We start from the raw sequence: 56582 nt of genomic DNA on the forward strand, positions 1-56582 counted from the left end.
GCTCCGTGTGTTCCCTGTCCTCAATGGTTCAAGATTTGGGGCTTCGCCAACCCGCTCACATCCGATCCACCCGCAGCTCGCCGATCTCGTCGCGATGCTCGTGCATGCGGCCGGTGAGATCGCCGGCGGTGAGCTGTGCGGCGGCGCGGCCCATCGCACCCAGCCGGGCGCGCAGTTTGCGCGCCACCTGCCACTGGCTGGCGACGATCAGCAGGGTGGCCAGCGTCAGCGGCAGCAGCGTGGTCATCGCCAGCCCGGCGATGCTGGCGTCGATGGTTGCCGCGGCGCCGCGCGATGCCTGCCGCGCGGCGGTGGACACTTCATCCAGCGTCGCCAGCGTGGGCACGAGGTCGTTGCGGTAGATCTGTTCTGGGATGTTGAGCGCGTCGGCCGGATTGTCGGCGGAAATGGCGACCGCGCTGTTCAGTTGCCGCAGGTAGTTGCGCCAGCCGCCGGCCAGCGCGGTATCCAGTGGCGCGAAGGCGGCGCCCAGTTCGGTACGCGCGGTGGCGGTACGGGCGGCGACGGTGCGTTCGGCGCTGGCGATGCGCTGTTGCGCATCCGGCGCCAGCGGGTCGAGCCGGGACAGCGTGAGCATTTCGCTGCGCATGTCCGACAGCGCGGCCAGCGCCTGCTGGGTGGCGCGATCGGCGCGGAAATCCTCCGCCACGCGGTGTGTCTTCCAGGCGACCCAGCCGCCCAGGCCAAGCAGGGCGAGCACGGTCAGCGTGCTGACCAGCTTGAGTTGGGCGGCGATCCTCATACGGTCCATTCCGGCGGGTGGTTATATTAGCCGGCGATGATATGAAGGGTGCGTTACTGCGCCATGACAAGTGCGCGCGCCACGGGCAAAAAAAACCGGGTACTAGGACCCGGTTGGGAAAGCTCGCCCTGGATTGCAGGCGGGCGAGGGGCTATTCGTTGATGGCGGCCTTGGTCAGGTTGCGTGGGCTGTCGATCTCGGTGCCCAGGTTCAGGGCGGCGCGATAGGCCAGCATCTGCATTGCCACGGCGTACAGGATGGGGTTCAACCCGCGCAGGCCGGCCGGCATGCGGATGGCGTTGAAGCGCTCGCCCGCCGCCAGCGCGGCGTCGGACAGCACGAACAGCTCGCCACGCCGTGCGCGCACTTCCTGAAGGTTGGTCAGCAGTTTTTCCGCGTGCCGGTTCCACGGCATGCAGGCCACGACCGGCAGATCGCGGTCCACCAGCGCCAGCGGGCCGTGCTTGAGCTCACCGCCCGGGTAGCCTTCGGCGTGCAGGTAGGCGACTTCCTGGAACTTGTGCGCGCCTTCCATGGCGATGGGGTAGAGCATGTGGCGCGCGGTGCACAGCAGCAGCGGGTGATCGACCAGCCGGTGCGCCCATTGCGCGAACTGCGGCTCCAGCCGCAGCACTTCGTTCACCGATTCGGGCAACTGCGCCAGTTCGCTCTCGATGGTGGCGAGTTCGGCGTTGGTGACGAAGCCCAGCGCGCGCGACAGGCCCAGCGCCAGCCGGTACAGCGCCAGCAACTGGGTGGTGAAGCTCTTGGTGGAAGTCACGCCGATCTCGGGACCGGCCTCGGTGCAGTAGCCGAAGTGCGTCGCGCGCATCAGCGAGCTGTCGGCCACGTTGCTGATCGCCAGCGTATAGAGCGCGCCCAGCTTCTGCGCCTGGGCGATGGCGGCCAGGGTGTCGATCGTCTCGCCCGACTGGGAGATACCGATCACCAGTGCCCGGCGCGGCATCGCGGCTTCACGGAAGCGGTATTCGCTGGCGGTTTCCACCGAGGTGGGCAGGCCGGTGAGCGCTTCGATCCAGTAGCGCGCGGTGAGCGCGGCATGGCCGCTGCTGCCGACGCCGATCAGCACCACCGATTCCACCGATGGCAGGTTGCGCGCGGCTTCGTCGCCCAGCATGGTCGCCAGGTCGGGCGCCAGCCCCTGCTGGCCGAGCGAATCGGCCAGGATGATGGGCTGCTCGCGGATTTCCTTTTCCATGTAATGCTGGAAGAAATCGGGTACCAGCGCGTCGGGGCGGATCTGTTCGGGCACGCGGTGCGCCTGCATGGCGCGGATATCGATGATGTCGATGCGATCCGGCGTCAGGCGCGCCACGTCGCCGTGCTCCAGCCTGATGAATTCGTTGGCCAGCGGTTGCAGCGGCGTCACCTGATCGGCGAACAGCGTGCCGGTCGGCGTGGCGGCCAGCAGCATCTGGGCGTGCTGGGTGGCGCAGATGATCTGCTGCGGGTGTGCGCGCGACATCACGGCGCAACTGAATACGCCCTTGAGTTCGTGCACCGCCGCGTGCACCGCGCGCAGCAGGTCGGGTTGCAGCGTCAGGTGCCAGCGCAGCAGTGCGGCGAACAGCGAAGCGGGCTTGAGGTCCAGCGGCGTGATGCCCTGCACCAGCAGGTGGTCGGCCACCGGGGCGGTATTGGCGATGGCGCCGCGGAACTGCACCGCGATCTGGCTTTCGAGCTTTGCCTCGTGCCCCTCGCCGGGCTGTGCCTGCCAGTCCAGCCGCAGGATCACGCTATGCGCTTCCAGCGCCGCCCAGCGTGACGCCAGCGCGCCGACGCGCAGCGGCTCGCGCCCGTGGACCATGTCACCGCCGCCCGCGCTCAGCCAGCCCACTTCGCCATAGCCATCGGCGCTCAGGCGCTCGACCGCTTTGCGCAGTATCTCGGCCGCCGACCCACTACACACCGCGCCAACCAGATTGCTCATGCCCACATCCTCGAAAGTCTCTGAACCATCCTAGTCCGCCGAAGGGAACGGAGAAAGCCAATGGTGTTCACCCGAGCGGCTCCGCGTGCCCGGTTCCGCGCCCCCCCGATCAAGGCGGCGACGCGCCATACCGGGCGGCGGGGAAGGTCAATGCCAGCGTCACTGCGCCTGGCATGGTAGAAGAATTGTGGGGGTGGGGGAGCGATCTGCACCGCCCTGCACGGGATGGGCCATGCCATCGGGTGGGAGGCACCCTTGATCGTCGCCTGCCGACTGGTGCCGCCCGCCGGGCTTGTTTGCGCGGGGGGCGCACGCGCAGAATCCGGCAACACCGAGCGTCGTACAGGCGCCGACGATGACGAACCCACTGGAGGAGTTCATGAACGAACGTGTCGCGCAGGCCACGGCCCCGCAACCGATGACCGACGACTGGCGCCGCTGGCTGGCGGAGAACCTGTTGCTCGGCAATGATCCGCAACAATTGCTCGGCGTGCTGGTCGGCAACGGCTTCACGCCCGCCGACGCCCGGCTGGAGGTGGAGCAGGCACTGTCCAGCCCGTATCTGGCCGGTGCGCAGCGGCTGAAGAATCGCGTCGCCAAGCGCGACTGGGTGCTGGCCTGTCAGCGCAAGCTCAACCGCCAGCGCAGTACCGAGGTGCCGCGCCGCGAGCGGCTGTCCACCGAGGAGTTCTTCGAGCATTACTACAGCGCCGCGCGCCCGGTGATCATCACCGGGATGATGGACGACTGGCCGGCGATGCGGAAATGGAGCCTCGATCATTTTCGGCAGGGCTGGGCGGAACGCGAGGTGGAGGTGCAATTTGGCCGCAATGGTGATCCGCACTACGAGCTGAACAAGCTGGCGCACAAGCGGGTGATGAAGTTCGGCGACTTCGTGGACCAGGTGCGCGATGCCGGCCGTACCAACGATTTCTACATGACCGCCACCAACGATTCGCTCAACCGGCGTGCGTTGACCGAGCTATGGGACGACATCGTGCAGGTGCCGGCCTACCTGGATGGTGGCCGGGGCGCGCAGGGTTTTCTCTGGCTGGGCCCGGCCGGGACCATCACCCCGTTCCACCACGATCTGACCAACAACTTCATGGCGCAGGTGATCGGCCGCAAGCGGCTGCTGCTGATGCCCGCATGCGAGATCGCCAGCGTCTACAACCATTCGCACTGCTTCACCCACGTGGACGGGCGCGACATCGACTACGCGCGGTTTCCGGCGATGCGCGATGCGCAGGTGCTGGAATGCACGCTCAACCCCGGCGAGATATTGTTCCTGCCGGTGGGGTGCTGGCATTTCGTCGAAGGGCTGGATGTGTCGTGCACCGTGTCGTTCACCAATTTCCGCTGGGATAACGACTACTCCAGTTTTTATCCGACGATGCAGGAGTTCTGAGCGCGGCGTTTCCCATGCCACGTGCGTATCCGGTTCCACCGGCGGCCCGCCTCGCATCGCGCGCGGGGCGGCCAGCCCGGTTTGACGTGGCGCGGGCCTTTCCGTTATTTTCCCTCGATTCCCCAGCCCTCCGCGTTATCCCCCCGCCATGTCGAAAGCAGCCAAACAGCCCGAGTCCTTCGAGGCCGGCTTTGCCGAACTCGAAACGCTGATCGGCGAACTCGAATCGGGCAACCTGCCCCTGGAAGCCTCCCTCAACGCCTATCGGCGCGGCCAGGAACTGCTGCGCTACTGCGAAGCGCGGCTCGCGGATGCCGAGCAACAGCTCCGCATTCTGGAAGCCGGCGAACTCAAGCCGTTCACGCCGGAGGCGCAATGAGCGAATTCAAGGCGTGGATGCGCGACGTGCAGTCGCGCACCGAAGACACCCTTTCCGCCGTGCTGCCGCCGGCCAATCACCTGCCGGCGCGGCTGCATGATGCCATGCGCTACGCAGTGCTCGACGGCGGCAAGCGTGTGCGCCCGTTGCTGGCATTCGCCGCTGGCGAGCTGACCGGCGCCGATCCGCGCCGCCTGGCCTACGCCGGGGCGGCGGTGGAACTGATCCACGCCTATTCGCTGGTGCACGACGACATGCCGCCGATGGACAACGACGTGCTGCGGCGCGGCAAGCCCACCGTGCACGTGCAGTACGACGAAGCCACCGCGCTGCTGGCGGGCGATGCCTTGCAGACGGCCGCGTTCGAGGTGCTGTCGCAACAGGTGCTGGCTGACGATGTGGCAGTACAGCTCAAGATGGTCGGCATCCTGGCCCGCGCCGCCGGCAGCAATGGCATGTGCGGCGGCCAGGGCATCGACCTGTACAGCGTCGGTCATACGCTGTCGCTGCCCGCGCTGGAGATGATGCATATCCTCAAGACCGGCGCGCTGATCCGCGCGGCGGTGCTGCTGGGCGTGCATTGCGGCCAGCCGCTGGGCGACGCCGAGCTGGAGCGCGTCGATCATTTCGCCAAATGCATGGGGTTGGCGTTCCAGGTGGTGGACGACATCCTCGACGAAGAGGCCGACACCGCCACGCTGGGCAAGACCGCCGGCAAGGATGCCGCCAACAACAAGCCCACCTACGTGGCGTTGCTGGGCATGGCCGGCGCCAAGCAAAAGGCTGCCGAGCTCCAGGCCGAGGCGCACGCCGCGCTGGCGCCGTTCGGCGACCGGGCCCGCCGCCTGGCCGAGCTGGCCGACTACATCGTCGCGCGTAACAATTGAATGCCTCCGAACGAGCCTTCGTTCCTTGATCCTCAGAGACCTACCGCGCCAAGCACGGGCCTACCCATCATGACGTCGCTTCTCGACACCATTACCTGTCCGGCCGACCTGCGTCGGCTGGAACGCCGCGCGCTGCCGCAGCTTGCCGCCGAACTGCGCGCCTTCCTGCTCGATTCGGTCAGCAAGACCGGTGGTCACTTCGCCTCCAACCTGGGCGCGGTGGACCTGACCGTGGCGCTGCACTACGTGTTCGATACACCGCACGACCGGCTGGTCTGGGACGTGGGCCACCAGAGCTACCCGCACAAGGTGCTGACCGGCCGTCGCCAGTTGATGCACACCATGCGCAAGCAGGGCGGGCTGGCGGGCTTTCCCAAGCGTGAGGAAAGCGAATACGACACCTTCGGCGTCGGGCACTCCAGCACCTCGATCGGCGCCGCGCTGGGCTTTGCCGAGGCGGCCAGGCTCAAGGGCGAGGATCGCCGCGCCATCGCCGTGATCGGCGACGGCGCCATGACCGCCGGCCAGGCGGTGGAAGCGCTGTTCAACGCCGGTCATCGCGATGTGAACCTGCTGGTGATCCTGAACGACAACGAGATGTCGATCTCGCCCAATGTCGGCGCCTTCAACAACTACCTGGCGCGGCTGCTGTCGGGCAAGTTCTACAACGGTTTTCGCAACGCGTCCGGCAAGGTGCTGGGCGCCGTGCCGCCACTGCGTGAACTGGCGAAGAAGGGCGAGGAGCACGTCAAGGGCTTCTTCTCGCCGGCCACGCTGTTCGAGGAACTGGGCTTCAACTACATCGGCCCCATCGACGGGCACGATCTCGATACCCTGCTGACCACGCTGAACAACATCAAGCAACTGCGCGGGCCGCAGTTCCTGCACGTGGTCACCAAGAAAGGCCAGGGCTACAAGCTGGCGGTGGACGACCCGGTGAAGTACCACGCCGTCACCCCGTTCACGCCCGAGAACGGCATGGCCGGCGGCAAGGGCGGCGGCAAGATCAACTACACCCAGGTGTTCGGCGACTGGCTGTGCGACATGGCGCGCGCCGACGACAAGCTGGTGGGGATCACCCCCGCCATGCGCGAGGGCTCCGGGCTGGTGCGCTTCGAGCAGGAATTTCCCGAGCGCTATTTCGACGTCGGCATCGCCGAGCAGCATGCCGTCACCTTTGCCGCCGGGCTGGCGTGCGAGGGCCTGAAGCCGGTGGTGGCGATCTACTCCACCTTCCTGCAACGCGCCTACGACCAGTTGATCCACGACGTGGCGTTGCAGAACCTGGACGTCACCTTCGCCATCGACCGTGCCGGGTTGGTGGGCGCCGATGGCCCGACCCACGCGGGCTCGTTCGACCTGTCCTACCTGCGCTGCGTGCCGAACATGGCCGTGCTGGCGCCGGCCGACGAAAACGAATGCCGCCAGATGCTGTATAGCGCTTACCAGCATCCCGGCCCCGCCGCCGTGCGTTACCCGCGCGGCACCGGCCCCGGCGTGACGATCCAGGCCGGAATGACCGGCGTACCGTGGGGCCGTGGCGAGATTCGCCGCCAGGGCGGCAAGGTGGCGATCCTGGTGTTCGGCACGCTGCTGGATGCCGCGTTGCAGGCCGGCGAGGAACTCGGCGCAACGGTCGCCAACATGCGCTTCGTCAAGCCGCTGGATACCGCCCTGATCGCACAACTGGCCGCCAGCCACGAACTGCTGGTCACCGTCGAGGAAAACGCCATCATGGGCGGCGCGGGCAGCGCGGTACTTGAGGCACTGGCCGCCGCCGGCATGCCGCAACCGGTGCTGCAACTGGGCCTGCCCGACCATTACGTCGAGCATGGCGATCAGAAGCAGTTGCTGGTCGAATGCGGGCTGGATGCGGCGGGGATCGCCGCCAGCATCCGGCAGCGACTGGCCGTGTGACCCGACCCATGCCCGGGCGGGCGTTGCCGCTGGATCGAGCCCTGCCGCTGCGGGGGCCGTGGCCCTGATCCTGCGGTAACCCGTGCCTGTGCGACAATGCCTGCCATGAATTCTCCTTCCCCCTCCCGTGGCCGCTTCATCACCGTCGAAGGCGTCGATGGCGCCGGCAAGAGCACGCAACTGGCGTGGCTGGCCGGCTGGCTGACCGCGCGCGGCGTGCGCCTGATCCAGACCCGCGAGCCGGGCGGCACGCCGCTGGGCGAGAAGCTGCGCGACTGGCTGCTGGCCGAGCCGATGCACCTGGAAACCGAGGCATTGCTGATGTTCGCCGCGCGACGCGAGCACCTGGCCGCCGTGATCGAACCGGCGCTGGCGCGCGGGGACTGGGTATTGTGCGATCGCTTCACCGACGCCAGCTTTGCCTATCAGGGCGGCGGGCGCGGGCTGTCGCCGGCCAAGGTGGCGGTGCTGGAAGACTGGGTGCAGGGCAGCGGCGCCGAGCGCCTCGAACCCGACCTCACGCTGTTGTTCGATGTGCCGCCCGATGTTTCCGCTGCGCGCATGGCGCAAGGCCGCGAGCTGGATCGCTTCGAGCGCGAAGCCGGCGATTTCCATGCCCGCGTGCGCGACGCCTACCTGGCGCGCGCCGCCAGCGCGCCCGACCGCATCCGGGTGATCGACGCCCAGGGCACGCCGGCGCAGATCCAGGCCGCGCTGGCGCAGGCATTGCCCGGCTGGCTGGGGCTGCCATGATCGATATCACGCTCTATCCCTGGCAGCAGCCTACATGGGATGCGCTGCTGGCGGGCACGGCGCGCATGCCGCATGCGCTGCTGCTGACCGGCGAGACCGGCATCGGCAAGCGTCGTTTCGCCGAACGGCTGGCCGCGTGGTTCCTCTGTGAATCGCAGGACAAGGGGGCCGAGCCGTGCGGGGTCTGCGAGGGCTGCCGCTGGTTCGCCGCGGGCAACCATCCCGACTACCGCGTGCTGGCTCCGGGCGACGAGTCGGACGAGGAAGAAGAGGGCGCCAAGGCCAAGCGGCGGTTCCCGGTGATCGGCGTGGACGAAGTGCGCGCACTCAACGACTTCGTCAATCTCACCTCGCATCGCGGCGGCACCCGCGTCACCGTGGTCTATCCGGCCGAGAGCCTGAACCTGGCGGCGGCCAATGCGTTGCTCAAGACGCTGGAGGAGCCGCCTGCCGGCGCGCAGTTCATCCTGGTGGCGCACCACTGGCGCCGCCTGCTGCCCACCATCCGTAGCCGTTGCCGCATCTTTCCGCTGCCCATGCCTGACCATCACGCCGCGGCCGGGTGGCTGGCGCAGCAGGGCGTGGTCGATCCCGAGCTGCATCTGCACCACACCGGTGGCGCGCCACTGGCCGCGCTGGAGGATGCCAGCGCCGAATGGCTGGGCACGCGCCGCGCGTTGCTGGAACACCTGGCCAATCCGGGTGCGATGGATGTGCTGGCGGTGGCGGGCGAGCTGGAGAAATCCAAGCTGGATGCCGCGCTGGTCATCGCCTGGCTGCAAAAATGGGTCTACGATCTGGTCGGGATGGGGCTGGCGGGAAAAGTCCGCTACTATCCTGATTGCAAAGACGATTTGGCACGGCTATCCGTGCGAGCGCCGCAGTTGCTGAAGTACGGCGAACGCCTGCTGGAAGCCCAGCGGCTGGCGCACCATCCGCTGAATCTGCGGCTCGTCTACGAAACCCTTCTCAATGACTACGTTGCGGCATTCCGCAAGGGGCGCTAATGGAAGCACCGAAGCCTGCCAGCCGGCCGGGCGTACTTTCGCTCAACATCAAGGAAAAGGCGGCGCTGTACGCCTCCTACATGCCTTTCGTGCAGGGCGGCGGTATCTTCATCCCGACTTCCAAGCCATACCGGCTGGCGGATGAAGTATTCATGCTGCTGTCGCTGCTGGACGATCCGGCCAAGATCGCCGTCTCCGGCCACGTGGTATGGGTGACGCCGCAGGGCGCGCACAACAACCATCAGCAGGGCATCGGCGTGCAGTTCTCCAACAACGAAGCCGGCGCCCAGGCGCGCAACAAGATCGAAGCCCTGCTGGGCGGCTATCTGCAAAGCAGCCGTACCACGCATACGATGTGATGATGTGAGGTGCGGGGCGTTTCCTCGGCCGGCACCTTGCCTCATGCCTCTTGCATTCGCAGCCAGACGATTCCACCCCTCACGCCTCTCTTCTCACCCTTCTCCATGTTCATCGACTCCCACTGCCACATCAATTTCCCCGAACTCGCCGAGAACATCGACGGCCTGCTGTCCGCCATGGCGGACAACCGGGTCACGCATGCGCTGTGCGTATCGGTGAACCTGCCCGAGTGGCCGGGGGTGATGGCGCTGGCCGAGGCGCACGACAACATCTTCGCTTCCGTGGGTGTGCATCCGGATTACGAGGACGTGGAAGAGCCCACCGTCGCCGGTCTGGTCGAACTGGCGCAACGTCCCAGGGTGGTGGCCATCGGTGAAACCGGGCTGGACTACTATCGGCTGGAGGGCGATCTGGCGTGGCAGCGCGAGCGCTTCCGCATCCATATCCGCGCCGCGCGGCAGACCGGGCTGCCGCTGATCATCCATACCCGCGCCGCCAGCGAAGACACCATCCGCATCCTTCAGGAAGAGGGTGCGGCCGAGGTCGGCGGCGTGATGCACTGCTTCACCGAAAGCTGGGAAGTGGCGCAGGCGGCCATGGCGCTGGGGTTCTACATCTCGTTTTCCGGCATCGTCACCTTCAAGAAGGCCGAGGAACTGAAGGAAGTGGCGCGCCGCGTGCCGCTGGAGCGGATGCTGATCGAAACCGATTCGCCATACCTTGCGCCGGTGCCGTATCGTGGCAAGACCAACCAGCCGGCGTGGGTGAAGCACGTGGCCGAGCATATCGCCGATCTCAAGGGCGTGACGGTGGCCGAAGTGGCCGCCGCCACCACCGACAACTTCTTCAAGCTGTTCCGGCGGGCGACGCCATGAGCCGCGCGCCGGCGCCCGAGCGGGTGGAAGTCACGCTGTTGGGCGTCGGTTCCAGCGGCGGCACGCCGGCGCTGGGTTGCGATTGTCCCACCTGCACCTCGCACGATCCGCGCAACACGCGCACCCGCACGTCGGCCGTGTTCAGCGTCGGCGGGCGCCACCTGCTGATCGATACCGGGCCGGACCTGCGGCAGCAGGCGCTGCGCGAGCAGATCATGCGGCTGGACGCCGTGCTCTACACCCATCCGCACGCCGATCACATCCACGGCATCGACGACCTGCGCGCCTGGTGCTGGCTGCAAAAGGGCGCGCTGCCGGTCTACGGCAACCAGCTCACGCTGGAACACATCAAGAGCCGTTTCACCTATACGCTGCTCAGCCCCAACGAATACTGGGACAAGCCGGTGCTGACGCTGCACGAGGTGGAGCGGGAATCGTTCGTGGCCGGCGGGGTGCGGGTGCAGCCGGTGCCGCTGCTGCATGGCAAATGGCCGATCCTGGGCTTCCGCGTGGGCAACGTGGCTTTTCTGACCGATGTCTCGGCGGTGCCGGAGGAAAGCTTCGCGCTACTGGAGCGGCTGGACGTGCTCATCCTCGACTGCCTGCGCGAGCGCGAACACCCCACCCATCTCAGCGTGGCGCAATCACTGGCACTGGCACGCCGCATCGGCGCCCGGCGCACGGTGCTGATCCACATGACGCATGAACTGGAATACCACGCGCTGGGCGCACGCCTGCCGCCGGGCGTGGAAGTCGGCTACGACGGCATGCGGCTGCACGGCGGCTTCTGACGCGCCCTGGCGCGGCCGGTCGCAATCGTCCCGCACGCTGTCCATACTGTGAACGCCGTCACAGCAAAGAGAACCGCAATGAGCGATGCCGCGCAGATCAGCGTGCTGGGCCTGCCGCTGTTTCCCTGCAACTTCGACCCGGCCACCGGCTACGAGCGCAATGGCTTCTGCGCCGAGTGCCAGGGCGACGCGGGGCAGCACACGGTATGCGCGCGCATGACCGAAGAGTTCCTGGCGTTCTCCGCCGAGCGCGGCAACGACCTGATGACCCCACGCCCCGACTGGGGCTTCCCCGGTCTCAAACCCGGCGACCAATGGTGCGTCTGCGCCGGGCGCTGGATCGAAGCGCTGCTCGAAGGCAAGGCACCCCCGATCCTGCTGGCCGCGACGCACGAAGCGATCCTGGAGCATCTCTCGCTGGAAACGCTGGTGGCGTATGCGCTGGATCGGCCGTAGGCGGCCTGACTTGTAATTCTGTAGACACAGAGCGCACTGAGAGCCCAGAGAGCACGGAGAAAAACTCAAAGGGCTAACCCGAACCAGGTTTCTCTGTGGGCTCCGAGTTCTCTGTGCCTACAGATTTTGCCTGTCAACTACACCGGCTTCACCGTCTGCCGCGCCATCTGCCTGTCGTGCCAGCGCGACAGCAGCAGCAGGGCCACCACGGCGCCCAGTAGCGCGAAGCCCATGTCGGATTGGGTATCCCATTCGTAGCCCTGCGTGCCGAGGAACTCGTCCGCGCCCTGGCCCATGATCACCGCCGCGCCCCATTCCACCAGCTCGTATACGGCGGAGATCGCCATGGCCACGCAGCCGGAAAGGAAGCTGGCCATCAGGCGATGGCGATGGTTGAGGAAACGGCCCCGCAGCAGGATCTCGCGCGCGATCAGCACCGGCACGAAGCCCTGGGCGAAATGGCCGATCTTGTCGTAGGGATTGCGTGTCAGGCCGAACCAGTCCTCCATCCAGAAGCCCAGCGGCACGTGCGCGTAGGTATAGGTGCCGCCGTAGATCAGGATCAGCGCGTGCAGCGCGATCAGCACATACAGCAACGGTGTCAGCGGGAAGGCGTGGCGGGTGGCGATCAGCACTGGAATCGCGATCAGTACCGGCAGCACCTCCATCCACCAGGTCAGGCGATCGGTCGGGGCGATGCCGGAGGCGATCAGCGCGGCGACGACCAGGGCAAGCAACAGGGTGGGCAGTTTCATGGCGGGGCCGGCAGGCAAAGAAACGAACTATATGCCAAAGCCCGGCCGTGCCGCTGTGGCGGGGGGATCAGTCCGCCTGCCGCGTCAGGCAGTTGTCGCGTTCCACCTCGGTGGCGCCCGATTGCAGCACGCCCAGCGCGTAGCCCTTCAGTGCCACGGCGCCGGCCAGGCACAGGCGCTCGCCGTCGATGCGGTAGGCCAGCTTGCGGTCGATGGGCTGGCCGCCCAGGTCGCCCCGGAGATGGAAGACGACATTGCTGCGTTGTTCGTAGATGAAGCTGGCGGCGGGAACGGGATCGCCCTCGGGCTGGCTGCATGCGGCATCGCGATAGAAGCGGATCGATGCGCTCAGCCGATCCGGCGCCGCGAAGCGGAAATCATTGCGCGCCCACGCGGGCGCTTCGCTCGCCGCGCGGCTGGGCACGGCGGCGCAGGTTTCGCTCAGCCAGTGGCCGGGCAGCGCCTCCGCGGGGGCGGGCGCGGCGGCGTGGGTCAGGCCGCAAAAGGCGAATGCGAACAAGGGAAGGGCGATGCGACGGGTCATGGCGCGGCTCCGGCTGGCGATCCGCACATTGTCGCGGCGGCATGGCGCGCAGTGCGCGTGAAGAATGGCGTAAAAAAACAGGCCGCATGGCGCGGCCTGTTCGTCACGGGGCAGGGGCAACGTTCGATCAGAACGCCGGCACCACCGCGCCCTGGTACTTCTGTTCCAGGAACTGCTTCACTTCCGGGCTGTTCAGCGCGGCGGCCAGTTTCTTCATGGCCGGGCTGTTCTTGTTGTCCGGGCGGGCGACCAGGATGTTTACGTAAGGCGATTGCTTGCCTTCGATGGCCAGCGCGTCCTTGGTCGGGTTCAGCTTGGCTTCCAGCGCGTAGTTGGTGTTGATCAGCGCCAGGTCCACCTGGTTCAGCACGCGCGGCAGGGTGGCGGCTTCCAGTTCCTTGATCTTCAGCTTCTTCGGGTTGCCGGTGATGTCCTTCACCGTGGCGAGCACGTTCTTGTTGTTCTTCAGCTTGATCACGCCGGCCTTGTCCAGCAGCAGCAGTGCGCGGCCGCCATTGGTGGGATCGTTCGGGATCGCCACGGTGGCGCCTTGCGGCAGGTCGGCCAGCTTCTTGATCTTGGTGGAGTACGCACCGAACGGCTCGACGTGCACGCCGGTCACCACCACCAGGTTGGTGCCCTTACCCTTGTTGAATTCATCCAGATAAGGCTTGTGCTGGAAGAAGTTGGCATCCAGGCGTTTTTCGGCCACCTGCACGTTGGGTTGCACGTAATCGGTGAACACCTTCACGTCCAGCTCCACGCCTTGCTTGGCGAGCTGCGGCTTGACGAATTCCAGGATCTCGGCGTGCGGCACGGCGGTGGCGGCCACCGTCAGCTTGTCGGCGGCATGCGCGGAGAACGCCGCGAACGCGGCGACGAGTACGAGCAGTTTCTTCATTTGATGTTCCTTTTGGGAGGGGAAGGGCATGCGTTGCCGGGGTTGGCCCGGCGACGCAAACTGGATCAGGCCAGCGACGCGGCGCTGGCGGAACTACATCGGTACGTGAAGGGTGTCATGCGTCATTTCCGGGAAAAGTGCGCGACCATCCGGTCGCCCAGCATCTGCAAACCCTGCACCAGCACCACCAGCAGCACCACGGTTACCACCATCACGTCGGTCTGGTAACGCTGATAGCCATAGCGGATCGCCAGGTCGCCCAGGCCGCCGCCGCCGATGACGCCGCTCATGGCGGTGTACGACACCAGCGTGATCGCGGTGACGGTGATGGCGGCGACGATGCCGGGCAGCGCCTCGGGCAACAGCGCGTGCAGCACGATCTGGCGCGTGCTGGCGCCCATCGCCTGTGTGGCCTCGATGATGCCGCGATCCACCTCGCGCAGCGCCGTTTCCACCAGCCGCGCGAAGAATGGCGTGGCGCCGACCACCAGCGTCGGAATCGCCCCGGCCACGCCCAGCGAGGTGCCGGTGATCAACACGGTGACCGGGATCATCAGGATGATCAGGATCACGAACGGTACCGAGCGCACCACGTTGGCGACGAAGGACAGCACCGAGAACACGGCCGGCTGTTCCAGCAACTGGCGGCGCGCCGTGAGGAACAGCAGCACGCCCAGCGGCAGCCCCAGCATGATGGTGAACAGCAGCGAGCCGCCCAGCATCGCCAGCGTATCCAGCGTGGCGGTCCAGATTTCCGCCCAATCGATGTTCACGAAGAGTTCGTTCATGCGCGCAGCACCTCGACTGTGATGTCGCGCGCGGCCAGATGTGCCAGCGCGGTGTCTACATTACCCCCGGTGAATGTCACCGTGAGCTGCCCATAGGGGGTGTCCTTGATGCGGTCGATCCGCCCGGTCAGGATGCTGAAATCCACGCCGGTCTCGCGCGCCACCGCGCCCAGCACCGGCGCATAGGTGGATTCGCCCTTGAAGGTCAGCCGCACCACGCGGCCCGGCACGTGGGCGTAATCGTCCACCTGCTCGCCTTCGTCCACGTGTTCGGCCTCCAGCACGAAGCGCCGGGTGGTGGCGTGCCGGGGATGCAGGAAGACATCCGCCACCGGCCCCAGCTCCACCACCTGGCCGCTGTCGAGCACCGCCACGCGGTCGCACACGGTGCGCACCACGTCCATCTCGTGGGTGATGATGACGATGGTCAGCCCCAGCTCGCGGTTGATCTCGGCCAGCAGGCGCAGCACCGAGCGCGTGGTCTGCGGGTCGAGCGCGCTGGTGGCCTCGTCGCACAGCAGGATGGCCGGCTCGGTGGCTAGCGCCCGCGCGACGCCCACGCGCTGCTTCTGCCCGCCCGACAACTGCGCCGGGTACTTGTCCGCGTGCTCGGTCAGGCCGACGCGCGCCAGCAAAGCCGCCACGCGCGCGGCGATGGTGGCCTTGTCGCTCACACCGGCCAGCTTGAGCGGAAACGCCACATTCTCCGCCACGGTCTTGGAAGACAGCAGGTTGAAATGCTGGAAGATCATGCCGATGCCACGCCGCAGATCGCGCAGCCCGGCGTCGGACAGCGCCGTGATATCGCGCCCGTCGATCAGCACCTGGCCCTGGCTGGGGCGCTCCAGCAGGTTGATCAGGCGTACCAGCGTGGATTTACCAGCCCCCGAATGGCCGATGATGCCGAACACCTCGCCGGCGGAAATCTCGAAATCGATGCCGTTCAGGGCCGGCACATCCTGGCCGGCAACCTGGTACGACTTATGGATGTTCTGAAAACGGATCACGACGCAACCTTGTGGGCGGTGCTGTTATTGGCATGCAGTATGGCTGATGGTCGGGGGGCGGCACTGTAAGCGCCTGTTCGGGCGGCGCATCGGCTGTTGCCATCAGCGCGGGATTGTAAAAGCCCGGCGGAAGGCTCGATATTAGAGCTAACCGTTATAAAACCAAAAATCTTATGGCGATATGCAAATATCGCGCCGCCTTGCGGGCGAGGTCATCTATCCCATGGCCGGATTGCCCCTGATCACTGCAAGCGATTACACTGCGTTGGCATAAATTGCTTACAGCGATCCAAAGGCTGATCGACCGCCGTCTGGATGCCTGTAGGCCCAACAACATGTGTCATCGGGTGAGGGGCGGGAAGTATGCATTGGACACTCATCGTCGTCGGGCTGGCGCTCGGCGCGTTGTTCGGCGCGGGCATGGGCGACGCGGCCATGGGCGCGATCATTGGCCTGGGGATTGCCCTGGCCATCCTGCTGGGCCGCCTGCAACAGACGCAGCAGGCACTGCGCAAAGAGCTGGATGCTTTTGCCCAGCGCTTCGATCACGGCACCGGCATCATGCACCAGCGGGTGCTGACGCTGGAGCGCAACGCCAGCACCTCGCCCACCGCCGAGGCCGCGCCCGTTGCGACGCCGGATACGCAGCCGGACACGCCACCACCCGTGGCCGAGATCGTACCGGAAGCCCTTGCCACTCGCAGCGACGAGCCCCCCGCCATCCAGACCCCGGCCGCCGCGCTATCGAACGAAGCGTTGCAGGCCGCGCTCGAGGTGCCGGTGGCGACGAGCCCCGCCACGCCGACCGAGCCGGTCGCGCCGGTCGAAATCGAACCGTTGCCCGTGGAACCGGCGATGGCCGACATCGCCCCGGCCCCCGAGACCGAGCCGGCATCGCTTCCCCAACCCGAATCCAGACCCGAACCGGTGGCGGTAGCGCCGCAGCCGGTGCCCGTACCCGCGCGCGTGCCGCAACCGCCGGCTCCGCCGGCGCTGCCCACCTTGTTCGACCGCGCCTTCGCCGCCGCGCGCGACTGGTTGCTGGGCGGCAACACCGTACTGCGCATCGGCGTGGTGCTGCTGTTCCTGGGGCTGGCCTTCCTCTTGCGTTACGCCACCGAAGGCATGGTGATGCCGCCGCAGGCGCCATACCTGGGCAGCGCGGCAGCGGCACTGGCGCTGCTGGGGCTGGGCTGGTGGCTGCGTGGACGCCGCGCCGGCTATGCGCTGGTCTTGCAAGGCACCGGGATCGGCGTGCTGTACCTGACGGTTTTCGCCGGCATCAAGCTTTACCCGGCGCTCAACGGCGGCGAGGTGCTGATCCTGCCCACCGCCGGCTTCGCGTTGCTGGTGCTGGTCTCGGTGTTCGCCGCCACGCTGGCGGTATTGCAGGACTCGCTGGGGCTGGCCGCGGCGGCGGCGCTGGGCGGCTTCGCCACGCCGATCCTTGCGTCCACCGGCAGCGGCAACCACGTTGCGCTGTTCAGCTACTTTGCGTTGCTCAATGCCGGCATCTTCGCCATCGCCTGGTTCAAGGCATGGCGCATGCTCAACCTGATCGGCTTCGTCGGCACCTTCGGCATCGGCTTCGCCTGGGGCCTGCGAGGCTATCAGCCGGAGCTGTTCGCCAGCACCGAGCCGTTCCTGATCCTGTTCTTCCTGATGTATCTCACCATCGGCCTGCTGTTCGCACGCCGCAAGCTGCGCGAAGCCGACGACGCACCCGCCGACGACAGCCGTCAGGCGCTGTTGCGCTGGTCGCTGCGCCAGGGCGATTACCTGGACGGCATCGTGCTGTTCGGCACACCGTTGATCGGTTTCGGTCTGCAATATGCCGTGATCCGCCACCTGGAATTCGGCGCGGCGTTCAGCGCGCTGGCGCTGGGGCTGATCTACATGGCGCTGGCGCGCGTGCTGAGCGGGCGGCGCGCGCTGCTGCTGGCGGAATCCTGCCTGGCGCTGGGCGTGGTGTTTGCCAGCCTCGCCATCCCGCTGGGCCTGGATGCGCGCTGGACCTCCGCCGCCTGGGCGGTGGAAGGCGCCGGCATTTACTGGCTGGGCCTGCGCCAGCGCCGGCCGCTGGCGCGGATGTTCGCGCTGCTGTTGCAGATCGGCGCGGCGCTGGCCTTCCTGGGCGACCTGCGCGCCGGGACGGCCACGGTGCTGGATGGCGCGCCGCTGGGGGCGCTGATGCTGGGCGTGGCACTGCTATTCGCCTGGTGGCACGCGCGGCGCCATGACGATGCGCTCGATGGCTGGGAGCGCGGCCTGCAACCCTGGCTGGCCTGCTTTGGCCTGGCCTTCCTCTACCTGATCGCGCCACTGTGCCTGCGGGTCGAGGGTACGGCCATCGCGTGGGCGCTGGCGGGCCTGGCCACCCTGTTCGCCGGCCTGCGCCTGGGCGCGCGCAGCTTCCTGGGCTGCGCGTTCGGCGTGCAGTTGCTGGGTGGCGCGTTGTTCCTGCTGAACATGAACGGCGCCGGCCTGGGCGCCGGGGCGGGGCTGGCCGAAGGCTGGCGCGACCTGCTCACCGCGTCGCTGATCGGCGTCGCCCTCATCGGCGGCATGATCTACACCGCGCGCGACGAATCGGTGCGGGACGACAAAGCGCTGCTGGCCGGCTTGAGCGTGGTGCTGCTGGCCGGTCTGGTACTGCTGAACCTGGCGGTACTGTTCGTGTTGCCGTGGCGTATCGCCAGCGCGGTCTGGGGCGGCAGCGGGCTGTTGATCGCGTGGTTGTGTCTGTCGTTGCGGCAGCGGGTCGGCTTCGTGTTCGGCCTGGCGTTGCAACTCATCGGTGGCGTGAGCTTCCTGCTGGCCGGACCGACGCTGTTCGACGTGCCGGTCGATGAAACACTGAAGCCGCTGGCGCACGCCGGCTTCTGGACGCCGGCGGTACTGGCACTGGCCGCGATGATCGGCGCGTGGCGCCTGCACCGCGCGGCACGGCAGGAACAGTCGGCGCTGCCGGGCGTGGGGCTGGCGCCATTGTCCGGCCTGCTGCTGTACTGGGGCGTGGCCTGGTGGGCACTCACCGCCTATGGCGAAATCATCCGCTTCGCACCGGTGGGGCAGCAGGATCACCTGCTGCTGGCCGTGGCCGCGTTCAGCGTGCTGGCGTGGCAATGGCTGGCACGGCGCGAGGCATGGCGCACGCTGGCGCTGGTCTGCCTGATGCTGCCGGTGCTGGCCATACCGGCGCTGCTGATGGGCTGGCTCAGCCGTGGCTACCTGCCGTTGTCGGCCTGGGGCTGGCTGGCGTGGCCGGCCTTGCTGGCGGCGCACTGGGTGTCGCTGCGCCGGCTGGAAACGCTGTTGCCGGGGCGTCTTGTCCGCTGCGGCCACCTCATCGGCTGCTGGTTGCTGCTGGGGGTGGCGGCGCAGGAACTGCGTGTGCTGTTCGCGCTGCTTGCCGAGCACTACAACGCGTGGCGCTGGCTGGGCTGGGCGCTGGTGCCGAGCGCCTACCTGGCGCTGATGGCCAGCGACCGTCGCCTGCCGTGGCCGGTGTCGGAGCACGCGCGCACCTATCGCGTCGATGCCGCCTTGCCGGTGGCGGCGCTGATGCTGCTCTGGTTCTGGCTGGCCAACCTGTTCAGCGACGGTGCGGCCGATCCCTTGCCCTACCTGCCGCTCCTCAACCCGCTGGAGCTGGGTGCGCTGATCGTGCTGGCCGCGCTGTACCGCTGGGCCGACCATGCCTTGCCGCAACGGGGCTGGCCGCGCGCCGCGCTGCGCCGGCCCTTGCTGGGGGTGGCCGGCGCCTCGCTGCTGTTACTGCTGACGCAGGCGGTATGTCGTGCCGCGCATCACTGGGGCGGCGTGCCGTTCGACGAGGGCGCGTTGCTGGGGTCGATGCAGGTGCAGGCGGGCTGGTCCATCGTCTGGACGCTGTGCGCGCTGGGCCTGATGGTGAGCGGCCACCGGCGCGCCAGCCGCGAACTGTGGATGATCGGTGCGGCGCTGATCGCGGTGGTGGTGATCAAACTGTTCTTCGTCGAACTGGGCAACCGTGGCGGGCTGGAACGCATCATCTCCTTCATCGGCGTCGGCGTGCTGCTGCTGGTCGTCGGCTACTTCTCGCCACTGCCGCCGCGCCGGGTCGACACCCCGACGGACACCGAGGGTCAACCATCGTGAACCGATCCATCCGCCTGTTCTGCCTGACCGCCGCATTGCTGGCCGGGCCCGCCCCGGCCGCCGACAACGCGGCGGATTACCCGACCCATACGCCTTTGACGCTGACCGGCCAGGGGCCGTGGTACCGGCTGGCCTTGCCGATGGACGCCCGGCTGGCCGCGCGCCACGCCGATCTGCGCGACCTGCGGGTGTTCGACGCTCAAGGCCAGACCGTGCCCTATGCCCTGCGTCAGGTCACCGCACCCGCCACCCGCAGCCAGCGGGAAATCAGCGCCAGGTTGTTCCCGCTGCGTGGCCCGGTGGGCGAGACCACCACCACTGGCACGCTGCGTGTGCTGCGCAATAGCGAAGGCACCATCGTCGAAGTGCCGGCCGCCCCGGCGGGCAATGGCAAGCCGGTATTGCGTGGCTGGCTGCTCGACCTGGGCACCGGCAAGGACCGGCCGCGCCGCTTGACCCTGACCTGGAACGAGGCCGACGAGGGTTTCCAGCGCTTTGCCATCGACACCAGCGATGACCTGACCGACTGGCGCCCGCTGGGTAGCGGGCATATCGCGCGCTTCAGCTTCAACGGCGAGCACATCGACCAGCCCGAGATCGAGCTGTCCGATGCACCGGCGCGTTACCTGCGGCTGCAATGGCTGTCGCCGGAACAGGCGCCCGAGCTGCGTGCCGCGCGGCTCGACGGCGTCCGCAGCCAGGGTGGCGGCGCCACCGTGAGCTGGTCCGGGCCGCTGTCCGGCCGGGTCGGCAAGAATGGCGAATACCTGTACCGCCTGCCGCTGGCGTTGCCGCTGACCGCGATGCGGGTATCGCTGGATCAGCCCAACACGGTGGCGCCGGTCACGGTGTCGGGCCGTCTGAACGACCATGCGCCCTGGCAGTGGCTGATGGCCACCGTGCTGACGCGGGTGTCCGTGGGCAAGGAGGAGGTGCGGCTGGAAGAGATCGTGCTGCCGGGGCAAAAGGTGAACGAACTCAAGCTGGCGCCCGACCAGCGCGGCGGCGGCCTGGGTGCCCAGCCCCCCACGGTGCGGGTGGCGCTGCCGGCCATGGAACTGGTGTTCCTGGCGCGCGGTACGCCGCCGTACCGGCTGGCGCTGGGCAAGGCCAATGCGCAGTCGGCGGCGCTGCCGCTGGCCACGCTGGTGCCCGGTTACGACGACGCCAAGCTGGCGACGATGGGCAGTGCCAAGGCCGGATTCGCCCCCACCGACACCGCGCGGCAAGCCCCCAACGCCGCCACCACAGCCGGCGCTGACTGGCGTCGCTGGGCGCTATGGGCGTTGCTGCTGGCGGGAGTCGGTCTGCTGGCCGCGATGGCGGCCAGCCTGATCAGGAAGCCCGGGCGGGAAGGTGGTAAGGCTGAGGAAGAGGAAAGGGAGAAGGAGGAAGGGTAAAACCAGCTTGAACCCCACATCCTGAAACACCGAGGGCAGTTTCAAGATTTGAATTTCAAGCTGCTCCGCCTAGGGCGTGTCGTCACCTGTTTCGCGGCAGCGCTGGGCCGAAAAAACACCATCCACTGCGTTGCACTCCTTGCCAATAACCGGTTATTGGCTGCGTCGTACGCCTGGTGGCTGGCGCTTTTTCGGCCCAGCCCTGCGGGTTCGGTGCATTTCGGGCGCCGTGCGGTGTCGCAGGCCGCTTGCGGTATTCATACCGCAGCGCGTCCAGTTCCTGGCGCGGCATCCCGAACTGCACCGAACGCTGTCGTGAAACAGGTGACGACACGCCCTACCACCAGGCATGAAAGTGGTGAACCGGTCCGATGCCGTGGCCGATCTGTAGCTGGTCGGCGGCGCGTAGCGCGGCCAGCAGGTAGCCGCGCGCGGCGGCCACTGTGGTCGGCCAGTCGGCATGGCGCGGACGCAATGCGGCCAGTGCGGCGGACAAGGTGCAGCCGGTGCCGTGGGTATTGCGTGTCGGTAAGCGCAGGCCGGCGAAGCGCGTTTCGCCCTGTGGCGTGATCAGCCAGTCCGGGCTTTCGTCGCCGCCCAGATGGCCGCCCTTCATCAGCACCGCCCGGGCGCCGGCGGCGAGCAGTGCGTGCCCCTGTTCGCGCATTGCCGTTTCGTCGGCGGCTACGTCGCAGCCCAGCAGCGCGGCGGCTTCGGGCAGGTTGGGCGTGATCAGCGAGGCCAGCGGCAGCAATGCGTCGCGGATCGCGGCCACGGCATCCGGCGCCAGCAGCGGATGTCCACCCTTGGCGATCATCACCGTATCGAGCACCACGTGCTGCGGGCGATGCCGCGCCAGCCCGTCGGCCACGGCCAGCGCGATATCGGCGTTGGCCAGCATGCCCAGCTTCACGCTGTCCACGCGGATATCGGCGAACACGGCGTCGAGCTGCGCGGCGACGAACTCTGGCGGCACCGGGTGTACCGCCGTCACCCCCCGGGTGTTCTGCGCGGTGAGCGCGGTCAGCACGCTCATGCCATAGGCGCCCAGCGCGGAGAAGGTCTTGAGGTCGGCCTGGATGCCGGCGCCGCCGCCCGAATCGGAACCGGCAATGGTCAAGGCGTGGGGGATCATGCGCGGGCTCCGGCGATTTCCTGTTGCAGCGCGCGGGTGGCACTGACGATATCCGGCTGGCCGCAGATGGCCGAGACCACGGCGACGCCATCGGCGCCGGCCGCGATCACCGGCGCGGCGTTGCCGGCCTTGATGCCGCCGATGGCCACCACCGGCAGCGGGCGCGCGGCCATCAGGTCCGCGAACAGTTCCAGCCCGATCACCGGCGAGGCATCGGCCTTGGTGCCGGTGGGGTAGACCGGGCCGACGCCCAGGTAGTCGATCAGGCCCACCGGCGCGTCGGCCAGTTGTGCGGCGTTCGACGCCGACAGGCCGACGATCTTGCCGGGGCCCAGCAGGCGGCGCGTGGCGTCGGGCGGCAGATCGGCCTGGCCGATGTGCACGCCGGCCGCATCGATCGCCAGCGCGATATCGATCTGGTCGTTGATCAGCAGCGGCACTCCCAGCGGGGCGAGCACCGCTTTCAGCACCGTGGCGGTTTCCAGCCACTGGCGCTTTTTCCAGTTTGGCGCGCGCAACTGCACCATGGTCACGCCATTGGCGGCGGCGAGGCGCGCGGTATCGATCATGCCTTGCGGGCCACCGCACAGGTCGGGGTCGAGCACCAGGTACAGCGAGAGGTCGAAGGTAGGCTTCATGCGTCCAGCTCCCGCAGCATCCGGGGATTGAGCAGGTACAACGCATCCAGCAGCGCGAAGCCGAACGAGCCGGGGCCGTCGCTGGCCGATTCGGCGCGCTCGCCGCAGATGCCCATCACCGCGCAGGCGGCCGCCACGGCGTCCAGGCGGTTGGGCGCGTGCGCGGTGAACGCGGCAACCAGCGCCGACAGCGCGCAGCCGGTGCCGACCACGCGGGTCAGCATCGGGTGCCCCCAGGGCGTGGCCCAGGTGGTTTCCCCATCGGTGATGAAGTCGGTTTCGCCAGTGACGGCGACGATGGCGCCCGTATCGCGCGCCAGTTGCTCGGCGGCGCTGACGGCGCTTTGCGAGCCGGCCGTGCTGTCCACGCCGCGCCCGGCGCCGCCAAAGCCGGCCAGCGCCAGGATCTCCGATGCGTTGCCACGGATCGCGGTCGGGCGCCGGGCGATCAGTTCGCGGCAGGCGTCGGTGCGGTAGTCGAGAACGCCGACCGCCACCGGGTCCAGCGTCCACGGCGTGCCCGCGGCGTTGGCGGCATCGACGGCAATACGCATTGCCGCCAGCCGTGCCGGATACAGCGTGCCGACGTTGATCAGCAGGCCGCCCGCCAGTGCGGCGAAGGCGCCGGCTTCTTCCTCGGCGACGATCATCGCCGGCGCGGCGCCCGTGGCCAGCAGCACGTTGGCGCTGATGTCCTGGACGACTTCGTTGGTCAGCAGGTGCACCAGCGGTTGCTCGGCGCGCAGCCGCGCCAGTTCGTCGGCGACGATGTGCAGCGGCAGAGTGATGGGGGAGGGCATCTTGGCTCCTTTTCCGCGCAGGGAAAGGCCGCCTTGGGACTTCCCTACGCCGGCATGATCCGGATCAGGTGGATACGGGTGTTTCTCAGCCCGCGCACCGGTACGCAAACCAGGGCGGGCACCCCGAGTCAGGGGCCGATTGTCCGCTTGTGGCGAAGGCGCTACAAGGGCGCGCGATCAAACTTGGCGCGGATGAAAAAACACCGCCCCGAAGGGCGGTGCTCTGTTGCGACGGCGGATCGGGTCAGATCGCCAGGATCAGTCGGTTCAGCCGCTTGACGAAGCCGGCCGGGTCCTGCAACTGCGCGCCTTCGGCCAGCAGGGCCTGGTCGAACACCACCTGGGTCCAGTCGGCGAAATCGGCGTGGCCGACCTGGGCCTTCAGCTTTTGCACGATGGCGTGATCCGGGTTGATTTCCAGGATGGGCTGGGTACCTTGCACGTCCTGGCCGGCGGCCTTGAGTAGACGCTCCAGGTTGCCGCTCATGTCGAAGTTCTCGACCACCAGGCAGGCGGGGCTGTCGGTCAGGCGGGTGGTGACGCGCACGTCCTTCACCTGGTCGCCCAGCGCGCCCTTGATCGCATCCACCACGTCCTTGAATTCGTTGGCGGCGGCTTCCTGGTGCTGCTTTTCCGCTTCGTCGGCGAACTGGCCGAGGTCGAGTTCGCCCTTGGCCACCGATTGCAGCTTCCTGCCATCGAATTCGGTCAGGCTGGAGGCCAGCCATTCGTCCACGCGGTCGGACAGCAGCAGCACTTCCAGGCCCTTCTTGACGAAGACTTCCAGGTGCGGGCTGTTGCGCGCGGCGGCCGGGGTTTCGGCGGTGATGAAGTAAATCTTGTCCTGGCCTTCCTTCATCCGGCCGATGTAATCGGCCAGGCTGACATCCTGCGCGTCGCCGTCGTTGTGGGTGCTGGCAAAGCGCAGCAGGCCGGCGATGCGTTCCTTGTTGGCGATGTCCTCGCCCACGCCTTCCTTGAGCACGCGGCCGAATTCGCTCCAGAAGGTGGCGTAGTCGTCCTTGCGGTTTTCGGCCAGGTCTTCCAGCAGGCCCAGCACCTTTTTCACGCAGCCGGACTTGATGGTCTCGACGTCGCGGCTGGCTTGCAGGATTTCGCGGCTGACGTTCAGCGGCAGATCGTTGGAGTCGATCACGCCACGCACGAAGCGCAGGTATTGCGGCATCAGCTTTTCGTGGTCTTCCAGGATGAACACGCGCTTGACGTACAGCTTCACGCCGTGGCGGCGATCGCGGTCGTAGAGGTCGAACGGCGCGCGGCGCGGGACATACAGCAGTTCGGTGTATTCCTGGCGGCCTTCGATGCGGGCATGGCTCCAGGCCAGCGGCGTTTCGAAATCGTGTGCGACGTGCTTGTAGAACTCCTGGTACTGCTCGTCGGTGATGTCGGCCTTGTTGCGTGTCCACAGCGCGTTGGCCTGGTTGACCGTCTCGCTGCCTTCGGCGGGGATTTCCTTGCCTTCGTCGTCGTATTCCGGACGCTTGGGCATCAGGATCGGCAGATTGATGTGGTCGGAATACTTGGTGATGACGCTGCGCAGGCGCCAGTCGTTGAGGAACTCGTCCTCGCCTTCCTTCAGGTGCAGCACGATCTCGGTACCGCGCCCGGCCTTTGCCACGTCCTCGACGGTGTACTCGCCGTCGCCCTGCGATTCCCAGCGCGTGCCTTGCGTTTCACCGGCGCGGCGGGTGGTGAGGGTGACCTTGTCGGCAACGATGAAGGCGGAGTAGAAGCCCACGCCGAACTGGCCGATCAGGTGGCTGTCCTTGGCGGCGTCGCCGGTGAGCTGGCTGAAGAATTCCTTGGTGCCGGAGCGTGCGATGGTGCCGATGTTGGCGATCACTTCATCGCGGCGCATGCCGATGCCGTTGTCGGCGATGGTGATGGTGCGCGCATCCTTGTCGAAGCTCAGGCGGATGGCCAGTTCGCCGTCGCCTTCATACAGCGCGCCGTTGTCCAGCGCTTCGAATCTGAGCTTGTCGCAGGCATCCGATGCGTTGGAGATCAGTTCGCGCAGGAAGATCTCCTTGTTGGAGTACAGCGCGTGGATCATCAGATGCAGCAGTTGCTTGACCTCGGTCTGAAAACCGAGCGTTTCCTTGCTCATGGCGTAACAACCTCCTGAAACAGAAAAACCGGCGCGGGGCCGAACCTGGGGAGCGGCTGACAAATGTTCCTGGAAGCGTCGTGCGCGGGTCGGGCTTGCCGTGCCGCGCGCTGTTGCCAGCCGGATCGGGTCGGCCGCTCTTATTCGTCAGGAGGCGAATAGTGGGGACGACAACAGGGTTTTCAAGACATGCGGCGATGCCGCCGTTCGGCGGGAAGCAACGGTAAATGGCGGATGCAGCCCCTTACACGAACGTGCAACGATGCGGGCTGCGGCGGTGCCGCTGGAGAAAATCCTAATTTAATGAATCACTTGAAGGTTGACGCGAATGGGGCGCGGCACTAAACAACCGCCTGAACGCCAGCGTATGACCGACGGTTGTCGGCGGTCATGGTTTGGCGTCGGCGCGCAGTCGCGCGCCTACAAAAATCAGGATGGAGACGAGTAATGAAACAGCAAGCGACGTTCCGCCGGCGCGCCGGCGGCTTGGTCACCGCTTTGTCCATGGTATTTGCCCTGGGCGGCGCGGTGGTATCGGCCAGCGCCTACGCGGCGCCCACCTGGCAGGAAGGCAGCACCTACAGCGCCGGCACGGTGGTGAGCTACAACGGCCACGACTACAAGGCACTGGTCACCCACACCGCATTTGTCGGCGCCAACTGGAATCCGGCCTCCACGCCCACGCTGTGGCAGGACCTGGGCGTAACCAGCGGCACCACGCCGACCCCGACGCCGGTCCCCACGCCGACGCCGACCACCCCGACGCCCACACCGGTCGTCACCCCCACGCCTTCGGTGACCCCGACCCCCGCGAACACCGCCTGCTATCAGGCCTGGGCTTCCGGCTCGGTCTACAACGGCGGCGCCCGCGTGACCTACAACGGCGTGAACTACGAAGCCAAGTGGTGGACACAGGGCGACAACCCGGCGCAATCGGGCGAGTGGGGCGTGTGGAAGAACCTGGGCAACTGCGGCAGCACCACGCCGACCCCGGTGGTCACCCCGACCCCGACACCGGTGGTGACGCCCACGCCGACCCCCGTCGTGACCCCCACGCCGACCCCGGTCGTGACGCCGACTCCGACGCCGGTCGTTCCCACGCCGACCCCGATCGCACCGCCGCCGACCAAGCATGCGCTGGTGGGTTACTGGCACAACTTCACCAACCCGTCGGGCGTGACGTTCCCGATCAGCCAGGTCAGCGATGACTGGGACGTGATCGTGCTGGCCTTCGGCGACAATGCCGGCGGTGGCAACGTGGCGTTCAACCTGGACCCGAACGCCGGCAGCGAGGCGCAGTTCATCGCCGATATCGCCGCCAAGCGCGCCAAGGGCAAGAAGGTGGTGTTGTCGCTGGGTGGCCAGGATGGTTCGGTGACGCTGAACAACGCGTCCGACGTGACCAACTTCGTCAACAGCCTGTACGGCATCATCACCAAGTACGGCCTGGACGGCATCGACCTGGATCTGGAAAGCGGCAGCGGCGTTTCGCTGGGCGCGCCCATCATCAACAACCTGGTCACTGCGGTGAAGCAGTTGAAGGCCAGGGTCGGCTCCAACTTCTACCTGTCGATGGCGCCGGAACACCCGTACGTGCAGGGCGGCTATATCTCCTACGGCAGCATCTGGGGCGCCTACCTGCCGATCATTGATGGCCTGCGTGACGACCTGAATGTGATCCACGTGCAGTACTACAACAACGGCGGCTTCACCTATACCGATGGCCGCACGCTGAACGAAGGCACGGTGGATGCGCTGGTCGGCGGCAGCCTGATGTTGATCGAAGGCTTCAAGACCAACTACGGCACGGGCTGGGAGTTCAAGGGCCTGCGTCCGGATCAGGTGGCGTTCGGCGTGCCGTCGGGCAACCAGTCGGCCGGTCGCGGTTTCGTCACCACTGCCACGGTGAACAACGCGCTCAACTGCCTGACCCGCCTGGCGAACTGCGATACGGTCAAGCCGAAGCAGGCTTATCCCACCTATCGCGGTGTGATGACCTGGTCGATCAATTGGGACAAGCACGACGGCTACAACTTCTCGAAGCCGGTGGCTGCGCACCTGAAGACCCTGCCGTAAGCAGCACGGCAAAAGCAAAAAACGGCGCCGTGAGGCGCCGTTTTTTCTTTTTTGCGGCTCGCGTGGGTCAGAACTCGGTCTTCAGGCCGGCGATCAGGCGGCTGGTGTCCTCCCCCGGCGCGCCCACATAGTCATAGGCATCGTCGGTCGGGCCGTAGCTGGCGTTTTCGTCGTTCCAGACATAGCGACCTTCCACATAGGCGATCGTCTGCTTGGACAAACCATAGGCATAGCGCGCGGCCATGGCCTGGGCACCGCTTTCGTCGAGATCGCCCTGGTCGCCGAGTTGCATATAGGTGAGATAGGCGCTGTGCTTGCCGCTGGCGTAGCTGCCTTGCGCGAACCACAGCTCCTGCTCGATCTCGGCGCCGCCTTGCGGGGTATGGGCCATCGACTTGTAGCCGACATTCACCCCAAGACCGTTCCCGAAATCGTAACCGCCGGCGATGAACCACGTCTGGCCGTCGAATTCGCTGGCGTTGCCGACGGCATCGTCATCGCTGCCGTCGATGCCTTTGCGTTGCTGGAATGCGCCATCGACAAAAAAGCCGGCCTTGGCGAACTGCATGCCCAGATCGTAGCTGTAGTGGCTGCCGTCGCCCTGATCCAGGTCGTACAGCGCAAACACGGTCAGGCCGCTGAATTCGGGGCTGTCGTAGCGGATGGCGCTGCCGGGATACACATTCTGGCCGGGGGCGTATTCCGCCAGCAGGAACTTGGCGCCGGTGTCGGCGTAGCGGGCGTCGAGCAGGTCGTACAGTGGCGACTTCATCTTGCCCAGGCGCAGGGTGCCGGTTTCGCCCGTATAGCCGATCCACGCCTCCTTGCCGCCGAAGACCGCGGTCGCGTTGTCGGTGTAGTTGGTGATGCCTTGTTCCAGCCGCCAGATCACCTGGCCGCCGCCATCGAGCTGGTCGCTGCCGCCGATGCCGATGGTGACATCATAGTCGGCGCGGGCCTGGGTCTGGTCGCCCAGATCGTTGACGCTGAGTGCGCCGTCGAACGAGCCGTCGAGCTGGACCTCGGCCTGGCCCGGGCTGGCGGCGAGCAGCAATGCGAGAGCGAGCGGGGCGGATAGCAGTAGCGGTTTCATATTGTTTGACATCTCCTTGTGACAGACATGGCGGCCCACCGCCGCCCGGTTTCCCGAGCTGGACTATGTGTGTAATTGAGATTCGTTATCATGATTAATGACAACAATTCTCAATGGAGATGTCGTGTCGAACAGCATGGCCCGGCGCATGGGCATGAAGCTGGCCCAAAGAAAAACGGCGCCATACGACGCCGTTTTTCGGGGATGAAGCCGATCAGAAGTTGGTCTTCAGCCCGGCCATCAGACGGCTGGTGTCCTCGCCCGGCGCGCCCATGTAATCGAGCGTGTCGTTGGTCGGGCCATAGGCCGAGTTCGCTTCGTTCATCACGTAGCGGCCTTCCACATAGGCGATCGACTGCTTGGACAGGCTGTAGTTGTAACGGGCCGACACGGCCTGCGCGCCGCTGTCGGAGACATCGCCGCGATCGCCCAACTGCATGTAGGTCAGGTAGGCGCCGTGCTTGCCGGCGGTGTAGCTGCCCTGGGCGAACCACAGGTCCTGATCGACCTTGCTGCCGCCGCTCGGGGTGTACTCCATCGACTTGTAGCCACCGTTCACGCCCAGGCCATTCTCGAAGTTGTAGCCGGCGCCGACATACCAGTTCTGGCTGTCGAACTCGCCAACGTTGCCCACGCTGTCGTCGTCGGTACCGTCCGCGCCCTTGCGCTGCTGATACGCGCCGGCGACGAACAGGCCGGCATTGCGGTACTGCGCGCCCACGTCATAGCCATAGTGGCCGCTGGTGCCTTCGTCCAGATCGTACAGGGCGGAGAAGTTGAAGCCGCCGAAGTTCGGGCTGTCGTAGCGGATGCCGCTGCCCGGACGGACGTTCTGGCCCAGGCCGTACTCGGACACCAGGAACTTGGCGCCGGTGTCGGCGTAGCGGGCGTCGAGCATGTCGTACAGCGGCGACTTCATCTTGCCCAGGCGAACGAGGCCCATCTGATCCTGCTCATAGCCGATCCATGCTTCCTTGCCGCCGAAGCGCGACTGGTCGTTGTCGGTGTAGTTGGTGACGCCCTGTTCCAGGCGCCACTTCACCTTGCCGCCGCCATCGAGTTGATCGCTGCCGCCGATACCGATGGTCGCGTCGTATTCGGCGCGCCCCTGATTCTGATCACCCATATCGTTGATGCTGACACCACCGTCGAACGAACCGTCGATATAGACTTCGGCGTGGGCCATGCCTGCGCCCAACAGCAGGGCTGCGGCCAGGGGGGTGAGCTTGAGCTTCATAGAGGTTGTCTCCTTTGCGTACGTCTGAGCGGCGGGGGCCGTTCATCGGAGGCAAGTCTACGGAGGGCAACCCCTTTGGGGAGTGGGCAATTTACCTGCGATTTTCGTGATTTTTTCGTGAACTTGCCGTCAACTGCACGCATCGTATGCCTACGGTATGAGCCTTGCGCGCGTGTTATAGTCAGCGGCATTTATTGCAATGCAACATCGAGGAGCGGCGCATGCGGCGGCGGGTGGTATTCAATCAGAAGGGCGGGGTGGGGAAATCGACCATCGTGGTCAACCTGGCTGCGGCGGCCGCGCAGGCGGGGCGGCGGGTACTGGTGGTGGATCTCGATCCCCAGGGCAACGCCAGCCACTACCTGCTGGGCGATGCGGCGCGCGAGGTGGAGCCGGCGCTCGACGCCTTCTTCGACCAGACCCTCAATTTCAGCCTGTACGCCAAGCCCGTGGCCGCCTTCGTGCATGCCACGCCACATGCGGGGCTGTCGGTGATCCCGTCCCATCCGGCCATCGCCGAATTGCAGGGCAAGCTGGAGGCCCGCTACAAGATCTACAAGCTGCGCGAATCGCTGGCCGAGCTGGAGGACGATTTCGACGAAGTCTGGATCGATACCCCGCCGGCACTCAATTTCTTCACGCTGTCCGCCTTGATTGCCGCCGACGGCTGCCTGATCCCCTTCGATTGCGACACCTTCTCGCGCGACGCGCTGCTGTCGCTGATGGCGCGCGTGGAGGAAATCCGCGTCGATCACAATCCGGCACTGGCGGTGGAAGGCATCGTGGTCAACCAGTTCCAGCCGCGCGCCAGCCTGCCCACCCGCCTGGTGGATGCGCTGAAGGAGCAGGGGCTGCCGGTGTTGCCGACGTATCTGTCCAGCTCGGTGAAGGTGCGCGAATCGCACGAACGCGCCACGCCGCTGGTGTGGCTGGATCCCCGCCACAAGCTGGCGAACGAGTTCCGCGCACTCTACGCCGCGCTGCCCTGAGCCAGCCCCGGCATTCGGCCGTCGCACACGGGGCCGATGTGGATTCACCGGAGGGAAAGCGGTTTCCAGCCCGCATGGCGGGGCGGTATAGTGACCGGCGGGTAAGCTTTCAGGGGAAAACGAGATGGGGAGTGAGGCGCCGAAGGGCCGGGTGCTGGTAGTCGATGACGAACCGTTCAACCTGGAAATCCTGACCGAGCACCTGCAGGACGCCGGCTACGAGGTGGTGTCGGCCGAGGACGGCGCGGCCGCCTGGGACGTACTGTCGGCGGATCGTCGCTTCGATACCATCCTGCTCGATCGCATGATGCCGCGCATGGACGGCATGGCGCTGCTGGCGCGCCTGAAGCAGCAGCCCGAGCTGTCCGAAGTGCCGGTCATCATGCAGACCGCCGTCGGCGCCGCCGAGAATGTGCGGGAAGGCCTGGCGGCGGGCGCGTACTACTACCTGATCAAACCGTTCCAGCGCGACATGCTGCTGGCCATCGTGGCGGCGGCCGTCAGTTCCAGCAAGGAACGGCGGCAACTGGAAGCGCAGATCGCCGAGCACGTCAGCGGCTACCAACTGCTGCAACATGGCATGTTCCGCTTCCGCACCCTGATCGAAGCCCGCCAGCTCACGCTGTTGCTGTCGCAGACCTGCCCCGATCCGCGCCGCGTGGCGCTGGGCTTGTCCGAGCTGCTGGTCAACGCGGTCGAGCACGGTAACCTGGGCATCAGTTATTCCGAAAAGACCCGCTTGCTGCAACAGGGGCGCTGGCAGGAAGAGGTGGAAACCCGGCTGACCGATGCGCGCTATGCGGCGCGCGTGGTGAGCGCCGAGTTCCTGCGCGAGGATGGCGCGGTGCGCTTCACCATTCGCGACGAAGGCGATGGCTTCGACTGGAAGCCTTTCCTGGAATTCGCGCCGGAGCGCGCCTTCGATCCCCACGGGCGCGGCATCTCCATGGCGCGCATGCTGTCGTTCGACTCGGTGGAATACCAGGGGCGCGGCAATCTGGTGGTGGCGCGGGTGAAGACACACTGAGCGCTGCGATATGCAGCAACGAAACGGCCACCCGGAGGTGGCCGTTTTGCTTGGAGAACGTGCCGGATGCACGCATCGTTGACCCGCGCCACCCAGCGCGCATAGCGAGGCCCCCGCTCACCCACCCCGGAAAGTCTTCGACTTCGTGGGGGCGCCCCTATTCGTCGCCGCCGGCCCGTGTGCGCCAGGCGCTACCTCAGGATTTCGCTCAGCGCCTTGACCAGTGCCTCGCACTCCGCGTCGTTACCGATGCTGATGCGCAGGAACTGCTCGATACGCGGCGCCTTGAAGTGCCGTACCAGGATGGCGCGCTGGCGCAGCGCGGCGGCCAGCTCGCCCGCATCGCGTTGCGGATGGCGTGCGAATACGAAGTTGGCGGCGGACGGCAGCACGTCGAACCCCAGCTCCTGCAAGTCCTCGATCAGCCATTCGCGGCTGGCGATCACCTTGGCGCGCGCCTCCTGGAAGTAGGCTTCGTCCTCGAACGAGGCAATGGCGCCCAGTTGCGCGGGGCGATCCAGCGGATAGGAATTGAAGCTGTTCTTCACCCGCTCCAGCCCCTCGATCAAATCGGGGTGGCCGACGGCAAAGCCCACGCGCAGGCCAGCCAGCGAACGCGATTTGGACAGCGTCTGCACCACCAGCAGGTTGGGGTGGCGCTGTACCAGCGCGATGGCGCTGTCGCCGCCGAAGTCGATGTACGCCTCGTCCACCACGACCACCACATCGGGCAGGCGCGTCAGCAGCGCTTCGATGTCCGCCAGGCCCAACAGCCGACCGGTCGGCGCGTTGGGGTTGGGGAAGATCACCGCGCCGGCGTCCGCGTCGTAGTCGTTCACATCGATGCGGTAGGCCTCGTCCACGGGCACCGCGCGGTAGCTGATGTCGTACAGGCCGCAGTACACCGGATAGAAGCTGTAACTGATATCGGGGAAATACAGCGGGCGGTCATGCTTGAGCAGCGCCATGAAGGCATGCGCCAGCACCTCGTCCGAACCGTTGCCGACGAATACGTGCGCCGGGGTCAGATCATGGTAGCGGGCGATGGTGGCCTTGAGATCGTCGGCATTGGGATCGGGATACAGCCGCAATGGGTCGGCCGCGGCATCCTTCAGCGCCGCCAACACCCGGGGCGACGGCCCATACGGGTTTTCGTTGGTGTTGAGCTTGATCAGATTGGTGATCTTGGGTTGCTCGCCCGGCACATATGGGGTCAGGCGGACGACGACGGGACTCCAGAATTTGCTCATGGTGGCTCTTGGGCAGGGATGCGCGCCGGGGATCGGCGCGGCGTTTCATCTTAATGGCTTCAACGCCGTTTGCCGGTTACGCGGCGTACAGCACGAATACGGTCGGGCGCTTGTTCAACGATGGGCGTTCGCCATGCTTCCATTGCGTGATGGTACGGGTCGCAATCCATTCGCCGGCGGCGGTCAGATCGCATGCCACCGTCAATTGCGTATTGGGGCGGCAGGCGGCCAGCAGTGCGGCGAACAGCGCCTCGTTGCGATAAGGGGTTTCGATGAACAACTCGGCCTGCTGCTGCTTGGATGATTCCTGCTCCAGCTTGCGGATCGCCTCGGCACGCCCCGGTTCCTGCGCTGGCAGATAACCATTGAAGCGGAACTTCTGGCCATTGGCGCCGGCCGCCATCAGTGCCAGCAGGATCGACGATGGCCCCACCAATGGCGCAACCCGGATGCCGCGCGCGTGCGCCAGCCTGATCAGGTTGGCGCCGGGGTCGGCGATGCCGGGGCAACCGGCTTCGCTCATCAGGCCGACGTCGTTGCCGGCCAGCAGGGCGGCCAGCTCGGCATCGCGGGTGTGTTCGTTCAATTCGCCCATCCACAGCGAGCGCAGCTCGTGCGGGGTTTCGAACTGCTTGAGGACGGCGCGCGCGGTCTTGGCGTTTTCGACCACGAAATGCGTCAGCCGGCGCGCGATGTGCAGGACATCGGCCGGCAGGATGGCATCCAGGCGATCGCCACCCATCGGAACCGGAATCAGATAGAGCGTGCCGTGACTCATAGCAGGGCCACTCCCTCGGCGCGCAGCATGTCGCACAGCGCGATCAGCGGCAGGCCGACGATTGCCGCCGGATCGCGGTTTTCCAGCGCGGCGATCATCACCGTGCCCAGGCCCTCCGTCTTGGCGCTGCCGGCGCAGTCGTACGGCTGTTCGCGGCGCAGATAGGCCTCGATCTCCGCGTCGGTGTAATCGCGCATGGTGACGCCGGTGACATCCACGTGGGTGTGCGTGACGCCGCTGGCGCTGTTATGCAACGCCACGGCGGTATGGAAATCGATGCGGCGCCCGCGCATTGCGCGCAGTTGCGTCACCGCGCGCTCGTGCGTGCCCGGTTTGCCCAGTTGCTCGCCATCGAGCAGCGCCACCTGGTCGGAACCGATCAACAGTGCGGCGGGGTAGCGCGCGGCCAGTGCCTGGGCCTTGGCCACGGCCAGCCGCAGGCTGGTGGCGGCCGCGCTTTCCCCGGGCAGCGGGGTTTCGTCGACGTCCGGGGCGGCGACGTCGAACGGCAGCCCCAGGCGGGCGAGCAGTTCGCGGCGATAGGGCGAGGTGGAAGCGAGCACCAGGCTCGGCGAAGAGGCTTGTTTTTGCATGGAAAATCGATCAGAGGGACGGCGAAGAAAGGCTTTGACACGGTTTGCGGCGGAATTGTATCATGCGCGGTTTCCGCTTCGTCCGACCAGGGTATGACCGTTATCCATAGCGCCGATTTCGCCAGGGAAAAACAGTCGCTCGCGGGCGAAGTCGACGTGAGCGCGTTGTCCCGCCTGCACGATCAACTGGCTGATCGCGAGGGCCGGCTGGCATGGCGCCTGGCGGGCGGTGTGGATCGCCTGGCGCGTCCGGTGTTGCATCTGGCGGTATCGGGCGAGCTGCATCTGGTGTGCCAGCGTTGCCTCAAGGCGATGACGTGGCCGGTGGCGGTGCAGACCGAGCTGACCCAGTTTCTCGACGAGGCCACGCTGGACGAGGCCGAAGCGCAGGACGAGGACCTGGAAGGCATATTGGTCGATGCCGCGCTGGACGTCGAAGCGCTGGTGGAAGAAGAAGTATTGCTGGCTGTTCCCTTCGCGCCGAGGCACGACGCCTGCGGGGGAACGACCGCAACGGCCACGATGGCCGATGAACCGAATCCGTCGGCCGGCAAGGCCGACAAACCGAATCCGTTTGCAGTCCTGGCGACTTTGAAAACCAGGAAAGCGGAAGACTAACTCATCGATACTGGTTTTCAAGGAGCTTTATCATGGCAGTTCAACAGAACAAGAAGTCCCCGTCCAAGCGCGGCATGCATCGCGCCCACGACTTCCTGACCGCCCCGGCCCTGGCTGTCGAGCCGACCACCGGCGAAGCGCATCTGCGTCACCACATCAGCCCGAACGGCTACTATCGTGGCCGCCGCGTGATCAAGGCCAAGGGCGAGTAAGTTCGCTCGGCTATAAATACCTTCATAACCATACGGTTATGAAAACGGCGCAAGTGGGAGATCCCCCTTGCGCCGTTCGCCATTCTGGACAACCCCCAGGAAACTCATGGATATCACCGTAGCAGTCGACGCCATGGGCGGCGACCATGGCACCCATGTCACCGTGCCCGCCGCGCTGCGTTTTCTGGATGACCATCCAGACGTCAACGTCGTGCTGGTGGGCCTGCCGGATGCCATTGAGGCAGAGCTCAAGGCGCGCCGTCGTCAGAGCGGCCCCCGTCTGCGTGTCCACGCCGCGACCGAAGTCGTCAGCATGGACGAATCCCCGCAATCGGCCTTGAAGAACAAGAAGAATTCGTCGATGCGGGTGGCGATCAATCTGGTGAAGAGCGGCGAGGCCCATGCCTGCGTATCCGCCGGCAATACCGGCGCGCTGATGGCGACGGCCCGCTTCGTGCTCAAGACCATCCGCGGTATCGAACGCCCGGCCATCGCCAAGATGCTGCCCACCCGCAGCGGCGGCGAAACCTGTGTGCTCGACCTGGGCGCCAATGTCGATTGCACGCCGGAACACCTGCTGCAATTCGCCATCATGGGGTCGGCCCTGTTCTCCGCCGTGAAGCACAAGGCGCAGCCCAGCGTTGGCCTGCTCAATGTCGGCGAGGAGGAAATGAAGGGCAATGGCCTGGTGAAGGAATCGGGCGAACTGCTCCGCGCCAGCCAGCTCAATTTCGTCGGCAATGTCGAAGGCGACGACCTTTTCAGCGGCGCGGTGGACGTGGTGGCTTGCGACGGGTTTTCGGGCAATGTCGCGCTCAAATCATCCGAAGGGCTGGCCAAGATGCTGTCGGACTTCCTGCGCGAAGAGTTCGTGCGCAACTGGTGGAGCAAGCTGCTGGCCGGGCTGGCCTACCCGGTGCTGCGCCGATTCAAGAAGCGGGTCGATCCACGGCGGTACAATGGCGCATCACTTCTGGGGCTGAACGGTATCGTGGTAAAAAGCCACGGCGGTGCCGACCGGATGGCGTTCTACTGGGCGCTCAAGCAGGCCGTGGAAGAAGCGCGTGCCGGCGTGGCCCAGCGGATCGCCGACCAGGTGCAGCAACAGCTGGCCGTGGCGGGAAGCCCGGCCGAGGCCGGTTGATCCGGGCCGCACAAATTCACCTCAAGAGAGGCTGTCATGTATTCCCGCATTGCCGGAACCGGCTCCTATCTGCCTGAGAAGATCGTCACCAACGACGATCTGGCCCAGACCATCGACACCAGCGACGAGTGGATCGCCGCGCGCACCGGCATCCGCGAACGCCGGATCGCCGCCACCGACCAACGTACCTCCGACCTGGCGCTGATCGCCATCGAACGCGCGCTGGATGCGGCGGGCGTGGCCAAGGAGGAGATCGACCTCCTGATTGTCGCCACCACCACGCCCGACAACGTCTTTCCCTCGACCGCCTGCATCCTCCAGGACAAGCTCGGCCTGCACGGCTTCCCCGCATTCGACATCCAGGCGGTCTGCGCCGGCTTTGTCTACGCGCTGGCCACGGCCGACAAGTTCGTCAAGACCGGCGCGGCCAGATGCGCCGTCGTGGTGGGCGCGGAAACGGTCTCCAACCTGGTGAACTGGCAGGATCGCGGTACCTGCATCCTGTTCGGCGATGGTGCTGGCGCCGTCGTGCTCCAGCCTTCGGAAGAAACCGGCATCCTGGAAAGCCGCCTGCATGCCGATGGCCGTTATCGCCATATCCTGAAAAGCGATGCGCGCATTCGCCAAGGGGGCCTGGACGGCACGCCATGGCTGTACATGGAAGGCAACGCCGTATTCAAGTTTGCCGTGCGGGCGCTGGCGGACGTGGCGGAGGAAACCCTGGGTGCAGCCGGGCTCGGCAAGCATGAAATCGACTGGCTGGTGCCGCACCAGGCCAATCTGCGCATCATCGAATCCACTGCCAAGCACCTGGGCCTGCCGATGGAGCAGGTGATCGTCACGGTCGAGAAGCACGGCAATACGTCGGCCGCGTCGATTCCGCTGGCGCTCGACGAAGGCGTGCGCTCGGGGCGTATCCAGCGTGGGCAGAAGCTGATGCTGGAAGGCATCGGTGGTGGCTTCGCCTGGGGCGCGATACTACTGGCTTATTGATCCCGGAACGGCGCAGCAATGCGCCGTTCGCATTTTCAAACATCTGTTTCAGACGAAGTGACCAGTTTCCGATCGCCGCCAATGGCCAGGCGATCCGGCGCGGGCGTGTCGTCACCTGAAAGGAGCATCCATGTCTCTTGCATTTGTGTTTCCCGGCCAAGGATCGCAATCGATCGGCATGCTGGCCGGCTTCGCCGACGTGCCGGTCGTCAAGGCCACCTTCGACGAGGCATCCGCCGCCCTGAACCAGGATCTCTGGCAACTGGTGACCGAAGGGCCGGTGGAGGCGCTTGGCGCCACCGTCAACACCCAGCCCGTGATGCTGGCGGCCGGTGTGGCGGTATGGCGTGCGTGGCTGGCTACCGGTGGCGCAAAGCCTGCATTGCTGGCCGGGCATAGCCTGGGCGAGTACACCGCGCTGGTCGCCGCCGATGTGCTGGGCTTTGCCGACGCCGTGCAACTGGTCCGCCTGCGTGCGCAGGCGATGCAGGATGCCGTCCCGGCCGGAGAAGGCGCGATGGCGGCGGTGCTCGGGCTTGCCGACGCCGATGTGGTGGCGGCCTGCGCGGAGGCCGCGCAAGGCGATGTGGTCCAGGCGGTGAATTTCAACTCACCGGGACAGATCGTCATTGCTGGCGCCAAGGCCGCCGTCGAGCGTGCGTGCGAGGCCGCCAAGGCGCGTGGTGCCAAGCGCGCGATGCTGCTGCCGGTATCGGTGCCCTCGCATTGCGATCTGATGCGCCCGGCCGCAGAGGTACTGCGCGCGCGTCTGGATGGCATTGCGCTGAATACCCCGAGCATCCCCGTGCTGCACAACGCCGACGTTGCCAGCTATCAGGATGCGGGCCAGATCAAGGATGCGCTGGTGCGTCAGCTCTATCAGCCGGTGCGCTGGGTGGAAACCGTGCAGGCCATGGCGGCGCAGGGGGCGACGGTGTTTGCCGAATGCGGGCCGGGCAAGGTGCTGGCCAGCCTGGACAAGCGAATTGCCAGCGAGGCACAGCATGTGGCGCTGACCGATGCCGCATCGTTCGATGCGTTGAAGGCGCTGCTTTGAGCGGCAGGCATCGCCAGCGGGTAAAGTAACTGTCGCATGAAACGGATTAGTGGGCTGCAAGAGGAACGACGATGAGTCTTGAAGGAAAAGTGGCGCTGGTGACCGGCGCATCGCGCGGAATCGGCCAGGCGATCGCGCTGGAACTGGCCGCGCAAGGTGCGACGGTCATCGGTACCGCCACCAGCGAGGCGGGCGCGCAGGCGATTTCGGCCTATCTGGCCGAGGCGGGCGCCAAGGGCGCGGGGCTGGCGCTGAACGTGACCGACGAGGGCGCCTGCGAGGCGATTGTCGCCGGTATCGAAAAGGAACACGGCGCCATCGCCATCCTGGTCAACAATGCCGGGATCACCCGCGACAACCTGTTGATGCGGATGAAGGACGAGGAATGGGATGCCATCATGGACACCAACCTGCGCCCGGTCTACAAACTCTCAAAGGCCGTATTGCGTGGCATGATGAAGGCGCGCTGGGGCCGGATCGTCAATATCGCCTCGGTGGTGGGCGCAACGGGTAACCCGGGGCAGACCAACTATTCGGCAGCCAAGGCGGCATTGTTTGGCTTTACCAAATCGCTCGCTCGCGAAATCGGCAGTCGTGGCGTCACCGTGAACGCGGTGGCTCCGGGCTTCATCGACACGGACATGACCCGTGGCCTGCCGGAAGAGCAAAAGGCCGCACTGGTGCAGAACATCGCGCTGGGGCGCCTGGGCGAACCCAGGGAGATCGCCGATGCGGTGGGTTTCCTGGCGTCGGAACGCGCCGCCTACATCACGGGGCAGACCCTGCACGTGAATGGCGGCATGTACATGAATTGATTTGCAAACGGCCGTGGCGATTGCCACGGCCAGTCGTAAAACCAGACTGCGTTGCGCAGGATCAGACGAACGGCGAGCCTCGCTTGGCGACCCCGTTTTTTTTGGTACAATGCCGACGCTTTTTTCTGAATACATCCACAAGGCTTGGGTTACATCCATGGAAAACATCGAACAGCGTGTGAAGAAAATCGTTGCCGAGCAGCTTGGCGTGCCGGAAACCGACGTCAAGAACGAGTCGTCCTTTGTGAACGACCTCGGTGCGGATTCTCTCGACACCGTTGAACTCGTGATGGCCCTCGAAGAAGAATTCGAGTGCGAGATTCCGGACGAAGAAGCCGAAAAGATCACTACTGTCCAGCAAGCGATCGACTACGTCAGCGCTCACCTGAACAAGTAATTCTTCCGCGCTATCGCCTGCCGCCCCGCTGGGGGCGGCTCGGAGCGGCTACGGTGCGCTCGCCGGTATGTTTGGGCTGTCTGGGGTTCGCCCCTGTTCGCGCGTGCGCGAGCCCAACCGTCCGGCGAGCCCCGTGGGCCGCTCTTATTCCATCTGGCTTCAAAGCCGCTTCAGTCATTGCAATCGGAAGCCGGCATCTAGGAGACCCCCCATGTCAAAACGCAGAGTCGTCGTCACCGGCCTGGGCCATGTAGCGCCCGTCGGCAATGATGTGGCGACCGGCTGGGCCAATCTGTTGAGCGGCAAGTCGGGCATTGGCAGGATCACCCGTTTCGAGACCTCGGACATGGCCTGCCAGATTGCCGGCGAAGTCCGGGATTTCGACATCACCCAGTACATCTCGGCCAAGGAAGCACGCCGGATGGACCTGTTCATCCACTACGGCATCGCAGCCGGCCTGCAAGCCGTGGCCGATGCCGGGCTGGATGATGTTCCCAACCTGGACAAGACCCGCGTCGGCGTGAACATCGGCTCCGGTATCGGCGGCCTGCCGCTGATCGAGAACACCGATGGTGAACTGCGCGCGGGCGGCCCGCGCAAGATCGGCCCGTTCTTCATTCCCGGTTCGCTGATCAACCTGATCTCCGGCCACGTGTCGATCATCAAGGGCTACCAGGGCCCCACCTACGGCATCGTTTCCGCCTGCACCACCGGGGCGCACAGCATTGGCGACGCCGGCCGCATGATCCAGTACGGCGATGCGGACGTGATGGTGGCCGGTGGCGCCGAAGGCGCCATTTCGCGGCTGGGCATCGGCGGCTTTGCCTCGATGAAGGCGCTGTCCACCCGTAACGACGACCCTGCCACCGCCAGCCGTCCCTGGGACAAGGGGCGCGACGGTTTCGTGATGGGCGAGGGCGCTGGCGTGGTGGTGCTGGAAGAATACGAACACGCCAAAAAGCGTGGCGCGCGCATCTATGCCGAGTTGGTTGGCTTTGGCATGAGTTCCGATGCCCACCACATCACCGCGCCCAACGCGGAAGGCCCGGCGCGTGGCGTGACCAACGCCCTGCGCGATGCCGGCATGAACGCCGACGAAGTCGATTACGTGAACGCGCACGGCACTTCCACGCCGCTGGGCGATGCCAACGAAACCAATGCGCTGAAGCTGGCATTCGGCGATCACGCCCGCAAGCTGGTGGTGAACTCCACCAAATCCATGACCGGGCACTTGCTGGGTGGCGCGGGTGGCGTCGAGGCGGTGTATTCCATCCTGGCGCTGCACCATCAGATTTCGCCGCCCACCATCAACCTGTTCGAACAGGATGTGGAGGGAGGTTGCGATCTGGATTACGTGGCCAATACTGCGCGCGAGATGCCGATCAAGGTGGCGATCTCCAACTCGTTCGGCTTTGGCGGCACCAACGGGACGTTGATCTTCAAACGCGTCTGACGTTCTCCGCGCCCAAACAAAAACCCCGCGACGTATCGCGGGGTTTTTGTTGTGCCGGGAAATCAGGCCAGCGCAGGCTGGGTAGCCAGGGCGCCCTGGTTGCCTTCGGCGAGGACCGGGCGGGTAGCCAGCGTGCCCTGGTTGCCTTCGGCGAGGACCGGGCGGGTAGCCAGCGTGCCTTGGTTGCCTTCGGCGAGGACCGGGCGGGTAGCCAGCGTGCCCTGGTTGCCTTCGGCGAGGACCGGCTGGGTAGCCAGCGTGCCTTGGTTGCCTTCGGCGAGGACCGGCTGGGTGGCCAGCGTGCCTTGGTTACCTTCGGCCAGGACCGGCTGGGTAGCCAGCGTGCCCTGGTTGCCTTCGGCGAGGGCCGGCTTGGTGGCCAGCGTGCCTTGGTTGCCTTCGGCGAGGACCGGCTTGGTGGCCAGCGTGCCTTGGTTGCCTTCGGCGAGTACCGGCTGGGTAGCCAGCGTGCCCTGGTTGCCTTCGGCCAGGATCGGCTGGGTGGCGAGGGTGCTTTGGTTGCCCTCGACCAGCTTGAACTGGACGGCCACGACACCTTGGCCGGCTTCGGCCAGAACCGGTTGTGTGGCGGTTTCGCTTTGTGCTCCGTCGGCTGCGAACGCGCCCAGGGTAAGGGTGGCGCCGGCGATCAGGGCGGAAATCTTGGTGAGCTTGGTCATGTCTGCAAGTCCTCTTCGTGTATTTGTGAGAGCGAACTTCGCGGCTCCGACCGGGCTTTTGGCGGGGTCGTCGCGTCGTCCATGGCGCAATTAAAGTCCAAGCTCGAATAGTTGTAAAGTTAAATGATCTTGTTAGTACTAAATGTCGATGACTACGCCAGGATTTTCCGTGGGGGAATCGGAAAAATCCCAGTATTTTCATTGGCTTGCCGATTTGTGGTGGCGGCTTGGTGAAAATTGCCGTTTGTCGGGTGCGCCGTTTTTGCGGGCGTAAAAGCGGGTCAGGGCGTCTGCGGGGTGTACTGGAGAGGCTTCAAATCGAAGCCCTGGGCCTGCGCGGAGGCCAGCGCGGCGGCCAGTAATTCCTCGGGCAGGCGGGGCGTGCGCGCCAGCACCCAGAGGTTCTTGCGCGAGGGGTTGCCCACCACCGCCCAGCGATATTGCGGGTCCAGCCCGATCACCCAGTAGTCGGCCTTGAAAGGCCAGAAGAACGACACCTTGAGCTGGGCGTTGCCACTGCCACTCACCGCTGTGGCCACGCCATCCGCCACGTCCAGCTTGCCGTCGGCGGTGCGGCAACGATTGGTGACCGAGATCCGGCCATCCTGCCGCATCGCATACAACGCGGTGACATCGCCCACGCACTGCCGCTGGAAGTACATGGGATAGCGTGCGATTTCATACCATCGCCCCAAGTAGCGGGGCAGTTCCACCTGCGCCACGCTCTGCACCGGCGCTATGGCATCGGCGGCCTGGGCGAAGCATGGCAGCGACAACAACAGGGCGGTGAACAGGGCAAGGCGGCGCAAAGGTTTCTCCTGGATGGTCACTGAGTGACTGGTGCGTATCCGCTTCGGTTCCAGGGGAACGGGCGGAACATCGCGCAAGGATTACCAGTGCATTCCGGCGCAATCCGGCCCATGGGTCGTCGTCCTGCTCGCGATCTCTATATGCAATGAAGTTGCATGAAGAAACATAATCGCGAACAATGTCGCCTTTCCGAGCCTGCCTTGCCTCCATCATGTCCCACCATTCCTCGCTTCCCGCCGGGCCCGCGGACACCGCACCGGCCTCGATACTTGCGCTGGGCGCGCCGGCACGCCTGCTGCGTGTGCTGCCGCTCTGCATCGTGCTGTGGCTGGCGGTGTGGTGGGCGCTGGCATGAGCGACGCATTGCTCTCGCTGCATAACGTGACGCTGGCGTACCGTCGCCATCCGGCGGTGCATCATCTCTCCGGCGCGCTGGCGCGCGGGTCGCTGACCGCGCTGGTCGGCCCCAATGGCGCAGGCAAGAGCACACTGCTCAAAGCGATACTGGGGCAATTGCCGGTGCAGGAAGGGCGGATCGAACTGAAGCTGCCCCGGGCGCGCATTGCCTATCTGCCGCAGCAATCCGCGCTGGAACGCCAGTTCCCGATCTCGGTGCTGGATGCCGTGCTGCTCGGAAGCTGGGTGCGGCGCGGGCTGTTCGGCGGCATTCCGCTTGCCGAGCGGGAACGCGCGCTGGCGGCGCTGGCGGCGGTCGGCTTGTCCGGTTTCGCCGCGCGCACCGTGGCCACCTTGTCGGTGGGCCAGTTCCAGCGCGTGCTGTTCGCCCGCCTGATGCTGCAGGACGCCGACCTGATCCTGCTGGACGAGCCCTTCAATGCCGTGGATGCACGCACTACCGCCGATCTGCTGGCGCTGGTGCGGCGATGGCACGGCGAAGGGCGCACGGTGCTGGCGGTGCTGCACGATCATCAGCAGGTACGCACCCATTTCCCGCAGACCCTATTGTTGGCACGTCGTGCCATCGCCTGGGGCGACACCGCGACGGTGCTCACCGGCGATCACCTCCACGCCGCCCAGCATATGGTCGAAGCCTGGGACGACCACGCCCAGCCCTGCGCGCCGGGAGTACCGGCATGAGCCCGCATGAGCTGCTGATCGGCCCGTTCCAGGAGTTCGCCTTCATGCGACGGGCGTTGGTGGCATCGTTGGCGCTGGCCGTGGGCGGCGCGCCGCTCGGTGTGCTGCTGACGCTGCGACGCATGAGCCTGATCGGCGATGCGATGAGCCATGCCGTCCTGCCCGGCGTGGCGGTGGGGTTCATGTGGTTCGGCCTGTCGTTGCCGGCGCTCAGCCTGGGCGGATTCACCGCCGGGGTTGCGGTGGTGCTGCTGGCCGGGCTGGTGGCGCGTCATACCGAGCTGCGCGAGGACGCCAGCCTGACCGCCACCTACCTGCTGGCACTGGCCGCTGGCGTCCTGCTGATCTCGCGTAGCGGCAGCCAGCTCGACCTGCTGCATATCCTGTTCGGCAATGTGCTGGGGGTCGATGGCCCCGGCCTGTTGTTGGTGGCCGGCATCGCCACTGTCACCCTGCTGCTGGGCGCGCTGCTCTATCGCGGGCTGTTGCTGGAAGTCTTCGACCCCGATTTTCTCGCCGCTGGCGGCGGCCGGCGCGGCCTCTACCAGCAGGTTTTCCTGCTGCTGGTGGTCCTCAACCTGGTTGGCGCGTTTCAGACGCTGGGCACCTTGATGGCGGTGGGCATCATGATGCTGCCCGCTGTCTCGGCGCGGCTGTGGCACGACACCCTGCCGGCACAACTCGCCAACAGCGCGCTCCAGGCCGCGCTGGCCGGATTCGGTGGCCTGCTGCTGTCGTTCCATGCCGATCTGCCGTCCGGCCCGACCATCATCCTGTGCGCCGGCGGCCTGTACCTGCTGTCGCTGTGCGTCGCGCCCCAGGGCTGGCTGCCGCGCCTGCTGCGCCGGCCACACCTGCGGGGCTGATTTTCATCCATAAGGAGCGTTCATGAAAACCCTTCAACGCATGCTCGGCATGCTGGCGCTGCTGTATGTCGCCGCCGCGTCGGCGGCCGACCGGCTGCCGGTGGTGGCCAGCTTCAGCATCCTCGGCGATCTGGTCGCCCAGGTTGGCGGGGAACGGGTCAGCGTCACCACGCTGGTGGGGCCGGACCAGGATGCGCATGTTTTCCAGCCGCGCCCGTCGGATGCCCGCACGCTGGCCGGCGCCCGGCTGCTGGTGGTCAATGGCCTGGCATTCGAGGGCTGGCTGGATCGGCTGGCGACGGCATCCGCTTTCAAGGGCGTCCGGGTGGTGGCCAGCCAGGGCGTGCCAGTGCGGCACCTGGAGGCCGACCACGCCCCGCACGGGCATGACCACGATCACGACCATGGCGATATCGACCCGCATGCCTGGCAGAACCCGCGCAACGTCGTGGTCTACGTGAACAACCTGGTGGCGGCGCTGGCCAAGGCCGACCCGGCCGGCGCGGCAATCTATCGGCGCAATGGCGATCGCTACATCGTCCAGTTGCTGGAACTGGATCGCTGGGCCGCCGCGCAGTTCGCCAAGGTGCCCAAGCCACGCCGCAAGGTCATCACCTCGCACGATGCTTTTGGCTATCTTGCCGCCCGCTATGACATCCGCTTCCTGGCGCCCCAGGGGGTCTCCACCGAATCGGAGCCGGGCGCGCGCGAAGTGGCGGCGCTGATCCGCCAGATCAAGGCCGAGCGGATCTCGGCGGTGTTCGTGGAGAACATGAGCAACCCGCGTACCTTGCGCCAGTTGACCAGCGAAGCGGGCGTGGCCCCGGGCGCGAAGCTCTATGCCGACGCGCTGTCGGCCACCCCGGAGCCGGCGGGCACTTATCTGAAGATGATGCGCTACAACGTGACCGCGATCGCCGAAGCGCTGGCGCGGCAGTAGGGCGGGGAAGGGATGACGCCGGTCGGCAACGCGGCCGCCTCACCCTGAAGCGGCACGCCCCGGCATGTGCCGGGGCGCGATTCAGCCTTATCCATCACCCACGGCCGGTGGGGGTCAGTAACTGGCCTTGCCGGTCGCCCGCAGGGTCTGGCCGATGGCGTCGAGCAGCTTCTCGCGTGCCTTGGCCAGCTCCGCCGGGTCCTTGCTGCCCAGCGCATCCGACAGCACGTTGAATACCACGCCCCAGGTTTCCGGGTTGGGTGTATGACGGCTCTGTTTTTTGGTCAGGGCATAGTCGAGCGCGGCTTCCACGGTATCCAGATAACGATGCAACCCACCGGTTTCCTGGGTTTCGATCGGGGGCAACAATGGGGTGGTACTCATGGCAGGCTCCTTGTTGAGTCCGGGAAAGCCTGGATGTCGATGCGCGCGGCATGACAACCAAGGGTTGTTGTCAATCTAGCCCGACCCGCCGCGTCATGCCATGGGCTCAGGGCGTGTCGTCACATGTTTCGCGGCAGCGCTGGGCCGAAAAAACACTAGCCACCAGGCGTACGACGCAGCCAATAACCAGTTATTGGCAAGGAGTGCAACGCAGTGGCTGGTGTTTTTTCGGCCCAGCCCTGCGGGTTCGGCGCATTTCGGGCACCGCGCGGTGTCGCAGGCCGCTTGCGGTATCCATACCGCCAGCTCCTGGCGCGGCATCCCGAACTGCACCGAACGCTGTCGTGAAACATGTGACGACACGCCCTAATGGGTCTTGCCAAACGGGAGGCGATGCGGAGCCGCGCCAGACCGGCTGGCGCGGCGCCGCTGCATATTGCTCAGCGCCGGAAACCGTGGAACCCGCCACCGCCCCGGAACCCCCCCATGTTGCCGCGGAAGCTGGGAGAGAAATGACCCCGGTCCAGGCCACCCGAAGTACGCCAGTTGGGTGTACTGCTCGGCAGGCTGCGCGAGAAGGTGCGCTGTTGCCCGCGCTCGCGTGCCAGTTGGTCGTTGGGCAGACCCAGTGACCGGGCCTGATCGGGATTGATGCCCCGCGAGGCGCTCTGGTTGCCCTGGCCCGGCCGCGTCACCTGTTGCCAGCCCTGGCCCTTGTCGTAGCGATAGACATTGCCGTCCTTGCCGGCGTACAGATGGTCGTCCGTATGCACCACGCCGCCGTGGTTCACCTGACCGGTGGCGGCGTCGTAGTGTACGTAGCCCGCGCCCGCCGCGTCGCCGCCCTTGCCGGCGGTGGTGAACGCCCCGGCCGCGCCGGCGCCCTGATCGGTACGGCCCGCCACGCCGGCCTGCGTGGTGACGCGCCCGGTCTGGGTGTTCACCACAGTCCGGCTGCCACCCGCTGCCGCGTTGCCGGTATAGGGGTTGTAGGCCGCGCGGCCCTGGCCGGCGACCACCCGCCCGGTTTCGGGGTTGTAGCGGATGCCGGCCGCGCCCGCGCTCTGCGTGCCGGTATAGACATTGGTATTGCGCCACGCCTGGCCCGCGCCGTGGCCGCCGGTGGCATTGTTGTACCAGGTGCCGCGCACGCCGGTGCCGACGTTGCCGGTCCACGGATCGGACCAGCCGGCGCGTACGCCGCTGGCCGCCACCGGGCCCCAACGGCCATAGACATTGGTGACCGCGAAGCCGCCGCCGTACCACGGGCCGTACCAGGGACCGTACCAGCCCCACCACGGGCCCCAGTACGGGCCGTACCACGCAGCGCCCCAGGCCATGCCCCAGGCGAAGGCGAAGCTCCAGCCCACCCACGGGTCCCAGCCGAAATTCACGCCATAGCCGTAGGTGGCGGGGCAGCCATACCAGACATCGCCGATCCAGGCGTCGCAGACATAGCCGGTGCCGTAGACCACCACGCCATTGCTGACCACGGTGCCGTAATAGCCGGGCGTATAGCCGACGTAGACCAGGTCCGGCGTCGAGCCGTAGACATAGACATAGGTGACGTAATGCACCGGCGAGCTGGCGGGGATCGCGTAGATCGCGGCCGGTACCGAGGTTGCCACCTGCCACGGGCCGGTGGGCGAGGCGGCGGTGAACCAGACCGCGTTCTGAAGCGCGTAGTAATGGCTGGCGTCGATCTCGATCACCGCCGTGGCGGTATTTCGCGCATAGCGCAACCGGGTGCCGGGAATGGACTGGAACTGGGGCGCGCCGCCGTCATAGATCACCTCCAGTCTGGCATCGGAACGCTTGATCGTGGCGGTCTGCGGCACGCTGTTGGCGATCAGCGACTCGCGCGCTTCCGGCGTGCCCGGAATCGAGGCCAGTACGGCGCTCTTGGGGCTGTCGGACGGAATGCGCTTGAAATCCAGCGGCAGCTTGTCGCCGGGCACGTAATGCCACGGCCCCTTGCTGCCGGTGGCCTGGAACCAGCGCCCGGACACCAGCACATACCATTCGCCGTCATGCGCGGCGTCGATGAAGACATCGGCCGGGCTGTTGGTGATGTACGACAGCCGCGTGCCGGGAATGGGAGCGAACTGCGGCTCGCCATCGACGACCAGCAGCTCGGTCGGCGTGCTCGCGACATGGATGGAGGGATAGCGCCCGTCGGCCAGGGCCTGCTTCAGCGCATCGGGCGGCGGGTCCAGCGGATCGACCTGCTTGTCCTTGATCAGCGCGCGCGCGGCGGCGCTTACGCCCGCCGACACGCTCTTCACCGGCTGCCATGGCCCCGTCAGCGCACCGGCTTCCTCCCAGTGGCCGCCAAAGCCCAGGTAGTAGCGGCCGGCTTCTTTCAGCAGCAAGGAGCGCGTATTGATCACCCGCGTCACACCCGGCTCGCCGGTGGCCTTTTCCACCGGGGTGCCATCGATGCTGACCAGCACGGCCGGGCCGAACGAGAACAGGATCTGCGGCGGATCGTTCCTGACCGGCACGCCGGCCTGGGCATCCTGCGCGTTCTGGATCGCCAGCGCGGATTCCAGGTGGTCCAGATCGGCGACCAGCTCATGCGCCGGGATCAGCTTGCGCAGCAGCGCCAGGTATTCGTCCTGTTTTTCCGGCGCGGTGGGGAAGCTCACCCGCGCGATCTGCGCATCGCGCAGCGTGGCCGTCCGTGCGGCCTTGTCGGTCTCGGCGCGCGCGGTAAACCACATCACGCCATAGACCAGCGTATCGCGTGCCTTGCCCTGTTTATCGCGCGCGGTGCCGGTCTTGATCTCCACCGCGATTCGCCCGGACAGCACATTACCCTCCCAGCTATCGAGCTGCGGCAGGTGCAGGGTGATCGGCAGCCCGTCCACGGTATAGGTGCGGGGCCAGGGTTGTGGCGTGATCTGGTTTGCGGTACTGGTGGCGGCCGGCGCGGTGGCGGCGAGGGCGAGTGGTGGCGCCGTGCCGAGGCACGCGGCCAGTAGAACGGCGCTCAGAATGGACCAGCGCATGGCGATTCCCCTTTCTGGATGCGGGCGGTTGTCCGCCCCTGATCATGGTGTGGGTGCTGCTTGCTCGATCTCATCGCGCGCGACGGCGACAACCCGCGCGGCGTGCCTTTCCTTGTGACCGCTCCCGGGCGACATTTGCTTCAATCCGGCAATAGTGGCGCGTGGCGGACGCGGGCTTGTCCTTTGTCCCCGGCAGCGCGGGGTCCCGCTCGGGCGGGCTGTCACAGCGCGCCGTCCTGGCGCATCCGTTTGATCAGCACGCCGGCCAGGCGGCGGGTAAAGCCGGCGATGTCGTCGGGTTCGATGGCCTCGGTGGTGCCGGACCAGATCGCGTGTTCGCTGTGCATGTTCCACAGCGTGGTTTCCAGTGTCAGTACATCGTATTGGGAGACCATGGGCGGCAACGACGCCCAGGCCGAGTCATACCAGCCATAGAAGCCCGTCCCGAACAGGCCGGGGGGCGGTGGCGCGGGAGAGATGTCCACCTGATGCCGGATCTTGATCAGGCGGGTGACCAGCACGGTATCGGCGCCGCTGGCCGTCACCGCCGCCCGGATGCGCTCACGGGGCTGCACGCCGGCATCGGGCAACTGCGGGTAGGCGGGGGTCGCCACCACGCCCTGCGCATGCAGCGCCGCGACGAAGGTGTCCTCGAAAATCCGGCGATGCGCATCGCTGTTGCTGACGCTCAGTACCAGCACGTGGCGGGCGGGTGGCCCCTGGAATTGCGGGTCCATCCAGGTGTTGGTCAGCCGGGGCGACGCGCAGCCGGCCAGCAACAGCGCAGGGCCGAACAGCAGCAGGAGACGGGAAAGGACGCGCGACATCGGGGTTCCCAGGGCGATGACCAGGTAACGGACGCTAGGGCGGATCAAGTCTGGGCGCCTGCCAGCGGCCTGTTGCCGGGGCTGCCCCGGTTGAACTTGATCTGAATCAACGGCCTTGATCCGCCTGCCCAGCATAGATACGCGGCTGGTGATTTTCAAAGGGCGCGGCTATCACCTAGAAAGGCGGCGTGCCTTGCTTACCGCATCCGCGATCGGCCGATACGCCCTTTCTTTCCGGAGATGTGCCTCATGAAATTCAGATGGTTGTTCCTGGCCGGGCTGGCCTGCGCCCAGGCGCAGGCAGGCGGCGTGACGCTGCCTGCGGGCGGCTTGCCCAACCTGGTCGGGGTCGGCGTGGGCAGTACGCCGCAATACAGCGGCGGCGACGAAAGCGTGATCGGCGTCGTGCCGGGCCTGCGTTACGTGACCGAAAGCGGGCGGTTGGTGGAATGGTACGGGCCGGTGGCACAACTGAATTTCGGTGAGCTGGAAGGCTGGCAGTGGGGGCCGACGGTGGCATTGCGGCTGGGCCGCAAGGATGTGGACGATGAGGTGGTGGCGCGCCTTCACGAGATCGATACCACGCTGGAGGCCGGCGCTTTCTTTGGCTACGAGTACCTGAATCGCAGCGGCATACCGTGGCGCGCGCGCTTCGGCGCCAATGTGCTGACCAATGCCGGGCAGGAATACAACGGTGCGCGCTTCAACGTGAGCGGCACGTTCTGGTTGCCATTGTCGGAGCGCTGGATGGTGGGAACGGGGCTCGGCGGTTCCTGGGCCAGCGCGGACTTCAACCGCGTCTACTACGGGGTGACGCGGGACGATGCCAATGCCAGCGGCCTGCCGGTCTACACGCCGGGGGCGGGGATGCAGCAGGTTTTCGGCTGGGTGGGCACCATCGTTCAGGTACATCCGCACTGGTATGCCGGCGCCATGGTGTTCATGCAGCGCCTGACCGGCGACGCGGGCGACAGCCCCATCGTCACCGAGCGCGGCGACCGCAATCAACTGACCTTCGGCGTGGGGCTGGGATACGCCTGGCGTTGACGGCGGCGCCCAGTCGCCCGTGGCGCGGTGCCGCTGCCGCGCCGGCTGGTGAAGCGACCGTCGCGACACGCGGCACCGCTATCCGGCTCAGCCCAACTGGCGTTCGAACGCCTCCAGCACCACCTTGGCCATGGCATCCAGTTGCTCCACCCGCTCGCGCGCCTGCACCGCGCCTTTACGCTTGCCGGCGGGGGATGCCTGCGCCACCTGGTCGCAGACCAGATGGATCAGCATCAGCCGGTCCACCACCCATTTCAGCTCCAGCGGCGACGGCCCCCGGATCAGCACGCCGAGCAGCGTTTCGCGCGCCTGCGACAGCAACGCCAGCTCTTCGTCGCTGAGCTTGCCGCTGCCGTTCAGGTAGAGGCCGATTCCCAGCGAGGCGGAGTCGGTGTGGTCCCAGAACTCCAGGCAGGGGCGGGCCGGGTCGAGGAAGCGCGCGCGCAGCCGGGCGGCGGTTTCCAGGCTCTTCTTCAGCAGGTCGGCCAGTTGCTGGTCGTTGCCGCTGTCATGGCCCGGCAGCAGATGGGCCAGCCCTTCCAGCAACAGCAGGCTGGCGGTGGCGTAGGCGCGCGCATCCTCGCTGTCCTGCGCCGCCTCGCAGTCCAGGTAGGCGTCGCGGCCCGCGATCAGCGCGGCGTGGAATTCGTCGGACAACACGTTCTCGCGTCCCAGGCGTACCGCGCGATGGAGATGGATGTCGCCGCGCTGGCTGGCGCGCGCACCCACCGCCGGTGTGGCGCGCATGATGGTCACGTCCCGCGACTCCCGCTCGGTCTCCCGCGTGGCGAGCCGTTCCACATCGTCCAGCTTGTCCAGCAATTGCAGCGCCAGATCCTCGCCGCTGGGGCGCTGCGCGACCGCATCGACCAGCCCCAGCAGGTCTTCCAGGCGCAACTGGGAGTAGCCATCCTGGCTCAACGCCCGCAGCAGGCTTTGCGCGGCAACTTGCGGCTGCCCCAGGTCGTAGTAGGCGGCGCCCAGCGCGGACTGGATGGCGCTGCTGTCCTGCCAGCCCAGCGCCACGGCGCGCTGTTGCAGATCGTTCAGTTGCGCCAGCAGCAGCCCGGTATCCTGATCGCCGGCGCTGCTGGCGATCTGCGCGATGCGCGCCGCCAGTTCGCGCGGCGAGACAAAGGCCGGGCCGTGCTGGGCATCGTCGAAATCGTGCGATTGCCCATGGCTGCGCATCAACTGGAAGTCGCCGTCGCCATAGCACTGGTAAGCGCCCCAGGTGTTGTTCTGCTGGCCGAATTCGTCGTAGACGCGCTGCCGGGCCGCGAGCACGGCCTGACCGAAGCGCTCGCCGGACAGCATGCTGTCGTAGAAGCTGCTGGCGAAGGCCAGCGCGGCGGCGTCGTCCACCGCCCAGCCGGCCGCCACCACGGCGCGCGCGCCCATGCCCATGAAGGCGGTGGCCAGGCTGGCCGCCAGCACCGGAAAGTCGCGGGCCGCGCCGTCGCGGGCGCCATCCAGCCCGGAGTAGCAGCAGTTGATGAACACCAGGTCGGGCACGATGGACATCTGCTTGACGTAGGCGGCGCTGAGCAGGCGACCGTGGCTGAGCACCATGCCGGTCTGCTTCAGCGGCAGCCGGGTGCCGAGGACCTCCACGCTGTCGGCCTCCACATCGACCACGCCGTGCCCGGCCAGATGCAGGATACGGTAATCGCCCGCCAGCAACTGGGTACGGATGGCGCTGGCCTCGGCGCCGAGCAGCGCCTTGACCTCCCATTCGGCCTGCGCCAGCCGGCGCTGCACTTCTTCCGCTTCGCGGCGCGCGCCATCCAGCGGCTTCAGCCCGACCAGCGCCGGTAGCGCGGCCTTGAGCGACGGGTCGCCCACCACCAGCGCGGCATTGCGTTGCGGCGCCTTGGGCAGCGCACGAAAATCGGCGGTTTCGCGTTGGCGCAGCATGCAGGCCTGGATCGCCAGCGGCCGGTCTGGCTCGCGGTGCTCGCCGGGCGGTACCAGCAGCTCCCACGGCAGGCGCGCGGTTTCGTCGTCCAGCACCAGTACACTGTCCTCGAACTGGGCCAGCGTATCCTTCAGCTCATAGGGCAGCAGCAGCTCGAACAGGGCGCGGCCGATCTCCGGGCTCAGGCTTTCCTGGGCATTGCTGGCGATCTCGGCCATATCCTTGATCGAGACATCCACGCGGGTGCTCTCGGCGCGCGCCCGCGTGCCCATCAGCGAATACGACAGGCCGCCCAGCTCGTTGCGTACCACGCGCAGCCGCTGCCACCAGTTGCCCGCTTCCTCGTAGCGGATGCGCGCCATGCCGCCAACCCGGGTTTCGAACGGCGGATCGGCGAGGTAGAAGCGCTGGCGCCATTCGGGCCGTGCCAGCAGCGTGCGCAGCTCGTGCGCGGCATTGAGCGCGCGGTCCTCCCAGATTTCGATGATCTCCAGCTCCGGGAGCTGCACCTTGCCGGACAGCATCGGATCGCGGGTGACGATCTGGGCGGCGCGCCACACCCCGTTGAGCAAGCCCAGCAGGCTTTCGCGGCCGGAGAGCGCCTGGGCATTGGTGCCGATCAGCAGGCTGGACAACGGCACTTGCGCGCCCAGGCCGCGTTCCTGCTGATCCAGCACCAGCCGCAGCACGCCGCGCGTGACGGTTTCGGCCAGCGCGCCGGCATTGAGCGCGCCCACTGGCCCCAGGCCGACCACCAGCACGCCGGGATGTCGCGCCGCCGGGCCGCTGCGGTCGGGGTGGACCACGGTAAAGCTGCGGAGCGGGCCGGGGTACAGGCTCAGTTGCTGCAACATGCTCAACTGGCCATTCAGCTTGCGGTCGAGGTATTTCTCGGCGGAGAACAGCCCGTCCCCCTGGTAGTGGCCCACCATCAGCGGATGGCGGGCGTAATCCAGGCTGCCGTGCACGACGCTGATCCGGATCGGCGCCGGCTGGCGCGAGGCGGTGCTGCCATCCGGCTGCGGTGGCGAGGCGCCCAGCGCCGCCGCCGACAGCATGGCTTCATCGGGCAGGCTGGCCCACTCCAGTTGCGCGGCCTCGCTGTCCTGCGGCGATGGTTCGGCGCCGCGTGCCGCCGCCTGCGGCGTGGGGGTCAGCCGGGTGCAGCGCGTCGCGCCCGCCAGCAGATTGAAGTAATCGAGGAAGGCGGCCTGATCGTCCGGCAGATCACCATGCGCACGGCTGGAATACCAAGTGCGCGCCGGCGGCGTGATGATGCCGGCCTTCCAGGTCACGCGATGATCGCCTTCGCCGCAGTTCAGGAAGCGGAAGCCATCGGGGTCGGGGCGGGCCGGCGTATGGCCGGGGACGCCCGGCAGTTCGCCGGCGAGGGCCAGCCCGTTCGGGGTTTCCGGCGCGTGGCCGGCCACGTAGACCACCGCGTCGTCGGTGGCGATGGCGTCGCGCGTGCGGGCCAGGTGATCGCGCACCCGGGCCGCCTGTTCCAGCACGCCATCCGCAGGGCGCACGGCCGGGCCGTTCGGGTCCTTTTCCGCCAGTTGCGCCCAGGTGGCGGGATCGGTCAGATCGCCCGGCCAGTCGGTTTCCGCCGGGGCCGGCAGCATCTGCATGAAGCCGGTGAAGCGTGCGGTGATCTCGGCGTATTGCTGCGCGCTGTGGCGCAGGTCCATTGCCGCCAGCTTGTTGACGAAGGGGTCGCGCCCGGTGGCGACCAGCGCCGGTGCGTAGGAGCCGCCATTGGGCACGCCCAGCATCAACAGGCGCCCACCCAGCGATTTCAGGCGGCGCCATTCGGCCGAGCCCTTGGCGTCGGCGGGGGCTTCCAGCGGGTGGATCATCAGCCGCGATACCAGCCCCCCCATCGAGTGGGCCAGCAGATGGACCGGCTGCGGGTTGGGCTGTCGTTCCGCCCAGTCCAGCACGCCGGCCAGGAAGGTGCGCAATGCCTCGCCCGACTGTTGCAGTGGCCGGCGCCAGTCGAACGGAAAGGGAATCACATAGAAGCGCGGCGCGGCCTGGCCGAGCAGGCGTTCGTAGCTGTAGGGCAGCAGGCCGGTGGCGGCTACGCCGTCCCGGTCGCTGGGAATGAGGCGCTCGATATCGCCGTTGAGCAGGCCCATCGAAACCCACACCCGTTCCTGGCCGATGCTCAGCTCGCTGCCCATGATGCCCGGCAGGACCACCAGGATCGGCAGCCGTTGCGCATTGGCGCCGGCATACAGGCCACGCAGGCGTTCGTCAGGGTCCAGACGCGCGTATTGCGGGCCGGTGATCGCCTGTAGTACGCCACGCGCGCGCGCTTCGTCCTGGGTCAGCGACTGGAAGTCGGCGTCGTTGCCGGCCAGCGCGGCCAGTAGCGCCCGCGCGGTCTGCGCATTGCTGAAGTAGGAAAAGTGCGTGACGTTGGTGCCATGCACGAACAGGCTTTTGGCACGCGTCTGCAACCGCGCCAGGCCACCGAACATGGAACGGCTCTGCACCACGTAATCGTGATCGTGCAGGGCATAGAACACATCGGCCAGCAGCGTCTTGAGGCCGGCCAGGCCGCTTCCGGCCTCGTTGTCGCCGGCGATCACCCGCAATTCGCTGTCCACCTCCAACTGATAGAGATTAAGCGCGCGGGTTAGTGCCGAACCGGGAATCATCGCTTGCAGGCCCGGCAGCACGTTGGCGTCGGCGCGCTGGGCGACCAGGCTCTTGGCCAGGGCGCCGATGGCCTGGTAGAGCGCGTTGGCCACGCCACCGAAGGCCAGCCCCACCACCTGGTGCAGCAGGGACAGGAACAGATCGGTGCGGCGGTCGGCCAGCAGGGTGCCGCGTGCCGGGCAGGCGACGCGGACAAAGCGCTCGATCCGTAGCCGGCGCGTGGCCAGCAGGTCGAAGAAAAGATCCACCTGATCGCGATCGGGATGACCGTCGAAGGCGCGCTGGAATGCGGCGCGGGCCTTGGCCTGGTCGGTGCAGTGCGCCAGGCTGAGCAGTTCGCCGAGCAGACCACCGCGCGAGTGGGAGACTAGGTGCAGGCGCGTATCGGCCGGAATGACCTTCAGCAGGGCGATCACGTTTTCCAGCGGGCTTTCGGTCAGCGAGCGATGTTCCAGCCCCAGCACGGCTTCGTATTGCGCCGTCAGCCGGTTGAAGTCGTCGCGGTGCTCGTCCCACAGCTTGCTGAAGCTGCCTTCGGAGGAAGAGGCCGTACCGTGCAGGAACAGCAGGACCGGCCGTTCTCCCTTGAGATCGTCCGGCCAGGTCTCGCGCGCCTTGTCTTTGGGAGGGAGAGCCAGCAGGCCGGCGCCCCGGCTGAGCGTGTGATCCTCGAAGCCACGGCACAGCGCCAGCCCGGCGCGGCTGGTGATGGCGTCGTACTTGGCGCCGCCGGTCCATCGGTCGACCTGGCGGCTGAGCCAGCCGCCGGCATCATAGATGCGGTCGAGCGTGGAAGGATCGTCCAGCTTGGAAACGATG

At 66.6% G+C, this 56582-nt stretch carries 50 protein-coding genes, 1 pseudogene and 1 riboswitch (1 of these 52 running past the window's edge); of the genes and pseudogenes, 28 read left to right on the plus strand and 23 right to left on the minus strand.

Annotation, left to right across the window (positions count from 1 at the left end):
• Nucleotides 1–55: 55 nt before the first annotated feature.
• Nucleotides 56–763, minus strand: coding sequence for a HAMP domain-containing protein (locus FAZ21_RS07190; RefSeq protein ID WP_136772606.1), 708 nt, complete (start codon nucleotides 761–763; stop codon nucleotides 56–58).
• Between the two features lie 151 nt (nucleotides 764–914).
• Nucleotides 915–2714: a glutamine--fructose-6-phosphate transaminase (isomerizing) gene (glmS, locus tag FAZ21_RS07195; protein WP_136772607.1), complete on the minus strand. Its 1800-nt coding sequence runs from the start codon at nucleotides 2712–2714 to the stop codon at nucleotides 915–917.
• A gap of 379 nt (nucleotides 2715–3093) precedes the next feature.
• Between glmS and FAZ21_RS07200 the strand changes: the two genes are divergently transcribed.
• The 10 genes from FAZ21_RS07200 to FAZ21_RS07245 all read left to right on the plus strand — a co-directional run bounded on the left by FAZ21_RS07200 (nucleotide 3094) and on the right by FAZ21_RS07245 (nucleotide 11547).
• On the plus strand, nucleotides 3094–4122 hold the full coding sequence (locus tag FAZ21_RS07200) for a cupin-like domain-containing protein (protein ID WP_136772608.1): 1029 nt from the start codon (nucleotides 3094–3096) through the stop codon (nucleotides 4120–4122).
• 148 nt (nucleotides 4123–4270) lie between these two features.
• Nucleotides 4271–4501, plus strand: a complete 231-nt coding sequence (locus tag FAZ21_RS07205) for an exodeoxyribonuclease VII small subunit (RefSeq protein ID WP_136772609.1) — start codon at nucleotides 4271–4273, stop codon at nucleotides 4499–4501.
• Nucleotides 4498–5388, plus strand: coding sequence for a polyprenyl synthetase family protein (locus FAZ21_RS07210; protein ID WP_136772610.1), 891 nt, complete (start codon nucleotides 4498–4500; stop codon nucleotides 5386–5388). Before FAZ21_RS07205 ends, FAZ21_RS07210 begins: the two co-directional genes overlap by 4 nt.
• A gap of 69 nt (nucleotides 5389–5457) precedes the next feature.
• Nucleotides 5458–7305 (plus strand): 1-deoxy-D-xylulose-5-phosphate synthase, encoded by a 1848-nt coding sequence (gene dxs, locus FAZ21_RS07215; protein ID WP_136772611.1) that lies wholly within the window; start codon nucleotides 5458–5460, stop codon nucleotides 7303–7305.
• Between the two features lie 105 nt (nucleotides 7306–7410).
• Nucleotides 7411–8058 (plus strand): dTMP kinase, encoded by a 648-nt coding sequence (tmk, locus tag FAZ21_RS07220; RefSeq protein WP_136772612.1) that lies wholly within the window; start codon nucleotides 7411–7413, stop codon nucleotides 8056–8058.
• Nucleotides 8055–9065 carry a DNA polymerase III subunit delta' gene (gene holB, locus FAZ21_RS07225; RefSeq protein ID WP_136772613.1) on the plus strand — a complete coding sequence of 337 codons (1011 nt, stop codon included), beginning with the start codon at nucleotides 8055–8057 and terminating at the stop codon, nucleotides 9063–9065. The genes tmk and holB overlap by 4 nt, the downstream gene beginning before the upstream one ends.
• Complete coding sequence (locus FAZ21_RS07230) at nucleotides 9065–9424, plus strand: PilZ domain-containing protein (protein WP_136772614.1); 360 nt, start codon at nucleotides 9065–9067, stop codon at nucleotides 9422–9424. Before holB ends, FAZ21_RS07230 begins: the two co-directional genes overlap by 1 nt.
• 105 nt (nucleotides 9425–9529) lie before the next feature.
• Nucleotides 9530–10300: a TatD family hydrolase gene (locus FAZ21_RS07235; RefSeq protein WP_136772615.1), complete on the plus strand. Its 771-nt coding sequence runs from the start codon at nucleotides 9530–9532 to the stop codon at nucleotides 10298–10300.
• On the plus strand, nucleotides 10297–11091 hold the full coding sequence (locus FAZ21_RS07240; protein WP_136772616.1) for an MBL fold metallo-hydrolase: 795 nt from the start codon (nucleotides 10297–10299) through the stop codon (nucleotides 11089–11091). The genes FAZ21_RS07235 and FAZ21_RS07240 overlap by 4 nt, the downstream gene beginning before the upstream one ends.
• A 78-nt stretch (nucleotides 11092–11169) precedes the next feature.
• Entirely contained in the window at nucleotides 11170–11547 is a 378-nt protein-coding gene (locus tag FAZ21_RS07245) for a DUF2237 family protein (protein WP_136772617.1), read from the plus strand.
• Between the two features lie 137 nt (nucleotides 11548–11684).
• On the opposite strand, the gene FAZ21_RS07250 is transcribed toward FAZ21_RS07245, so the two are convergent.
• The 6 genes and pseudogenes from FAZ21_RS07250 to FAZ21_RS07270 all read right to left on the minus strand — a co-directional run.
• Nucleotides 11685–12302 carry a DUF2238 domain-containing protein gene (locus FAZ21_RS07250; RefSeq protein WP_136772618.1) on the minus strand — a complete coding sequence of 206 codons (618 nt, stop codon included), beginning with the start codon at nucleotides 12300–12302 and terminating at the stop codon, nucleotides 11685–11687.
• A 67-nt stretch (nucleotides 12303–12369) separates the two neighbouring features.
• The gene (locus FAZ21_RS07255) at nucleotides 12370–12846 is read right to left on the minus strand and encodes a hypothetical protein (RefSeq protein WP_136772619.1); all 477 of its coding nucleotides are present in this window, start codon (nucleotides 12844–12846) and stop codon (nucleotides 12370–12372) included.
• Nucleotides 12847–12973: 127 nt separating this feature from the next.
• Entirely contained in the window at nucleotides 12974–13747 is a 774-nt protein-coding gene (locus FAZ21_RS07260) for a MetQ/NlpA family ABC transporter substrate-binding protein (RefSeq protein WP_136772620.1), read from the minus strand.
• Nucleotides 13748–13869: 122 nt separating this feature from the next.
• Nucleotides 13870–14535, minus strand: coding sequence for a methionine ABC transporter permease (locus FAZ21_RS07265; protein ID WP_136772621.1), 666 nt, complete (start codon nucleotides 14533–14535; stop codon nucleotides 13870–13872).
• The gene (locus FAZ21_RS21340; RefSeq protein WP_444542048.1) at nucleotides 14532–14819 is read right to left on the minus strand and encodes an NIL domain-containing protein; all 288 of its coding nucleotides are present in this window, start codon (nucleotides 14817–14819) and stop codon (nucleotides 14532–14534) included. Before FAZ21_RS21340 ends, FAZ21_RS07265 begins: the two co-directional genes overlap by 4 nt.
• Nucleotides 14811–15542, minus strand: a pseudogene (locus tag FAZ21_RS07270) (methionine ABC transporter ATP-binding protein); the annotation flags it as partial. The gene FAZ21_RS21340 and the pseudogene FAZ21_RS07270, both read right to left, overlap by 9 nt.
• Nucleotides 15543–15905: 363 nt before the next feature.
• On the opposite strand from FAZ21_RS07270, the gene FAZ21_RS07275 reads away from it, so the two are divergent.
• Together FAZ21_RS07275 and FAZ21_RS07280 are read left to right on the plus strand one after the other, a co-directional pair.
• On the plus strand, nucleotides 15906–19682 hold the full coding sequence (locus tag FAZ21_RS07275; RefSeq protein ID WP_136772623.1) for a DUF2339 domain-containing protein: 3777 nt from the start codon (nucleotides 15906–15908) through the stop codon (nucleotides 19680–19682).
• On the plus strand, nucleotides 19679–21082 hold the full coding sequence (locus FAZ21_RS07280; RefSeq protein WP_211243400.1) for a DUF3999 domain-containing protein: 1404 nt from the start codon (nucleotides 19679–19681) through the stop codon (nucleotides 21080–21082). Before FAZ21_RS07275 ends, FAZ21_RS07280 begins: the two co-directional genes overlap by 4 nt.
• 337 nt (nucleotides 21083–21419) lie before the next feature.
• Here FAZ21_RS07280 and thiD read toward each other — a convergent pair whose 3' ends face one another.
• From thiD to htpG, 4 genes are all read right to left on the minus strand, one after another.
• Nucleotides 21420–22217, minus strand: coding sequence for a bifunctional hydroxymethylpyrimidine kinase/phosphomethylpyrimidine kinase (thiD, locus tag FAZ21_RS07285; protein ID WP_136772624.1), 798 nt, complete (start codon nucleotides 22215–22217; stop codon nucleotides 21420–21422).
• Nucleotides 22214–22855, minus strand: a complete 642-nt coding sequence (gene thiE / locus FAZ21_RS07290) for a thiamine phosphate synthase (RefSeq protein ID WP_136772625.1) — start codon at nucleotides 22853–22855, stop codon at nucleotides 22214–22216. The genes thiD and thiE overlap by 4 nt, the downstream gene beginning before the upstream one ends.
• Nucleotides 22852–23655 carry a hydroxyethylthiazole kinase gene (gene thiM / locus FAZ21_RS07295; RefSeq protein WP_136772626.1) on the minus strand — a complete coding sequence of 268 codons (804 nt, stop codon included), beginning with the start codon at nucleotides 23653–23655 and terminating at the stop codon, nucleotides 22852–22854. The genes thiE and thiM overlap by 4 nt, the downstream gene beginning before the upstream one ends.
• A 24-nt stretch (nucleotides 23656–23679) precedes the next feature.
• A riboswitch (TPP riboswitch) is annotated at nucleotides 23680–23791 on the minus strand.
• 108 nt (nucleotides 23792–23899) lie between these two features.
• On the minus strand, nucleotides 23900–25783 hold the full coding sequence (htpG, locus tag FAZ21_RS07300; RefSeq protein WP_136772627.1) for a molecular chaperone HtpG: 1884 nt from the start codon (nucleotides 25781–25783) through the stop codon (nucleotides 23900–23902).
• A 447-nt stretch (nucleotides 25784–26230) separates the two neighbouring features.
• On the opposite strand from htpG, the gene FAZ21_RS07305 reads away from it, so the two are divergent.
• Nucleotides 26231–27859 carry a chitinase gene (locus FAZ21_RS07305; RefSeq protein WP_136772628.1) on the plus strand — a complete coding sequence of 543 codons (1629 nt, stop codon included), beginning with the start codon at nucleotides 26231–26233 and terminating at the stop codon, nucleotides 27857–27859.
• Nucleotides 27860–27926: 67 nt separating this feature from the next.
• Here the strand turns inward: FAZ21_RS07305 and FAZ21_RS07310 are convergent, their stop codons facing one another.
• Together FAZ21_RS07310 and FAZ21_RS07315 are read right to left on the minus strand one after the other, a co-directional pair.
• A complete protein-coding gene (locus tag FAZ21_RS07310) occupies nucleotides 27927–28952 on the minus strand; it encodes a porin (protein ID WP_169307293.1) in 1026 nt (341 codons plus the stop codon).
• Nucleotides 28953–29166: 214 nt separating this feature from the next.
• Complete coding sequence (locus tag FAZ21_RS07315; protein WP_136772630.1) at nucleotides 29167–30189, minus strand: porin; 1023 nt, start codon at nucleotides 30187–30189, stop codon at nucleotides 29167–29169.
• Between the two features lie 221 nt (nucleotides 30190–30410).
• Here FAZ21_RS07315 and FAZ21_RS07320 point away from each other — a divergent pair, with 221 nt between their 5' ends.
• Nucleotides 30411–31178, plus strand: coding sequence for a ParA family protein (locus tag FAZ21_RS07320; RefSeq protein WP_136772631.1), 768 nt, complete (start codon nucleotides 30411–30413; stop codon nucleotides 31176–31178).
• A 151-nt stretch (nucleotides 31179–31329) separates the two neighbouring features.
• Nucleotides 31330–32205, plus strand: coding sequence for a response regulator (locus FAZ21_RS07325; RefSeq protein ID WP_246038531.1), 876 nt, complete (start codon nucleotides 31330–31332; stop codon nucleotides 32203–32205).
• A 191-nt stretch (nucleotides 32206–32396) separates the two neighbouring features.
• Here FAZ21_RS07325 and hisC read toward each other — a convergent pair whose 3' ends face one another.
• From hisC to FAZ21_RS07340, 3 genes are all read right to left on the minus strand, one after another.
• On the minus strand, nucleotides 32397–33455 hold the full coding sequence (gene hisC, locus FAZ21_RS07330) for a histidinol-phosphate transaminase (protein WP_136772633.1): 1059 nt from the start codon (nucleotides 33453–33455) through the stop codon (nucleotides 32397–32399).
• A 76-nt stretch (nucleotides 33456–33531) separates the two neighbouring features.
• Entirely contained in the window at nucleotides 33532–34233 is a 702-nt protein-coding gene (locus FAZ21_RS07335) for an SAM-dependent methyltransferase (protein WP_136772634.1), read from the minus strand.
• On the minus strand, nucleotides 34230–34826 hold the full coding sequence (locus FAZ21_RS07340; RefSeq protein WP_136772635.1) for a Maf family nucleotide pyrophosphatase: 597 nt from the start codon (nucleotides 34824–34826) through the stop codon (nucleotides 34230–34232). Before FAZ21_RS07340 ends, FAZ21_RS07335 begins: the two co-directional genes overlap by 4 nt.
• Nucleotides 34827–34919: 93 nt before the next feature.
• Here FAZ21_RS07340 and FAZ21_RS07345 point away from each other — a divergent pair, with 93 nt between their 5' ends.
• The 8 genes from FAZ21_RS07345 to fabF all read left to right on the plus strand — a co-directional run bounded on the left by FAZ21_RS07345 (nucleotide 34920) and on the right by fabF (nucleotide 41515).
• A complete protein-coding gene (locus FAZ21_RS07345; protein WP_136772636.1) occupies nucleotides 34920–35444 on the plus strand; it encodes a YceD family protein in 525 nt (174 codons plus the stop codon).
• A 32-nt stretch (nucleotides 35445–35476) separates the two neighbouring features.
• Entirely contained in the window at nucleotides 35477–35656 is a 180-nt protein-coding gene (gene rpmF / locus FAZ21_RS07350) for a 50S ribosomal protein L32 (RefSeq protein WP_018747099.1), read from the plus strand.
• A 106-nt stretch (nucleotides 35657–35762) separates the two neighbouring features.
• Complete coding sequence (plsX, locus tag FAZ21_RS07355; protein WP_136772637.1) at nucleotides 35763–36800, plus strand: phosphate acyltransferase PlsX; 1038 nt, start codon at nucleotides 35763–35765, stop codon at nucleotides 36798–36800.
• 36 nt (nucleotides 36801–36836) lie between these two features.
• Nucleotides 36837–37793, plus strand: a complete 957-nt coding sequence (locus FAZ21_RS07360) for a beta-ketoacyl-ACP synthase III (RefSeq protein ID WP_136772638.1) — start codon at nucleotides 36837–36839, stop codon at nucleotides 37791–37793.
• 130 nt (nucleotides 37794–37923) lie between these two features.
• Nucleotides 37924–38850, plus strand: a complete 927-nt coding sequence (gene fabD / locus FAZ21_RS07365) for an ACP S-malonyltransferase (RefSeq protein WP_136772639.1) — start codon at nucleotides 37924–37926, stop codon at nucleotides 38848–38850.
• Between the two features lie 71 nt (nucleotides 38851–38921).
• The gene (fabG, locus tag FAZ21_RS07370; protein ID WP_136772640.1) at nucleotides 38922–39665 is read left to right on the plus strand and encodes a 3-oxoacyl-ACP reductase FabG; all 744 of its coding nucleotides are present in this window, start codon (nucleotides 38922–38924) and stop codon (nucleotides 39663–39665) included.
• Nucleotides 39666–39822: 157 nt separating this feature from the next.
• Nucleotides 39823–40062 carry an acyl carrier protein gene (acpP, locus tag FAZ21_RS07375; RefSeq protein WP_018747104.1) on the plus strand — a complete coding sequence of 80 codons (240 nt, stop codon included), beginning with the start codon at nucleotides 39823–39825 and terminating at the stop codon, nucleotides 40060–40062.
• A gap of 211 nt (nucleotides 40063–40273) precedes the next feature.
• Nucleotides 40274–41515, plus strand: coding sequence for a beta-ketoacyl-ACP synthase II (gene fabF, locus FAZ21_RS07380; RefSeq protein WP_136772641.1), 1242 nt, complete (start codon nucleotides 40274–40276; stop codon nucleotides 41513–41515).
• 62 nt (nucleotides 41516–41577) lie between these two features.
• Here fabF and FAZ21_RS07385 read toward each other — a convergent pair whose 3' ends face one another.
• Both FAZ21_RS07385 and FAZ21_RS07390 read right to left on the minus strand, forming a co-directional pair.
• The gene (locus FAZ21_RS07385; RefSeq protein WP_136772642.1) at nucleotides 41578–42195 is read right to left on the minus strand and encodes a hypothetical protein; all 618 of its coding nucleotides are present in this window, start codon (nucleotides 42193–42195) and stop codon (nucleotides 41578–41580) included.
• Between the two features lie 281 nt (nucleotides 42196–42476).
• Nucleotides 42477–43004, minus strand: a complete 528-nt coding sequence (locus FAZ21_RS07390; RefSeq protein WP_136772643.1) for a lipocalin family protein — start codon at nucleotides 43002–43004, stop codon at nucleotides 42477–42479.
• Between the two features lie 212 nt (nucleotides 43005–43216).
• Between FAZ21_RS07390 and FAZ21_RS20220 the strand changes: the two genes are divergently transcribed.
• From FAZ21_RS20220 to FAZ21_RS07405, 4 genes are read left to right on the plus strand one after another with little or no spacing between them, the layout of a single operon-like run.
• Nucleotides 43217–43360 (plus strand): hypothetical protein, encoded by a 144-nt coding sequence (locus FAZ21_RS20220; RefSeq protein WP_169307294.1) that lies wholly within the window; start codon nucleotides 43217–43219, stop codon nucleotides 43358–43360.
• Entirely contained in the window at nucleotides 43357–44103 is a 747-nt protein-coding gene (locus FAZ21_RS07395; RefSeq protein ID WP_136772644.1) for a metal ABC transporter ATP-binding protein, read from the plus strand. The genes FAZ21_RS20220 and FAZ21_RS07395 overlap by 4 nt, the downstream gene beginning before the upstream one ends.
• Nucleotides 44100–44969, plus strand: coding sequence for a metal ABC transporter permease (locus FAZ21_RS07400; protein WP_136772645.1), 870 nt, complete (start codon nucleotides 44100–44102; stop codon nucleotides 44967–44969). Before FAZ21_RS07395 ends, FAZ21_RS07400 begins: the two co-directional genes overlap by 4 nt.
• A 22-nt stretch (nucleotides 44970–44991) precedes the next feature.
• On the plus strand, nucleotides 44992–45909 hold the full coding sequence (locus FAZ21_RS07405) for a metal ABC transporter solute-binding protein, Zn/Mn family (RefSeq protein ID WP_136772646.1): 918 nt from the start codon (nucleotides 44992–44994) through the stop codon (nucleotides 45907–45909).
• A 114-nt stretch (nucleotides 45910–46023) separates the two neighbouring features.
• Here FAZ21_RS07405 and FAZ21_RS07410 read toward each other — a convergent pair whose 3' ends face one another.
• The 3 genes from FAZ21_RS07410 to FAZ21_RS07420 form a co-directional block, all read right to left on the minus strand.
• Nucleotides 46024–46293: a hypothetical protein gene (locus FAZ21_RS07410; protein WP_136772647.1), complete on the minus strand. Its 270-nt coding sequence runs from the start codon at nucleotides 46291–46293 to the stop codon at nucleotides 46024–46026.
• 440 nt (nucleotides 46294–46733) lie between these two features.
• Nucleotides 46734–49304 (minus strand): hypothetical protein, encoded by a 2571-nt coding sequence (locus FAZ21_RS07415; RefSeq protein WP_136772648.1) that lies wholly within the window; start codon nucleotides 49302–49304, stop codon nucleotides 46734–46736.
• 221 nt (nucleotides 49305–49525) lie between these two features.
• Nucleotides 49526–50179 (minus strand): DUF4136 domain-containing protein, encoded by a 654-nt coding sequence (locus FAZ21_RS07420; protein WP_136772649.1) that lies wholly within the window; start codon nucleotides 50177–50179, stop codon nucleotides 49526–49528.
• Nucleotides 50180–50380: 201 nt separating this feature from the next.
• On the opposite strand from FAZ21_RS07420, the gene FAZ21_RS07425 reads away from it, so the two are divergent.
• A complete protein-coding gene (locus FAZ21_RS07425) occupies nucleotides 50381–51178 on the plus strand; it encodes a MipA/OmpV family protein (protein WP_136772650.1) in 798 nt (265 codons plus the stop codon).
• An 87-nt stretch (nucleotides 51179–51265) separates the two neighbouring features.
• Here the strand turns inward: FAZ21_RS07425 and FAZ21_RS07430 are convergent, their stop codons facing one another.
• Nucleotides 51266–56582 carry the 3' portion of a CHAT domain-containing protein gene (locus FAZ21_RS07430; RefSeq protein ID WP_136772651.1) on the minus strand. 344 nt of this gene lie beyond the right edge of the window, so 5317 of the gene's 5661 nt are visible here — the last part of the coding sequence; its start codon lies off the right edge, out of view — the gene reads right to left on this strand; its stop codon occupies nucleotides 51266–51268.

Origin of the sequence: Chitiniphilus eburneus, from assembly GCF_005048205.1 — a bacterium.
Classification (GTDB): domain Bacteria; phylum Pseudomonadota; class Gammaproteobacteria; order Burkholderiales; family Chitinibacteraceae; genus Chitiniphilus; species Chitiniphilus eburneus.

Bases quoted from the DNA above. Each gene is read 5' to 3' on its own strand.
- FAZ21_RS07190 (WP_136772606.1), bottom strand. From the start codon at position 763: ATGAGGATCGCCGCCCAACTCAAGCTGGTCAGCACGCTGACCGTGCTC.
- glmS (WP_136772607.1), bottom strand. From the start codon at position 2,714: ATGAGCAATCTGGTTGGCGCGGTGTGTAGTGGGTCGGCGGCCGAGATA.
- FAZ21_RS07200 (WP_136772608.1), top strand. From the start codon at position 3,094: ATGAACGAACGTGTCGCGCAGGCCACGGCCCCGCAACCGATGACCGAC.
- FAZ21_RS07205 (WP_136772609.1), top strand. From the start codon at position 4,271: ATGTCGAAAGCAGCCAAACAGCCCGAGTCCTTCGAGGCCGGCTTTGCC.
- FAZ21_RS07210 (WP_136772610.1), top strand. From the start codon at position 4,498: ATGAGCGAATTCAAGGCGTGGATGCGCGACGTGCAGTCGCGCACCGAA.
- dxs (WP_136772611.1), top strand. From the start codon at position 5,458: ATGACGTCGCTTCTCGACACCATTACCTGTCCGGCCGACCTGCGTCGG.
- tmk (WP_136772612.1), top strand. From the start codon at position 7,411: ATGAATTCTCCTTCCCCCTCCCGTGGCCGCTTCATCACCGTCGAAGGC.
- holB (WP_136772613.1), top strand. From the start codon at position 8,055: ATGATCGATATCACGCTCTATCCCTGGCAGCAGCCTACATGGGATGCG.
- FAZ21_RS07230 (WP_136772614.1), top strand. From the start codon at position 9,065: ATGGAAGCACCGAAGCCTGCCAGCCGGCCGGGCGTACTTTCGCTCAAC.
- FAZ21_RS07235 (WP_136772615.1), top strand. From the start codon at position 9,530: ATGTTCATCGACTCCCACTGCCACATCAATTTCCCCGAACTCGCCGAG.
- FAZ21_RS07240 (WP_136772616.1), top strand. From the start codon at position 10,297: ATGAGCCGCGCGCCGGCGCCCGAGCGGGTGGAAGTCACGCTGTTGGGC.
- FAZ21_RS07245 (WP_136772617.1), top strand. From the start codon at position 11,170: ATGAGCGATGCCGCGCAGATCAGCGTGCTGGGCCTGCCGCTGTTTCCC.
- FAZ21_RS07250 (WP_136772618.1), bottom strand. From the start codon at position 12,302: ATGAAACTGCCCACCCTGTTGCTTGCCCTGGTCGTCGCCGCGCTGATC.
- FAZ21_RS07255 (WP_136772619.1), bottom strand. From the start codon at position 12,846: ATGACCCGTCGCATCGCCCTTCCCTTGTTCGCATTCGCCTTTTGCGGC.
- FAZ21_RS07260 (WP_136772620.1), bottom strand. From the start codon at position 13,747: ATGAAGAAACTGCTCGTACTCGTCGCCGCGTTCGCGGCGTTCTCCGCG.
- FAZ21_RS07265 (WP_136772621.1), bottom strand. From the start codon at position 14,535: ATGAACGAACTCTTCGTGAACATCGATTGGGCGGAAATCTGGACCGCC.
- FAZ21_RS07275 (WP_136772623.1), top strand. From the start codon at position 15,906: ATGCATTGGACACTCATCGTCGTCGGGCTGGCGCTCGGCGCGTTGTTC.
- thiD (WP_136772624.1), bottom strand. From the start codon at position 22,217: ATGATCCCCCACGCCTTGACCATTGCCGGTTCCGATTCGGGCGGCGGC.
- thiE (WP_136772625.1), bottom strand. From the start codon at position 22,855: ATGAAGCCTACCTTCGACCTCTCGCTGTACCTGGTGCTCGACCCCGAC.
- thiM (WP_136772626.1), bottom strand. From the start codon at position 23,655: ATGCCCTCCCCCATCACTCTGCCGCTGCACATCGTCGCCGACGAACTG.
- htpG (WP_136772627.1), bottom strand. From the start codon at position 25,783: ATGAGCAAGGAAACGCTCGGTTTTCAGACCGAGGTCAAGCAACTGCTG.
- FAZ21_RS07305 (WP_136772628.1), top strand. From the start codon at position 26,231: ATGAAACAGCAAGCGACGTTCCGCCGGCGCGCCGGCGGCTTGGTCACC.
- FAZ21_RS07310 (WP_169307293.1), bottom strand. From the start codon at position 28,952: ATGAAACCGCTACTGCTATCCGCCCCGCTCGCTCTCGCATTGCTGCTC.
- FAZ21_RS07315 (WP_136772630.1), bottom strand. From the start codon at position 30,189: ATGAAGCTCAAGCTCACCCCCCTGGCCGCAGCCCTGCTGTTGGGCGCA.
- FAZ21_RS07320 (WP_136772631.1), top strand. From the start codon at position 30,411: ATGCGGCGGCGGGTGGTATTCAATCAGAAGGGCGGGGTGGGGAAATCG.
- hisC (WP_136772633.1), bottom strand. From the start codon at position 33,455: ATGAGCAAATTCTGGAGTCCCGTCGTCGTCCGCCTGACCCCATATGTG.
- FAZ21_RS07335 (WP_136772634.1), bottom strand. From the start codon at position 34,233: ATGAGTCACGGCACGCTCTATCTGATTCCGGTTCCGATGGGTGGCGAT.
- FAZ21_RS07340 (WP_136772635.1), bottom strand. From the start codon at position 34,826: ATGCAAAAACAAGCCTCTTCGCCGAGCCTGGTGCTCGCTTCCACCTCG.
- FAZ21_RS07345 (WP_136772636.1), top strand. From the start codon at position 34,920: ATGACCGTTATCCATAGCGCCGATTTCGCCAGGGAAAAACAGTCGCTC.
- rpmF (WP_018747099.1), top strand. From the start codon at position 35,477: ATGGCAGTTCAACAGAACAAGAAGTCCCCGTCCAAGCGCGGCATGCAT.
- plsX (WP_136772637.1), top strand. From the start codon at position 35,763: ATGGATATCACCGTAGCAGTCGACGCCATGGGCGGCGACCATGGCACC.
- FAZ21_RS07360 (WP_136772638.1), top strand. From the start codon at position 36,837: ATGTATTCCCGCATTGCCGGAACCGGCTCCTATCTGCCTGAGAAGATC.
- fabD (WP_136772639.1), top strand. From the start codon at position 37,924: ATGTCTCTTGCATTTGTGTTTCCCGGCCAAGGATCGCAATCGATCGGC.
- fabG (WP_136772640.1), top strand. From the start codon at position 38,922: ATGAGTCTTGAAGGAAAAGTGGCGCTGGTGACCGGCGCATCGCGCGGA.
- acpP (WP_018747104.1), top strand. From the start codon at position 39,823: ATGGAAAACATCGAACAGCGTGTGAAGAAAATCGTTGCCGAGCAGCTT.
- fabF (WP_136772641.1), top strand. From the start codon at position 40,274: ATGTCAAAACGCAGAGTCGTCGTCACCGGCCTGGGCCATGTAGCGCCC.
- FAZ21_RS07385 (WP_136772642.1), bottom strand. From the start codon at position 42,195: ATGACCAAGCTCACCAAGATTTCCGCCCTGATCGCCGGCGCCACCCTT.
- FAZ21_RS20220 (WP_169307294.1), top strand. From the start codon at position 43,217: ATGTCCCACCATTCCTCGCTTCCCGCCGGGCCCGCGGACACCGCACCG.
- FAZ21_RS07395 (WP_136772644.1), top strand. From the start codon at position 43,357: ATGAGCGACGCATTGCTCTCGCTGCATAACGTGACGCTGGCGTACCGT.
- FAZ21_RS07400 (WP_136772645.1), top strand. From the start codon at position 44,100: ATGAGCCCGCATGAGCTGCTGATCGGCCCGTTCCAGGAGTTCGCCTTC.
- FAZ21_RS07405 (WP_136772646.1), top strand. From the start codon at position 44,992: ATGAAAACCCTTCAACGCATGCTCGGCATGCTGGCGCTGCTGTATGTC.
- FAZ21_RS07410 (WP_136772647.1), bottom strand. From the start codon at position 46,293: ATGAGTACCACCCCATTGTTGCCCCCGATCGAAACCCAGGAAACCGGT.
- FAZ21_RS07415 (WP_136772648.1), bottom strand. From the start codon at position 49,304: ATGCGCTGGTCCATTCTGAGCGCCGTTCTACTGGCCGCGTGCCTCGGC.
- FAZ21_RS07425 (WP_136772650.1), top strand. From the start codon at position 50,381: ATGAAATTCAGATGGTTGTTCCTGGCCGGGCTGGCCTGCGCCCAGGCG.